Consider the following 49,096-nt stretch of genomic DNA (forward strand, 5'->3'; position numbering starts at 1 on the left):
CGCCCTGCCGCCCGAGGCAGCGGCACGCGTGCGTTGCGCCGCGCGCATCAGGAGCAGCGACACATCGACGGCCGCCGCGCCCATGATCATACCCAGCGCGATCAGGAACGTGATCTTGCGATAGGGGTCACCCGGCGCCAGCCAGCCGATGGAGACGAAGTACGGCGTCAACGCCCAGCTTGCAAGCCCGCCGACCAGCGCCGCGATGCCAATGCGGGCGCCAACGATCATGCCCGCGCCAAACGTGGAAGCCGACAGGTCGATCGCGCCAAGCCATGCCACGCGTGTGGCACCGATGCTCGCCAGCACGCCAAGCCCGGTGCCGCCCGCCAGACGGGCAACCGAGCGCCGCAGCAGCACGGGATCGGTCAGCGCGCGCAGGATGTTGGCCACCGCGAGCCCGGACGGGAACGTGAGCTGCATCCGGTCCACCAGCAGCGGGGTATAAAGCATTCCCACGCCCACCCCATACATGCCGATGCAGAGCATGTAGCCGATCAACTGCCACATCGGCGGCGGCGCCATGCCCATCCAGCCCATCGCCTGGATCACGACGGCCATGCCGCTCATGCCGGCCACGGACGCAGCGGCGGTCTGGATGTAGTTCGCGCCGTGACGCCCGGATGCGCCGTAGCCCGCCGTCACGGCCGACCCGAGAATGCCGGCCAATACCTGTCCACCCACGAAGAACCCGAGCGAGAAGTTCATGTACGCCGCGGCGATACCACCGAGCGGCCCCAGGATCAGCATCCCGGCCGCGCCGAGCAGCAGGTGGTACTGCCAGCTATCGGGGGCGGGCAGCCAGGTTGGGGATTCTCGGGTGAGGGTAGTGGGCATTGGGTGATTGCGAGCGGCTGCGGGAGGATGCCGGACATTTCCAGCATCCTCGACCGCCAAAGCGTACCCATTTCTGCGCACGCCAAATGCCCGAAGCGTACCCGTTTCTGCGAGCGTGGGCGAGGGCCGGCAGCCATCGCTCATCAGGCATAGAATGGCGCTTCGGCCGCTGAAGCCGACATCCAGAAACAGTCTCTCCCTCGCCTTGCCGTTACGTCCTGAAGTCATGAAGCCCGCTCTGCTCATCCTCAACCATCTCGAACCTGCCCACCTCGCCCTCATCGCCGAACACTACGACGTTCGCTATGCGCCGACTGCTGCCGAACGCGCTACCGAGGTCGCTACCCATGGCAAGACCTTCCGCGCGGTGCTGACCATCGGCAGCATTGGCTTGACCGCGGAAGAAATCGACGCGATGCCCGCGCTGGAGCTGGTCTGCGCGATGGGTGCCGGCTACGAGAACATCGACACCGCCAAATGCCGCGAGCGCGGCATCGCCGTCGGCAACGGCGCCGGCACCAATGACAGTTGCGTGGCAGACCATGCGATGGCGTTGCTGCTGGCGTCGGTACGCCGCGTGCCCGCGTACGATCGCGCCACGCGCGAAGGCATCTGGCGCAATGCGCTGCCGCTGGCCCCGAATTTGTCAGGCAAGCGGATGGGCATCGTCGGGCTGGGCACGATCGGCCGACGGATCGCGCAACGCGGTCTCGGGTTCGATCTGGAGATCGGCTATCACAACCGCCGCGCGCGCACGGACGTGCCGCATCGCTACTTCGACAGCGTGATGTCCCTGGCCGAATGGGCCGACTACCTGATCATCGCCACGCCGGGCGGCACCGAGACGCGGCATATGGTCGGCACGCCCGTGCTGCGCGCGCTGGGCCCGGCGGGCTATCTGGTGAATATCGCGCGTGGCAGCGTGGTAGACACGGTGGCGCTGGCGGCCGCGCTGCGGGCAGGCGAACTAGGCGGCGCGGGGCTCGATGTCTACGAGAGCGAGCCGGCACCGCCCGTCGAGCTGTTCGATTGCCCCAACGTCGTGCTGACGCCGCATGTGGCCGGCTGGTCGCCCGAAGCAATCTTCGCTTCGGTCAGCCAGTTCGTCGAGAATGCGCGGCGGCATTTCGCCGGCGAGCCGCTGGTGGCGCCGGTACTCTGATCAGCCGATCAGATCAGGCGATCACAGGAAACACCACCCGCACACGCAGCCCAGGCGCCGCATCTTCCAGAAAGACGCGCGCGCCGTGCGACTGCGCGATCTCGGCCACGATGGCCAGACCCAGCCCGCTTCCGCCGGTGGGCGCATCTGGGACGCGATAGAAGCGATCGAACACGCGCTCGCGCTCGGCGGCGGAAATACCCGGGCCGTTGTCGATCACGGCCAGTTCCACGCCCGCCGCGGCCTCGCTCACCCGCACATCGATGCGCCCGCCACGCGGAATGTATTGCAGCGCGTTGTCGACCAGATTGGTCAGCAGGATGCGTAAGGCATCGGCATCGCCACGCACGGTGGCCTGGCTCCCGGCCTTGTCATCCAGACCGAGGTCGATATCGCGATTGATGGCGGCCTGGGACATATCCGCCACCACGCCGACGGCCAGTTCACGCAGGTCGATCGGTTCATGTGGCGGCGGCACGGCGCCTGGCTCCTGCCGCGCCAGCGTGAGCAACTGCGCCACGAGGTGGGTCAACCGCTCAAGCCCCTGCCGTAGCTGGCCCACGGCCTCCTGCCTGGCCTCGGCACTTTCGGCCCGTTCGACGAGTTGAGCCTGCAACTGCAGCGCGGCCAACGGCGTGCGCAACGCATGAGCGGCATCGGCCACGAACGCGCGTTGCGTGTCGATGGCATGCGCCAGCCGCCCCAGCAACTGATTCAAGGCATCGGATAACGGCGCGATCTCCTCGGGCATATTGCGCACGGACAGAGGCGCGAGCGTGTTGGCATCGCGCGCGCTCACCTCGCTGGCAATCTCGCGCAGCGGCCGCAGGCCACGCCCCACCGCCAGCCACACCAGCCAGCCAAGCAGCGGCAACAGCAGCAGCAGCGGCGCCACCGTGCGCAGCGCCATATGCGCGGCCAGCGTGCGACGCGCGCTCATCGGCTGGGCGATCTGCACAACCGCCGGCCCGAGCTGCACGCTGTAGATGCGCCACTCGCCAGAGTTGGTCTGCGCATTCGAGAAACCCAGCTCCGCCTGCGGCGGCAATGCCGGATGCGAGTGCGACAGATAAAGGCTGCGCCCCGAGCCATCCCAAATATGGATCACGACGTCCTCGTCGGCGTGCAGCAGGTCGGCGCCCGTCGGGCTGCCGGAATCGAACGGCGGCGCCACCGGCGCGGAAAACTGGCTCGGCAACGCGGCCGCCAGTTGCTTCATCTGGTAGTCGAACAGCGCGTTGGCTTCCTGCCGCGCCTGCCCATAGATCAGCGCGGTGGCCACGGCGATCCCCACGGCAAGCCCCGCCGCAAGCCACCAAAGCAGCGTACGTTGAATCGAGCGCATCAATGCATGGCTCCCTCGGGACCGCCCTTGGTGTCTTGTTCCGCGCCGCTTTCGGCGGGGATCACATAGCCCACCCCGCGGATATTGCGAATCAGCGCCGCGCCGAACTTGCGGCGCAGCGCATGGATATAGACCTCCACCGTATTGCTGCCGACTTCGTCATCCCAGCCATACAACCGCTCCTGAAGCTGCGGCACCGACCACACCTTGCCGGGTCGAGCCATCAGCGCCGACAGCAGTGCGAATTCACGCGCCGACAGCCGGACGGACGCGCCGGCCTGGGTGGCTTCGCGGGTGGCGGGGTTGAGCATGATGTCGCCGTAGCGGAGCACCGGTTCCGCGCGCCCCTCGGCACGGCGCACCAGTGCGTGCATACGGGCCGCCAGTTCCTGCAGATCGAACGGCTTGATCAGGTAGTCGTCGGCGCCAGCGTTGAGTCCGGCCACGCGGTCGGCCACCGCGTCGCGCGCGGTCAGGATCAGCACCGGCGTGCGCACGTTGCGGGCCCGTAGCGTCTTCAGGACGTCGAGCCCAGGGCGGCGCGGCAAACCCAGGTCTAGTAGCACCACGTCGTAGCCACCGTCGGCCCGGGGCCCGTGCTGGTCCGATGCGGCATCGAGCCCGGCATCGCCATCGCGCACCCAGTCGACCGTAAAACCCTCCTGGCGCAGCGCCACCTTCACGCTTTCGCCGATCATGGCGTCATCTTCTACCAGCAATACACGCATCGTCTTTCAGGATTGAGAGGTCTCGGCGCGGCGCGCGTCGGCTTCGAGCCGGTCCGCCAGCGCGCGAGCCAGGCCCGGCAGCGCCGGATATTCTGCCGTGATCACGTACACCGGCACGTCGGCAAGGAAACTGCCCATGCGGCCCTTGGCGACAAAGCGCTCCGCGAACGTCGACGCCCGCAGGGCATCGACAAAGCGTGGAACGATACCACCGCCGATATAGACGCCACCACGTGCGCCGAGCACCAGCGCGACATCGGCGGCAACCGAGCCGAGCATCCCGCAGAACGCCTCGAAAGCGCGGCGGCATATCGGGTCGCCCGCGCGCATCGCGCCGTCCGTCACCTGCGCCGGGGCCAGCGGCACCTCCAGAGGCGTACCCATTTCTGCGGACAGCGCAGCATGAATATGCGAGAGACCCATACCCGACAGCAGCCGCTCCGCCGACACGCGTCCAAACTGATCGTGGGCGGCGCGCCAGGCGATCCACTCGTCGTCGGTGACCGGCATGATCTCGATGTGTCCGCCCTCGCCCGCCAGCGCCACCGCGCCACCCGGCGCGGGAATCAGGCCGGATACGCCAAGGCCGGTACCGGGCCCGATCAAGGCCCGGGGCGCCGTGGCCACCGCCGTGCCGTCGCGTACCTGTACAAGACTGGCGTCGGGCAGATACGGCAGCGCCAGCGCCAGCGAGGTGAAGTCGTTGATGGCCACCAGCGTGTCGAGATCGAGCGCGCGGCGCATGGCCTCGATCGAGAACGCCCAGTTGTGGTTGGTCAGCTTGACCTGGTCACCAGTGACCGGATTGGCCAAGCCGATGGCCGCGTGACGCGGCCGGGCCGCGCCGGTATGCGTGAGCATGTAGAGCCGCATCGCGGCTTCGAGCGAGGCGTGCTCGGCCACCTTGTATGCGGTGATCTCGCCGATCCGCATCGGCGCTGTCTCCATGGCAAAGCGCACGTTAGTGCCGCCCACGTCGGCAAGAATCCGGGGATAGGACATCGCGCGATCCGTCATGGGCTTAAACCCGGAAGACATCAACGCCGTGGCGGTGCCGTGCCAGCACGACGCTGACCGGCAACGAGGGCGTCGGCATCTTCAGCGCCTGCTCCAGCACGGCAGCCTTCTTCTCGCCGCTGATCGCCAGGAACATGCGGTCCGCCGCCAGCAACGCGGCCAGGTTCAGCGTGATGCGCGCATGGGGCGCGACCGACGGATGGGTAACGATGTAGCCCGGAGTCGGTTCGGACAGGGCGGTCTGAAGCTCAGGTGCATCCGGAAACAGCGAGGCCGTGTGACCATCTTCGCCCATGCCCAGCACTACCACATCCGGTTGCAGGAAGGCCTGATTCAGGCGCGCCACCGCGCTTTGCGGATGCGCGGCCTCGGCCTCGTCGCGGATCAACGGCACCCAGGCCGCCACGCCCGCGCCTTCGCGCAGCAAGTGGCTGCGCACCATGGCTCCGTTGCTGTCGGCGTCATCGGGCGGTACCGCGCGCTCGTCGACCAGCGTGACCGTCACGGCTTCCCAGCGAACGGGGCGGTAGCGCAGCCGCTCGAACATGGCTTGTGGCGACTTGCCGCCCGACACGGCCAGCACGGCCCAGCCTTTGGCCTTGATCGCGAGATCAAGCGCGTGACCGATCGAGATGGCCAGCGATTCAGCCTGGTCCATCAGCGTCGCATGTTCGAATTGGCGCATGGGCTGCTCCTTCTACTCCTTATGGTTCGCGTGTCGTGGTGAATCCGATGTTTCCGATGTTTCCGATGTTTCCGATCCTTCGGTGGCGCGTCAGGCCTCCTCGTGCCACAACGCGCCGTCGCGCGACATCAGGGCCGACGATGCCGCCGGTCCCCAGGTGCCCGCCGTGTACGGTTTGGGCGGCACGGTGCTCTGGTCCCACGTATCCAGAATCGGCTCGACCCAGCGCCACGCCTGCACCTGCTCGTCGCGTCGCACGAACAGGCCAAGCTTGCCGCGGATCACGTCGAGCAACAGCCGCTCGTATGCGCCCGCACGGCGCATCTTGAACGAGTTGGCGAAGTCGAGATCGAGCGAGGTCGGCGTCAGCTCCACGGTATCGCCCGGTTGCTTGACCAGGAAATACAAGCGGATGCTCTCTTCGGGCTGTAGCCGTATCACGAGCCGGTTCTGCGGCGACAGGGTCAGCGGCCTAGGAAAGATCGCATGGGGCACGTCGCGGAAATGGACCACGATCTCGGCCACGCGCGATTGCATCCGCTTGCCCGTGCGCAGGTAGAACGGCACCCCTTCCCAGCGCCAGTTGGCGATTTCGGCCTTGATGGCAACAAAGGTCTCGGTCGTGCTGTCGGCGGCGATACCCTGCTCGTCGACGTAGCTGACCACGGGCTTGCCGCCGACGGCGCCGGCGCGATACTGGCCGCGCACGGTCTTCTCGGCAACGTCCTGCGGCAGGATGGGCTTGAGCGCCTTGAGGATCTTGATCTTCTCGTCGCGGATCGCGTCTTCGGACAGGCTGGCCGGCGGTTCCATCGCCACCATGCACAGCAGTTGCACCAGGTGGTTCTGCACCATGTCTCGCAGCGCGCCGGTACGATCGTAGAAATCACCGCGTGTCTCCACGCCCAGTTCCTCGGCGATGGTGATCTGCACGTCCTGCACCCACTCGCGCCGCCACAGCGGCTCGAACAGCGCGTTGGCGAAGCGGATCGCCATCAGGTTCTGGACCGATTCCTTGCCCAGGTAATGGTCGATCCGGTAGATCTGTTCCTCGCCAAAATACCGCGACACGGCGTTGTTGATCGCCTCCGACGAGTCGAGATCATGGCCGAGCGGCTTCTCGAGCACCACGCGCACGTTGGGCGCATTGAGGCCGGTTCGCCCCAGTTGCTCGCAGATCGGCACGAAGATATGTGGCGCCGTGGCCAGATAGCACACGACCACTTCGGGCTTTCGGGCCAGCACCTGCTCGGCCAGCGCGTCGAAGTGCGCCGGCTGGCGCGCGTCGGCCTGCACGTAGCCGATACGATCCATGAACGAGGTCCACGCTTCGGGTGGCGCATGTTCGAGGCCAGGACGCACGCTTTCCTCGAGCATTGCCTTGTATTGCTCGGTGGTGTGCGGATGACTTCCGGTAGCGAGAATGCGCGAGGACGGGTGGAGACACCCCGTGCGGTGCGCGTCGAAAAGGGCTGGCAGCAGCTTGCGCCGCGCCAGGTCTCCGGTGCCGCCGAACAGCACCATGTCGAAATCGGGCAAGCTCACCCTGGGCTCCTTGCGGGGGATGGGGCGCCCCGGCAACTATTGAGTCCGCCGCGCGGCGCATTGGTTCCGGCCATGGTACGTCACTCGCCGCCGCTTGGGCAGGGGGAAGTGGCCACGAGCATGACCCGCGCCGCACATCGGACCCAAAGCGTACCCGTTTCTGCGTGGCCCGGATCACCGTGGCGGAACAACCGTGAGCCGCTTCAATCCCACATGCAGACGCCCTCGCAAACGGGCAGGTCGCCGATCCGGACGGCATTCCGATGATGCCCATGAATTTCGACTACGCTGATAGCGCCCTACAGGAGACTTCCATGCCCCGCCACCCCGTACTGGATGCGGTCACGGCCCGCATCGTGGCCCGCAGTGCCCCTACCCGCCAGGCCTACCTGGAGCGCACCCGCGCCATGGCGGGCCAGAAGGTCGAACGCGCCAACCTGTCGTGCACCAATCTCGCACACGGCGTGGCGGCGATGCCCGATGATGCGAAGATCCGGCTCAAGGCGCAGGAGCGGCCGAATCTCGCGATCGTGTCGGCCTACAACGAGATGCTGTCCGCACACCAGCCGCTGAACGCCTTTCCGCAGTGGATCAAGGAAGCCGCTCTGGACGCCGGCGGTACCGCGCAGTTCGCCGGTGGCACGCCGGCCATGTGCGATGGAGTCACGCAGGGCCAGGACGGCATGGACCTGTCGCTGTTCTCGCGTGACGTGATCGCGATGGCCACCGCGGTCGCGCTATCGCACCAGATGTTCGACGGCGTGCTCTGCCTCGGCGTGTGCGACAAGATCGTGCCAGGCCTGGTGATGGGCGCGCTGTCGTTCGGACACCTGCCCGCCGTGTTCGTGCCGGGTGGCCCGATGACGACCGGCATGGGCAATGAGGAAAAGGCGCATATCCGCCAGCTCTACGCGGAAGGCAAGATCGGGCGCGAGGAACTGCTGGAAGCCGAGACACGGTCGTACCACGGCCCGGGCACCTGCACGTTCTACGGCACCGCCAATTCGAACCAGATGCTCATGGAGATCATGGGCCTCCATCTGCCTGGCACGGCCTTCATCAATCCGAACACGCCGCTCCGCGAGGCCCTGACCCGCGAATCCGCGCGCCAGGCGCTGCGGCTCGTTCACGGCGGCACGCGCTACATGCCGATTGCCGAAGTCCTGGACGAACGCGCCTTTGTGAACGGTATCGTCGGGTTGCTGGCCACGGGTGGGTCCACCAACCACACGCTGCACCTGATCGCCATGGCCCGCGTGGCCGGCATTCTGCTGACCTGGGACGATTTCGACGAACTGTCCGCCGCTGTGCCCTTGCTGGCGCGTGTGTACCCGAACGGCAAGGCCGACGTGAACCAGTTCCAGGCGGCCGGCGGGTTGCCGGTGGTGATACGCGGGCTGCTGTCGCTGGGGCTGCTCCATGACGACGTCAATACGATCGCCGGCACCGGTCTGGCCGATTACACGCGCGAGCCGGTACTGCGAGATGGCAAGCTGAGCTGGATTGACGGCCCGGTGAAGTCCCTGGACGACACCATCGTGCGCACCGCCGACAGCCCGTTCGCGCCCGACGGCGGTATCAAGCTGCTCGATGGCAAGCTCGGCCGCTGCGTTATCAAGACATCGGCCGTCAAACCCGAGCATCAGGTCGTGGAAGCACCCGCCATCGTGTTCCATCGCCAGGACGATCTGCTGGCTGCCTTCAAGCGTGGCGAGCTGGAGCGTGACTTCGTGGCCGTGCTCCCGTGGCAAGGCCCATCGGCTTGCGGGATGCCCGAGCTGCACAAGCTCACGCCGACACTGACATTGCTGCAGGATCGCGGCTTCCACGTGGCGCTGGTGACGGATGGCCGCATGTCGGGCGCATCGGGCAAAGTACCGGCTGCCATCCACGTCTGCCCCGAAGCGCATGCGGGCGGAGAGATCGGCAAGGTCCGCACGGGCGATATCGTGCGCGTGGATGCCCCCGCAGGCGTGCTCACGGTCAGGGTCGACGAGGCAGAATGGGCGTCCCGCCCCATGGACACGCCCGATCTGACACGCAATCGGCATGGCGTGGGCCGCGACCTCTTCGGCGGCTTTCGCGCGCACGTGAGCACGGCCGAAGCCGGCGCGTGCTCGCTGTTCGCGGAAGAGCATTGAGGGAATTGGGGGGACGGCCGCCGGGGTGGCGGCCGCGAAAGCGTACCCGTTTCTGCGTACGGTTTTCGCGCGCTTCTTGCACGCGTTTTACGTGCGTGTGGGTTACGCCCGGGCGGCGTCGCCGCTCTCTGGCCTGCGTACTTCTTGCACGGGTACGGCCAGGCGGCAACCGGCATCCTCCAGCCGCTGTTGCAGCCGGCCGAAGAAGCCATACTGGACGTTCCAGAAGTCGCCGCTGTTCGTCCAGTAGCGCGCGTTCAGCGTGATGCCCCGGTCGGTGTAGCGGGTCACCATGACTTCGGGCTTCGGCTCGGGCAGCAGGCGCGACTCCTCGGTCATCATGGCCTTGAGCGCATCGAGGCCCGCCTGAATGTCGCTGTCGAACGTGACGATGGCCTCGATGTCCAGGCGGCGCGTCGGGTTCTCGCTGTAGTTGGTGATGGCGCTGCCCCAGATCTTGCCGTTCGGCACGCGCATGCACACGCCATCGGCCGTCGTCAGCTCGGTCATGAAGAGGCCGGTTTCGCGCACCGTGCCCGCCACGCCCTGCGCGTCGATGTACTGCCCGACGCGGAACGGTCGCAGCAGCACCAGCATGATGCCGGCCGCGATGTTCTGCAGCGTGCCCTGCAACGCCAGCCCGATCGCCAGGCCGGCGGCACCCAGCATCGCGATGATGCTGGCGGTCTGCACGCCAAACTGCGACAGCACCAGCACGATGGTCAGGATCCGGATGATCCATTGCGCCACCGCGGTCAGCATCGGCCTCAGGGTGTCGTCGATGTACGTGCGCTGCAGCGCCCGCGTCAACGCCCGGCTGACGCGGCTGGACAACCACCACCCGGTAACCAGAATCGCCAGCGCGGCCAGCAGGTTCAGCCCCTGGCTAACCGCGAATTGCGCGAGATAGGTCCAGGTGGCCTCGACTTTGGCGGGATCAATGAATTTCAGGTCCATCCGTCGGCTCCTTCCTTTCAGGGCAAAGCTCGTAGACACCCGTCGGACCGAGACGTTCCGGATCGGTCTTCAGCAAAAGCGTACCCATTTCTGCGTGACGCAGTGCAGCGAAACGGTCTAAATGTGCGCCTTACGATGCCCGAGAGGCCGAAATAGACGGTAGTGCGCCCATTCCAGACGCACGCGCTTGTCCCGGCGTCACCCCATAGGCGGCGCGGAACCTGTTATTGAAATGGCTGGCGGAGGCAAAGCCAGCCTGGTCGGCTACCTGTTGTAACGAGAGCCGCCGGTCGCCCAGCAGCCCGCACGCCCGTGACAGCCGCGCGCGCATGATCCAGACATGCGCGGGCATTCCGAATGAAATTCGGAACATGCGGGCGAAGTGGTACTCGGACAGATCCGCCAGCGCGGCCAAGTCTCCGAGCGTGGGATTGGCGGCCGGATGGGCGTGAACCCACTCCGTTACACGCCGACGCGCAGCCACGGAAAGACCGCCGCGCCAGTCGACCGAAGGCTGGCGGGTGCCGTGCGACAGCAGCATCCGCGTCACTGCTTCGTGCGCCATCGCATTGGCGGCCATGCGCATGTCGGGCGCTTCCCAGTCGAGCGCAACCATGTGGCGGGTCAGCGCCACCAGCGCATCGTCTTCGGCAAACAGGCGGTCCTGCAACTGCAGCGCGCGTGGCTCCATGTCCAGCACACGCACGCAGTGCCAGGCCAGATGCTCGGGCTGGAAGTAGAGATGCATGAAGCGCTGCGTGCCGCCGACGTGCCAGCGAGACTCATGGTCGGCAGGCAGCAGGCACAGGCGGTCGGGCGCGCCCTTGCGGTCGGGTGCGTCGCGCCGGTACGTCGAGAAGCCGCCCTCGAGATAGACCGACATCGTGTGATGGCCGGGCCGCGCATACGCGGTGTCGTCCATCCGGTTGCGCCAGAGCGCGAGGCCAAACCCGTCACCCAGCGCGCAGGCACGCTCCAGCGACGCACGCGATTGCGTGAGCGCGGAGAACACCGCGTTGTCATGGAGGGGTGTGGAGGGGACGGACATCGTGCGACTATAGCGCGATCACCGGCGCGCAGAAACGGGTACGCTTTTCTGCCGGCGAGCGGCCATGCCGCTCAGCTTGCCTTGGCCGGATGATGGTCGTGCAGGCGATCACGCTCAGTGAGGTTCGGGAACAGGCGCATCCACGCCACCACCACGATCAGCGTGCCGACACCACCCAGCAGGACCGCGCCAACCGGCCCGAGCAGCGCGGCGGTCACCCCGGATTCGAATTCGCCAAGCTGGTTGGAAGCGCCGATGAACACCGAATTCACCGCGCCCACGCGTCCGCGCATGTCATCGGGGGTGTCGAGCTGTACCAGCGTCTGGCGCACCACGACGCTGATCATGTCTGACGCACCGAGCACCACGAGGGCCGCCATCGACAGCGGCAGCCATTTGGAGACGCCGAACACCATCGTCGCCAGACCAAAGATCGCCACGGCCGTGAACATCACGCGTCCGACGCGACGGTTGAGCGGGTTGCGGGCCAGCCAGAGCGCGGTGGTCAACGCACCGATCGCGGGCGCCGAGCGCAGCAGGCCAAGACCCCACGGACCGGTATGCAGGATGTCGCGCGCGTAGATCGGTAGCAGCGCCGTGGCGCCGCCGAGCAGTACCGCGAACAGGTCCAGCGACACCGCGCCCAGCAGCACCTGATGGCTTCGGATATAGGCGAACCCGGCGAACAGCGTCTTGAGGCTGGCCTGCGCGGTCATCCGCTGCGCGGCCTGCCGGAGCTTCAGCGTGGTGACCAGGATCGCGGCAACCGCGAACAGCGCGGCGCTGATCGAATAGACCACGCCGGGCCCCGCTACGTAGGCAAAGCCGCCCAGCGCCGGCCCGATGATGATCGCGGTCTGCCCCGCCGAACTCGACAACGCCACCGCGCGTGGCAACTGGCGTGACGTCACCACGCTGGGCAGCAACGCCTGGAGCGTGGGGGTTTCAAAGGCGCGGCAGCCGCCGATCGCGGCAACGAACAGGAAGATGTGCTCGCTCGTGACCCAGCCCGAGAAACTCGCCGCGGCCATCGATGCCGCGATCAGTGCTTCCAGCACCTGACAGGTACGCACCACGATGCGGCGATCGAACCGGTCGGCCACATGACCCGACATCAGCAGCAGGACGATCGACGGCAGGAACTGCACCAGCCCGACCATGCCGAGCATGAACGGATCGCGCGTCAGGTCATACATCTGCCAGCCGACAGCGACAGTGAAGATTTGATAGGCGATGGTGGTGCAAAGCCGGGCGAACCAGAAATGCCGGAAAGCAGGATCACGAAAGACAGTTTGCGGCTCGTCGGCCGCTTGCGCGGAGGCGGTGGACATGGGGTGTATCGGCACTCGAAGGAGTGCTTCGGAGATGCTTCAGCAGCACATTGAGGGTGCTGCGAGGCGGGAAGCGCACGAATGCGTGCACTTGGACACAAAGGTGGTGATTCTAAACGAGGCGGTCGGGAAGTGCTGGCGCTTTCATGTATCAAAGTTGATGCATTGATGTAGTGCCTTCGGGCGGGAACTTGAGAAAGCACAAAGTAAATGCGAACCATTCGCATTTATACTCGGCCAGCCTTGTGCCTTATGGCTCGCTTTTTGCCGCGCCAATGTCGCACCGGGCACATGTCAATGCTTCCCGGATATCCATTGTGCTGCCAGCATTCCGCCTTGCCTTCTGCGCGACCGGCGTCGCGCTTCTCACCCTCCCCCTCTCCTCCCGATCCCAAACCCCACCAGCCGCGAGCGCGGGCAACGAAGCCACACTCAAGACCGTGACCGTGGTGGGCAACTGGCTCGAGGCCCCTAATGAGGAAAAGGTCCTCGAGCACCCCGGCGCCCGGACCATCATCGACCGGGAAGCCATCGCCGAGACAGGGGCCAACAATGTGCGCGACGTGCTGCGTCAGGTGCCGGGTGTCCAGGTACGGGACAACAACGGCACAGGCGGCAGCGATATCTCGTTGAACGTGGGCGTGCGCGGGCTGACGTCACGGCTCTCCCCCCGTTCGACGATCCTGATGGATGGCGTGCCGGTGGCCGTGGCGCCCTACGGGCAGCCGCAACTGTCCATGGCGCCGCTGTCCCTGGGCAATCTGGAAGCGGTGGACGTGGTCCGTGGCGCGGGTTCGGTGCGATACGGTCCGCAGAACGTCGGCGGCATCATCAGCTTCGTGACACGGGCGATCCCCAAGACCTTCGCGGCCGATGCGTCGATCTCCACCGACATCTACAGCCATGGCAGCAACATCAAGGCCAACCCCACAGCCTTTATCGGCGGCACCAATGACAATGGCCTCGGTGGCGCCCTGCTCTACTCGGGTGTGCACGGCAGCGGCTATCGCGAGAGCAATGACAACGTCGATATCGACGACCTGATGCTCAAGGGCGCCTACCGGATCTCCAAGACCGACGAACTCTCGGCTGCGTTCCACTACTACGACGCACACGCCGGTATACCGGGCGGCCTGACACCGCAACAGTTCGCGGACGACCCCTTCCTGTCCACACGTCCGTACGACAGTTTCTCGGGCCGGCGCTCCGATTACTCCTTCAAGTACGCGCACAACGACAACAGCCGCAAGTTCGAAGTGCTGATGTACTACACCAGCAGCTTCCGCGGGAGCACGCTGGAACAACCTCGCAGAAACACCACGCCACAGAGGCTCCGCCTCACCACCTCGCCACGGAACTACCATGTGTTCGCCATCGAGCCCCGCTACTCGCAGTTGTTCCGTACCGGGCGCGTCAGCAACGAGATCAGCGTCGGCTACCGTTACCTGCGCGAGGGCAGCGAGGAAAAAGCCACGCGTACCGCCTTCTACGCCCCGGGCAGCGTCTATGCGCCGGATCTGTCGGCGCCCGTGTATCAGTGGCGCACGGGCGGCACTACGGCCAATGCGTTCTACGTCGACGATACGATCAATGCCGGCAACTGGACCATCACGCCGGGCCTGCGCTACGAATTCATCCGCACGAACCTGACTGACCAGTTCACTGGCGTCAGGCAGGACGTATCGGCCGACGAACCGCTGCCATCGCTGTCCGTGCTCTACCACCTCAGCGACAAATGGACGGCGTTTGCCAACGCGGGCGTATCGTTCGGCCCGCTTCAGTACTTCCAGATCGCGTCGACCACAAACGGTCTGAAGCCCGAGAAAGCGAAGACCTATGAAATCGGGACGCACTTCGATGGCATCAACGGCTGGGGCGGGGAGCTAACGCTATTCAATATCAACTTCGATGACGAACTGCAGCTTCAGGGGGGCCGCGGCGGCGCGCTCGATGCGTGGACGAACCTCGGCGCCACCACCCATCGCGGCTTCGAATCGGGCCTGCGCTTCGACTTCGGATCGCTGACGAAGACGCTGGCCGGCCTGACCGCCTTTGCCACCTACACGTTCACGGACGCCACCTACCAGCAAGGCGCATTCGCTGGACGCGATCTCCCCTTCTATTCGCGCCATGTGGCCACGCTGGGAATGCGATACGTGCGCAACCGCTGGGCTTTCAATGTGGACGGCTTCGCGCAGTCGAAACAACGCTCACCAGGCAATCCGGCGCAATCGACCGTGTATCAAACCCAGGAATCGGCAGACGGCGCACTCGGCGACATCCCCGGCTATGCGCTGATGAACGTGCGCGTGGGCTACGACTTCGGCAAGACCGCGCAGAACCTGAAGCTGGCGCTTGGCATCAAGAACATCTTCGATCGCCGCTATTACACGCGCTCCAACGACAACAACCTGGGCATGTACGTGGGTATGCCCCGCACGGTCTACTTGCAGGCGTCACTGGCGTACTGACGGTTCCCGAGCACCAGATTGGCAACGCAGGCGGTTAGCGCGACAAACCATGTCGAGCGACATCGGGGGCAAGCCGGGCCGCCTGCGATTTTATGTGTATCAACATTGATCCAATCACGATACATCTTCGACAACATTCGCCGTTGGCAGTGTAATTGCAAATCATTCCCATTTGAAACTTAAAGGCCTTATGACGCAGTGCGCGCGTTTCGCGACGCGCTGCGCACCATCAGGCCCTTGCATTTACCTACCTCGGATGTTCACTGTGCTGCCAGCTTTTCGCCTGACCCTTTGCGCCACCGGCGTCGCCCTGCTCGCCCTTCCTCTCGCCTCCCGCTCCCAGACCGCCCCGGCCGCCACCCCGGCCAAAGAGACCACGCTCAACACCGTGACTGTGGTGGGCAACTGGCTCGAGGCCCCCAGCGAGGAAAAGGTGCTGGAGCATCCCGGTGCACGGACCATCGTCGACCGGAAGGCCATTGTCGAGACGGGCGCCAATAACGTGCGCGACGTGCTGAAACGCGTGCCCGGCGTGCAAGTGCAGGACAACAATGGCACGGGCGGCAGCGATATCTCGCTGAACGTGGGCGTGCGCGGGCTGACCTCGCGGCTCTCCCCACGTTCGACGATCCTGATGGATGGCGTGCCTGTGGCCGCGGCGCCTTATGGACAGCCGCAACTGTCAATGGCTCCTACGTCGCTGGGCAACCTCGCGGCAGTCGACGTGGTGCGTGGCGCGGGTTCAGTGCGATACGGGCCGCAGAACGTGGGCGGCATCATCAACTTCGTGACGCGCCCGATCCCGCAGATCTTCGCGGCAGACGCGTCGATCTCCACTGACATCTACAGCCACGGTGGCAATGCCAAGGCCAACCCCACCGCCTTCATCGGCGGCACCAACGACAACGGCCTCGGTGGCGCCCTGCTCTACTCGGGCGTGCATGGCAATGGCTACCGCGAGAGCAATGACAACGTCGATATCGACGACCTGATGCTCAAGGGCGCCTACCGGATCTCCAAGACCGATGAGCTCTCGGCCGCCTTCCACTACTACGAAGCGCACGCCGGAATGCCGGGAGGCCTCACGCCGGAGCAATTCGCGGCCAACCCGTTCCAGTCCACGCGCCCGTATGACGATTTCACGGGCCGCCGTACGGACTTCTCGCTCAAGTACGCGCACAACGACAACAACCGCAAGTTCGAAGTCCTGACGTACTACACCGACAGCTTCCGCGGCAGCACACTCGAGCGGCAAAACGGCGGCCGGACGCTGCTGACCAAATCGCCGCGCGGCTATCACGTGTTCGCGATCGAGCCGCGCTACTCGCAGCTGTTTCGCACCGGCAGCGTCAGCAACGAGGTTAGCGTCGGCTATCGCTTTCTGCGCGAGGCCAGTTCCGAACGGACAACACGCACGGCCTTCTACACGCCGGGCAGCGTGTACGCGCCCAACCTGCCTGGCAACCTGTACCAGTCCAGCGACGGCAGCACCACTGCCAACGCGATCTACATCGACGACACCATCAACTGGGGCAAGTGGACGATCACACCGGGCCTGCGCTACGAGTTCATCCGCTCGAACATCACGGACAACATGATCGGCAAGCGAACCGACAACTCGGCGAACGAGCCGCTGCCGTCGGTCTCGATGATGTACCACGTCACCGACAACTGGACCGCCTTCGCCAATGCGGGCGTTTCGTTCGGGCCCGTCCAGTACTCGCAGATCAACCGCACCACTAACGGTCTGACGCCCGAGAAGGCGAAGACCTATGAAATCGGCACGCACTTTCATGATGTGAACGGCTGGGGCGGTGAGCTGACGCTGTTCAACATCAACTTCGATGACGAACTGCAGCTGCGTGCCGGCCGGAACGGCCTGCAGGATGCATGGACGAACCTTGGTGCGACGAAGCACCGCGGTATCGAATCTGCGCTGCGCTTCGACTTCGGCTCGCTGACGAAGACGCTGGCCGGCCTGACCGCCTACGCCACGTACACGTTCACGGATGCCACCTACCAGCAAGGCGCGTTCGCTGGCCGCGACCTGCCCTTCTATTCGCGCCACCTGGCTACGCTGGGGATGCGCTACGCGCGTGACCGGTGGTCCATCAACGTCGATGGCTACGCGCAGTCGAAGCAACACTCGCCAGGCGACCCGGCCAAGAAAAACCCTGTGTACCAGACGCAGCAATCGGCGAATGGCTCGCTTGGCGACATTCCCGGTTATGCGCTGCTGAACATGCGCATGGGCTACGATTTCGGCAAGGCCGCGCAGAACCTGAAGCTGGCAGTCGGCATCAAGAACCTGTTCGATCGCCGCTACTTCACGCGTTCCGTCGACAACAACGGCGGCATGTACGTTGGCATGCCACGCACGTTCTATATCCAGGCATCGCTGGCGTACTGACGGGTCACGCCGCACGCACCAACGGAAACGGCCCGCATCTGCGGGCCGTTTCCGTTGTCGAACTACGCTGGGGATCAGGCGATCTCGCGCGTTTCCAGGAACCGGATGTTCGGGAAGCGCTCCTGCGTCAAGCGCAGGTTGACCATGCTCGGGGCAAGGTAGACATGGTCACCCGCACCGTCGAGCGCGACATTGTGCCCGGCCTTGTCGATCAGCTTCTCGATTTCGGCCGGATCGCCCTTCAGCCAGCGTGCCGTGGCGCATTCGTGCGATTCAAAGATCGCGTCCACACCGTACTCGTGCTCCAGGCGGTGCGCCACCACATCGAACTGCAGCATGCCGACCGCACCCAACACCAGATCGTTCGAAGCCAGCGGACGGAACATCTGCGTCGCGCCTTCTTCGGCAAGCTGCTGCAAACCCTTCTGCAGCTGCTTGACCTTGAGCGGGTTGTTCAGTCGCGCGCGGCGGAAGAACTCGGGCGCGAACGACGGGATGCCCGTGAAACGCAGCGGCTCGCCTTCCGTGAACACGTCGCCGAGACGGATCGTGCCGTGGTTCGGCACGCCGATGATGTCGCCCGCGAAGGCTTCCTCAGTCGTGTTACGGTCCTGCGCCATGAAGGTGATGGCGTTGTTGATCGCGACAGTCTTGCCCTGCGACACGTGCAGCAGCTTCATGCCGCGATCGAAACGGCCCGAGCAGACGCGCACGAACGCAATGCGGTCGCGGTGACGCGGGTCCATGTTCGCCTGGATCTTGAACACGAAGCCGGTGAACTTGGCCTCCTCGGGCTCCACGGTGCGGCTTTCGGTCTGGCGCGCCAGCGGCGGGGGCGACAGCTCGCACAGCGCGTCGAGCAGCGACTGCACGCCGAAGTTGTTAATGGCCGAGCCGAAGTAGACCGGCGACTGCTTGCCGGCCAGGAACGCTTCCTTGTCGAACGTGTGCGACGCGCCGCGCACCAGTTCCACCTCGATGCGAAGCTCCTCGGCCTGCGAGCCCAGGATGCGGTCGAGTTCCGGGTTGTCGATGCCGTCGATGATTGCCGCCGTGCCCTTCTCTCCCTTCGGGTCGAACAGCTGCACCTTGTCGTCGATCAGGTGATACACGCCACGGAACGCCTTGCCCATGCCGATCGGCCAGGTCATCGGCGCGCACTGAATCTGGAGCACGTCCTCGATTTCATCGAGCAGTTCGATCGGCGAGCGGCCTTCTCGGTCCAGCTTGTTGATGAACGTGAGGATCGGCGTGGCGCGCAAACGGCAGACGTTGAGCAACTTGATCGTCTGCGCTTCCACGCCGTTGACCGAGTCGATCACCATCACGGCCGAATCCACGGCGGTCAGCGTGCGGTACGTGTCTTCGGAGAAGTCCTCGTGGCCCGGGGTGTCGAGCAGGTTCACGATGTTCTCGGGCAACTCCGGACGCGCCTGATACGGGAACTGCATCACCGACGACGTCACCGAGATGCCTCGCTGCTTTTCCAGTTCCATCCAGTCCGAGGTGGCGTGGCGATCGGCCTTGCGCGCGCGCACCTCGCCGGCCACCTGAATTGCGCCGCCGAACCAGAGCAGCTTCTCGGTCAGTGTGGTCTTACCCGCGTCCGGGTGGGAGATGATGGCAAATGTGCGCCGACGCGCAATTTCGGAAACGAGCGAACTCACGGCTGGGGGAACCTGGCAGGTGATATCTGGTGATGGCAAAGGCCCGAACGGCGCAGCGGCGCCGGGGCGCGGCTGGCCCGAGGGCGGACAGGGGCGCTATTTTACCGTTTCGCGCTCCTGCGCGGGATCATGACCGCGCAGACTACCGAATTGCAGTGCGTATTGGCGCGTCAGCTCGGCACCGAAGAAGAAGATTTGTGCCGAATAATAGATCCAGAGCATCAGCGCCACGACCGATCCGGCTGCCCCGTACGACGATGCCACCGCACTGTTGCCCAGGTACAGGCCGATCAGGCGCTTGCCCACGGCAAACAACAGGGCCGTGATGACGGAGCCCATCATCACGTCGCGCCACGCGATGCGCGCATTCGGCAGCATCTTGAAGATCACCGCGAACAGCGCGGTAACGACGGCGAACGAAAACAGCGTCGAGATGCCTTCAGCCACCGGCGCGAACCATGTGGCCGTCCAGAGCTGCCCCCAGAAACGGTCGATCACGGCCAGCGCGGCATTCACGATCAGCGACACCAGCAACATGAAAGCCAGAACCAGAACGATGCTGAACGACAGCAGCCGGGCCCGCAGCAGCTTCTGCCAGCCAGCGCCGGCCGGCGGCGGCGCATGCCAGATGTCGTCCAGGCTGCTCTTGAGCTCGGCGAACGCACTGGTGGCGCCGACGAACAGGATGCCGGTGGCAATGATTGCCGCCACGCCGCTGCCGCCGGCGCGATGCGTGGCGGCCAGAATGCCCTCGATCGCGGCGGCGCCCTTGGCACCGACCAGATCCTGAATCTGCGCGAAAATCTCACCGCGCGCCGCCTCGGCACCGAAGAACAGTCCGGCGATGGAGATGACCAGCACCAGGATAGGCGCCAGCGAGAACAGCATGTAGAAGGACAGCGCCGCGCCCTTGCTGGCGGCGCGATGGTCCAGCCACGAATTGATCGAGGCCGACACCACGCGCACGGTGCGCCCGCCGGTGTGCCGGTCTGGAAGCCAGCGCCTGGGCGCCCGTTGCGAGGAAGCGTGCTCCGGGTTGTTTGGGGCGTGTTCAGGGGGCATGGCGTTCATCCTTGGGTAACTTCGCCAAGCATAAGTGCAGGGATCGGCACCGTCAAAGTCGTGCGGCCGCGCCACGATGAATACGACCGCCGTTATCGGCGCCCGGGCTTGAGTTCATCATAGTGCGCGCGGTCAAGCGCCGCGCGGACACGCCTGCTAGAGTAGATCAAGGCACAACAACCGGCCGGGCCATCCACTCGCCGGGATATCAGGAGGCAATCGTGATTCGCACCATGCTTGGCCGGTCCCCTGTTGTGCGCAGCATCGGGCTGACGCTCTGCCTGACGTTCTGCCTGGGCGCGCTTGCAGGATGCGATCGGAATCAGGCGCCGGGGCCGGGCCCCAAACCCATCTCCAGCAACGGATCGCAGGCCGCAGGCACCAGCGCATCGTCACCGTCTGGCACGCCCCGCTAGAACACCGCACCGAGCGTGGTACGGTCAGGTTCGGCCAGCACCGAGCGTACCCATTTCTGCGGCAGCGGATCGCCTGACCGCCTGTTTCAGCGTTGCAACAAGGTGCACAGGCATCGTTGTCTGATAAGACTGACATGCCATGTGGACGTCCAACCGCTCACCCCGTGGCGTGGACTCGCATGGCCGCCCTTCCAGTGGATGCGCAGGCCGTTAATCCACCGCACATCTTCCGTTTCCCCCCCGAATCCGACCCGGGCCGCCGACCAGGCCAGCCCGCTGACGCGCCCACGGTTTGCCAGCTTGTTGCGCGCGTGCACGCGCTAGCAGCGGACTTTCACGCCTTCGGTTACAGCCGCGAAACCGAATGGCATCGAAGCATGCCATCCCGCCGGGAACGCTTGGCACGTCAACGGCCTGCAGGCCTTGCGGCACAAGAGAAAGCATGACATTGGCACGCTTGTCGCTCTGGAGAGTCAGTGCCAGAAGAACACGAGCCAGTGACAACAATACGAAAGTAACCCCGGGAGAGGAAACAGCCATGCGTCATCCACCAGCGCGCATGACGGCGCGCAGACGCGCCTATCGACTAGCGGGCCCCGCGCCAAGCGTCCAGGATCTGCTGTCGCCGCCCCTGCTTCCGTCGCCGCGAGCGCCCAGACGGCCCGCCACGTCCTATTGCGCGGCCGCCGGCTGTGGCGTGGCTGCCTGCGCCAGCCGATCCCGCAGCGGGCCGCCCGGTTACTGACGGGCCTCTTTCTCGCGCGGGCGGGTGATTGGTCGTTGCTTTTTGTCGCGCGCGGATCTACACCGGTTTACGTGCTCCGTCCCCCGGCGGGCACCTTTTTTAGTGAGGGAGGGAGCCACCCATGCACGCAAGAGTCCTTGCCGCCCTCGCGCTGGCCTTGCTCTCGAGCATTGCGACGCCGGCCCTGGCAGGCAACTACGCATACTTCGACCGGCCCGACGACATGAACTTGAACAGCCATGCGGCCGTCAGCAACGACACCTATGTACGCACCTTCGGCTGGGCCTGGGGAGACGTGCGCTTCAAGCCGGACCAGCCGGCGAAATCCGATGAGCGGCAGGCTCGCGATAACGCGATCGATCCGCACGAGGTGCTGCCCGATCGCAACCACGATGGCACCACGCCGCCGCGCGGACGGCGCGGCAAGATCAGCATGAGCTGATCACTCCGGGAAGAGGAATCGTTCGGCATTGCGCGGGCCAAGCCGCGCTAGCCTGCCACCGCTGTCCGGGCGGCAGGACAAAGGAGACCTGGCGAGCGGACGTCGCCGGGTCTCCCTTGGCACTTTCTGCACGTGCTGTTTCTGCACTTCCTGTGTCGAGGTCGCTACTCCGCGGACGCGCTGGGCTGCGTGTCGATACGGATGTTGTGTTTGTGCATCAACCGGTATAGCGTCACGCGCGACACGTTGAGTTCGCGCGCTGCCGGCACCACGTGAAAGCCATGGCTGGCCATGACGGAGCGGATCGCCTCGCGTTCTGCCTCCTCGCGAATCGCGTCCAGCGTCTTGCGTGGCACCTCCACCCCACCGTGCAATTGCAGATCCTCGGCCGTGATTTTCCGGTTGTCGGTCATCACGATGGCGCGACGCACGCGGTTGATCAGTTCGCGCACATTGCCCGGCCACATGTACTGCATCATGGCCTGCGTCGCGCAGGTGGAAAAGCCACGGATACGCCGGTGCGCCTCGTGGCCGTGTTCTGCCAGCACCGTATTCGCGAGTAGCAGGATGTCCTCGCCACGCTCGCGCAGCGGCGGAATGGTCAGTGTCAGCACGCAGAGCCGGTGGAACAGATCGGAGCGGAACCGGCCGTCGCTTTGTGCCGCTACAAGGTCCACGTGCGTGGCGGAGATGATGCGCAGGTCGAGCGGAATCGACTGGTGCCCGCCCAGGCGCGTGATCATGCCTTGCTGCAGGAATCGCAGCAGGGCAACCTGGCTTTCCAGCGGCAGGTCACCGATTTCATCGAGGAACAGCGTGCCGCCCTGGGCCTGCTCGATCCAGCCGATCTTGCGCTGGTTCGCGCCGGTGAACGCGCCCTTCTCGTAGCCGAACAGTTCCGATTGCACGAGGTGCGATGGAATCGCGCCGCAGTTGATCGCCACGAACGGCCCCTTGCGGCGGCTCGATGCTTCGTGGATGGCCTGGGCCGCGAGTTCCTTGCCCGTGCCCGATTCGCCGGAGATGAACACCGGCGCGTCGTTGTGCGCGACCTTCGCCAGCGAGCGGAACATGTTGCGCATGGGCGCGCATTCTCCGATCATCGGCCCGCGCGCCACCAGTTCGGGCGAGCGAGCGCCGTGCAGACAGGCCATGCCATGCGCGTGCTTGAGCGTGTAAAGCAACTCGTCGAACGAGAATGGCGTGCGTACATAGTCGACACAATAGTCCCGGATCAGACGACGGATACGCTCGTCCTCCAGCATCGCCGTGGATGTAATCGCGACCCACATCACGTGCAGGTGCTGCAGCGCCTGTTCGAGCTGGCTCAGCTCGGCATCGGTGTAAGGCGTCTGCAGGTCGAGCACGCCAGCCATGGGCGAACTCGCACGCACCAGGCGCTCGAGGTCGCGAACCTGCTGCACCCGGCGGATTTCCCATCCGGAGCCAAACTGGTTCGCGTTAAATCCAAAATCTTCATAGCGCGACACGAGCACGATCTGTGCGGTCCGTGTCGGCGCCTTGCACAGTCGGTCCATGACGTTCTCCCGGACGTTGAACTTCTTGTTAGTGGCGGAACCCGAGCCCGCAGGTGTGGCGGCGAGCCGCATGGCCCGTTCGGGGTCCGCTGGCTGCGCGGTCGGTGCCGCGCGCAACGTGGGAATCACGGTCTGGACAAACTGTGTGGGGGTTCTTCCGCGACGCTGACATCGTCGCGTCCGGCGCTCAGCTGGTCGCGGATTCGTCGGCGCACCATGTCCTTTTCGAGCATCAGTTCGATGTTCGGTGCGTCGGGCGACTGGCCGGAGTACTGGAAGTACAGCGTCTTGTAGGTCTGCTGGCTGAGAATCCATTCCTGGAGCAGCTTTCGCTGTCGCGAAAGCTCTTCGGCCAGCAGGCGGTGCCGGTGCAGTAGCGCCTCTACCGCGGCGCGGGTGCGCGGCGATATTTCCTGGTCATCGGCAAGCACGGCGGCGACTTCGGCAATGGCGTAATCCTCGTGCCAGTCTGACAGCGCGATGCCTGCTGACGATTCACCCAGGACAGTCCACGCACGGTGGGCGGACGGCTTGGCGGATTCGCTGATGGGCCCGATGGCGGGACGCCGGATTTCTCCTGCGGTCATGATCTGTTCCCCGTTGCACAACATCCCCCGGCACTACACGTTCGCTTGTTACCACTATCTCTGTTCTGGATTGGATCTGTCTTTATATGACGCGTATCTGGTTCGCGCGCTCTTTATTTCGTGGTGGCGAAGCCGTTGGCGCAAAAGCGAACGGTCTCATTGTCGGCCGGTCCTTGTATTGGCTGAAACTTGCCGGACCTGGCGCTTTGTCGGAAACGCTTGCCGGTCATCGCCGGCGTCCTCCGAAACCCGGAGTCAAGAAAGGGCGCTCTTGCGCCCTCAAATTTTTGCCACGCCTATAGTTCAGTGCATTTGTCCTCTTTTGTCCAGCCCGGCGTAGTCCCCTTCCTCCTACTCTCATACTTTTGTATGAGGCGTGTACGCGGCTTTATGTGGAGGCCGCAAGGTAAATAAGCACTCACATTCATCGCAGAAACGGGTACGGTTGGCGTCGGAACCTCGCGTTTCATACGCAGAAATAGGTACGCACTGCAGCATTTGCTTCCGCCGAATGTCATCGTTTTCATTTTGACGATGACGTTACAACGCTCACGGAAAGAAAAAGGACGGCCGAGGCCGCCCTGTTTTCCCTGCAAATGGCTAAGCCGCCGTGCTCAGTGCCCCGGCAGGTAGTAGAACTTGAACAGGAAGACGGCCGCGATGACCCATGCCATCACCGGCACCTCGCGCGCACGGCCGGTCAGGAGCTTGAGGCCGGCGTAGGCGATGAAACCGAACGCCACGCCATTGGCCACCGAGTACGTGAACGGCATGCCAAGCGCCGTCAGCACCGCGGGCACGACCTCGGTCGCGTCGCTCCAGTCCACATCGACCAGTTCGCGCAGCATCAGGCAGGAGACATAGAGCAGCGCGGGCGCCGTTGCATAGGCGGGAACGGTGCCAGCCAGCGGCGCAATGAACAGGCACGCCAGGAACAATACCGCCACGGTTACCGCTGTCAGGCCCGTGCGGCCGCCGGCCTGCACGCCCGAAGCGCTTTCGATATAGGCCGTGGTAGACGACGTGCCGAGCAACGAGCCAGCCATGATCGCAGTGCTGTCCGCCATCAACGCCTTGTTCAGACGGTCCATCCGACCTGCCTTCAGCAGCCCGGCGCGATTGGCCACGCCCATCAGCGTGCCAGTGGCATCGAACAGCTCCACCAGGAAGAACACCAGCACGACATTGACGATGCCGATCGACAGCGCAGCGGAAATATCAAGCTTGAACAGCGTGGGGGCGATGGACGGCGGCGCGGAAAATACGCCGTGGAACGTGTTCCCACCGAAAACGAAACTCAGGATCGTGGTGCCGAGAATGCCGATCAGGATGGCACCTTTCACCTTGAGATGGTCCAGCGCGACGATGGCGAAGAAGCCAATCACCGCCAGGATCGCGGACGTCTGGTGCAGGTCGCCGATGGTGACAAGGGTGGCCGGGCTGGCGGTGATGATGCCCGCATTCTTCAGCGCGACGATTGCGAGGAACAGGCCGATGCCGGCGGTGATCGCTACGCGCAGCGCGTGCGGAATCCCGTTGACGATCATCTCGCGCACACGAAACAGCGTCACCAGCAAGAAGAGGCAGCCTGAAATAAAGACCGCGCCAAGCGCGGCTTCCCACGGCAAGCCCATGCCTTTGACGACGGTGTAGGCAAAGTAGGCGTTCAGCCCCATGCCAGGCGCCATCGCGATCGGATAGTTCGCGTAGAACCCCATGATCAACGTGCCGATGGCAGCAGCCAGGCACGTGGCCACGAACACTGCATCTTTCGGCACACCGGCATCGCCAAGGATGCTCGGGTTGACGAAGATGATGTACGCCATGGTAAGAAAAGTGGTCACGCCCGCGAGAATTTCGGTGCGGGCGTCGGTCTTGTGTTCACCGAGCTTGAAGAGGCGCTCGAACACACCGGTCGATGGCTGTGCGAGAGTGGATTCGCTGCCTGGCCGTGGTCTCTGGTCCGACGTGGACATCACTGGTCTCCTGACTGTTGACGAAGTGCTCATTGCGGCGCCAGCGCTGTCTGCCAGCGGGCACTTCATCGACAATATGCAAAAAGGCGAGATGATCCCATATGCTGGGTTTGTTGATCCAGCTTAGGTTCGGGTAATCCCCTGCCTTGACGGGAGCGACAATCCCCCGTATAAATCTCCGCCAGATTCAAGCGACGAGGCAACAGTTCATTCGTTAGCCACCGTCTTGGTACTTCGGTTGTCCATGGTGTCCTTTCCTTGAGTTCGCTGTACGGTGGTGTGTGCACCATCGGTTTCTTTTATATTTTTTTTGGAAAGCAATACCATGCAAACCGGTATCGTAAAGTGGTTCAACGACGCCAAGGGCTTCGGCTTCATCAAGCCGGACGCTGGCGGTGACGATCTGTTCGCTCACTTCTCGGAAGTCCGTGCTGACGGCTTCAAGTCGCTGCAGGAAAACCAACGCGTGTCGTTCGAAGTCAAGAACGGCCCGAAGGGTCTGCAAGCTGCGAACATCACCCCGCTGTAAGCGTTGTGATTCAAAGCGCACCTTGCGGTGCGCTTGATCGCGAAAACCCGCCTTTATGGCGGGTTTTTTTACGCCCGTTGCTTTCGTAGCTCCCCAAGCCAAGCATCGCGCCTGGTGTTCCCCTGGCAGAACCCTGACCCACTCCTGATCCACTCGCAGAATCGGGTACGCTTTTTCCCGTCGAAGCTGGTGTGCGCGGTCCACTCCTCCTAGCCCAATCGCTTGGGCACGCAGAAATGGGTACGCTTTTCGCGCGCAACCGACGGATGCCTCCAATTGCTCCGCAGAAATGGGTACGCATGTAGGTTAAGCCGGCCCGCCTTCATGTCGCGCCGATCCAACGAGCCTAAGCGCCCAGCGTCACAGACGCTGGTCGACTTTTCCTGCTTATCAAAGAGGCAATCGGGTTATCCACGCAGAAACGGGTACAGCGCGCTCGCCACCACGGCGTTGATGTCCCATGCCGAAGGGTGCTCGCAGAAACAGGTACGCAGTTTTGCGGCGTTCGTACGCAGAAACGGGTACGGCCTTGTTGTTTCCCCCCCTGCGTTGTCGGGCTCTAGCCCCGCATGTATACGCAAGTGCGCCGCAGAAACTGGTACGCAACGGAACGAGCCAACTTGGACGTATACGTACTAAGTGGGTACTAGCTTTTTTTGAGAGACGACGTATACGTACCGGGCGCCGGTGCCGCCGGTCGTCCAGGTCGTGTCGGCTCGCAGAAGTAGGTACGCTTGCGTCTTTACGTATGGCGTTGGAGTACGCAGAAATGGGTACGCGACGCGTTTCCGAGGGTGGTCTCGGCTCCATGCGCAGAATTGGGTACGCCGCAGAAATAGGTACGCTTTGGAGGTTTTGCGTGCCGATTGGGGTTCAGCGCAGAAACGGGTTCGTTAACAGTCGATACAGGCGCAGAATCGGGTACGCCCAGACCAGTTCCTCGATGCTGACAAGCCGTTTGCGTACCCGATTCTGCGTGGACAACACCCTTTCTGGCCCTCGGGTGCATGTCATATCGACGGCCCCCGAGGCTTTCGCGCAGAAACAGGTACGCTTTTATGCTTTCCTGCTGTGGAAAACCCTGTGGGATCAGTGACTTATCCACGCAGAATCCGGTTCGGCGATTGCGCTGAAACGGGTTCGGTTTGTCGCAGATTCGGGTTCGGCCGTTCGCAGAATCGGGTACGTTTACACGCAGAAACGGGTACAAGTGGGGTCAATTTCTCCTTTGTAATCAGGGCTCGAGTCACCCCGTATACGGTTTACGAGTAGTTAACCCGTATCGGTATCGTTTACTTGTAGTGGATGAGCAGGCAACCGTGGACAACCCTTCGGGATTGCCCACCGTCGACCTGCCATCTCACCACTAGCCGGATACCCGGCACCTGAAACCCGTTAGCCAGCACCAAGACATGGGAAATACGTATACGTACCCGTTTCTGCGTGACAACGTTTACGTGATCGCGTACAAAGGCGGGTAATTCGAAGCCCGTCAATATGCCGATCAAACGCTCAATGGCCGTCGACGAGGATCGCTCCGTCCTGGTAGGGGACAACGAGCCATCCCGTATCATCGTTCCCGGAAACGAGAACGGCCTTGTCCCATCCGAAAAATTCCAGCGCCTGTTCGACGAGGCTCAGGCCATGGAGCGCGAGGACGCATGGCAAAGCGGTGAAGTAGGTTTTCTGAGCCGTGCCAGCGTTCAGGTAACGCTGCCCTATCGCGCGCCCAAAGGTGCGCCGCCGGTGTGGACGCGCACAAGTGGCAACATCTCGCTGATGATCCAGCCTGGCTATTTCACGCAGCAGCGCTCCGAGCGGGCTACGAACGGCCGGCAGAAGCTCGTCTCGGAAACTGTATCCCTTGGCTACCCCTACGGGTCCTACCCCCGCCTGATGCTGGCATGGATCGGCAAGGAGATCATGGCCAAGAAGAAGCGGGGCGAGTTCACTGGAACCGTCGAGGATCGACGTATTTCCCTTGGCAACTCGCTGTCCGAGTTCATGTACAACCTCGGCATTCCGATGGCCACCGGGGGCAAGCGTGGGACGATGACGCTGGTACGCCAGCAGATGATTCGGTTGTTCTCCGCGACGATTGCGATCGTGCAGAACAAGTCGGTGCCTGTGCCGAATCAGGCGCCGAATCATGAACCGCTATCGATCGATCGCGTTGGCTACTTGCTGGCGGATCAGCTGTCGACATGGTGGGATCCGATGCAGCCAGGGCAAGGCTCGATGTTCGAGAGCTTCGTTGTGCTGTCCGAGCCGTTTTTCAACGAGCTGGTCAACCGCCCGGTACCCGTGGATATGCGCGCGCTCAAGGCACTCAAGCAGTCGCCCTTCGCGTTGGATGTGTATTCCTGGCTGACGTATCGTTTCTTCACGATTCAGCGGCGCACCGAGATTCCCTGGGAAGCCTTGCAGATGCAGTTCGGCACGGAAACGGAGAGCGAGCGCAAGTTCCGGGCGCTGTTCCGTAAGGCGCTCAAGGACGTGCTCGTGGTCTATCCCGGGGCGAAGGTGGATGCCGACTCTTCGAAGGCGCTGATCTTGCAACCGTCTCGAACGAGCGTCCGCAAGCTTTCCTGAGCCCCTTGGCGGGCAAAACAAAAAAGGCAAGCGTTACGCTTGCCTTTTTTGCTGCCGGACGAGTCACTGACGCGATACGCCGACGCTGGTGGTGGTCCAGCTTACGCAGGCTTGATTGCAGATGCCTGCAGACCCTTCGGGCCCTGCTTCACTTCGAACGTCACGCGTTGACCGTCCTTCAGCGTCTTGAAGCCGCTGCCCTGGATTTCCGAGAAGTGAGCAAACAGATCTGCACCACCGTCATCCGGAGTAATGAAGCCGAAACCCTTGGTCTCGTTGAACCACTTGACCGTACCGGTTGCCATAAGAATTTCCTTTCGAAGCAAGTTCGTTACACAGCGCAAACAACCGCTCAAGCATGTTGAATTCTCGTAGAAACCGAACGGAAGCCGACGAGGTTGACACGACTTGACTCGACTGTAGCAGGCATCATAACCACAATGTGTTGCGGTGTCATGTGCGCCGTAGAGCGCACTACCCCTACTTTAGGCGGATTCCGTACCGCTTTTCAAGAAGAAGCGATCTGCGCAGGCAATTCAAGCGGATTTCCGTTGCTTGGCAGGCTATCACTCGCTTTCCATTGCGTTGTAACGCCCTTACGCTCTCGATCAGATTTCAAAATTTCAATTTTTGAAAAACGGGTTGTAGTGGAATGTCGATTTGGCTAAAGTGACGCCTTAACTGAATACCATCATTCGCGCTTTCAGCGCTGAAAGTGAGGCCGTAGTGGCAGCAAAGATCATCACCGTTTTCAACCAAAAAGGCGGCTGCGGCAAGACCACAGTCAGTATGCATATCGCTGGCACGCTTGGACTCCGTGGTGCCCGGTCGCTCTTGGTGGATATGGATGAACAAGGCACCGCTACGCGCTGGGCTGCGCAAGCCAGTGACGAACGTCCATTTCCGGCCTCAGTGATTGGATTGGCGCCTTCGGGAGGCGCCATGCACCGGGAAGTGCGCAAGTTCGTCAACGATTACGACTACATCCTTGTCGATTGCCCGCCAGCCGTCCACTCGGCAGCACCGTCGAGCGCATTGCTGATCTCCGATCTGGCAATCATCCCGGTCGTGCCGTCGCCGCCAGATCTCTGGGCAGCCGTTGCCGCCAAAACATTGGCGCAGCACGCCCAGGTACAGAACGAAACGCTTCAGATCCGTGTGATGGCGAACATGGTCCAGCGCCGCGTGTCTATTGCGCGCCAGGCCATCGAGATCCTCGGTGATGACGGCGATGTTCCTCTGTTGAACGCAATGGTCGGTTCACGATCGGCCTTTCGAGAGTGCCAAGCCATTGGCTGCACAGTCCACGGCGTGCCGGGCGCACGCGAGGCCGTGCAGGAAGTCGACATGATGGTGGACGAAATCTTGTCCCTGATTGAGTAATACCTATGGCAACGAAATTGAAGAGTCTCAAGGCGGGGATGCTCGCCGGCATGGCCGCGGAAAAGACCCGCAGCGACGCGATCGACCGGTTCGCGCGTGCGGAGGCGGCTATCTCCCAGCATCCAAACGGGCTGTTGCAGTCGGCACGCGCAGTGCCGCCGCATTCGACTTTCAGCGCTGAAAGTGAAGAGAGCGTGATCGAAGGGCGGACGCTGATAAAAATCCCAATCGCCCAGCTGCACGACAACCCCTTCAATGCCCGCCGCATCTACGATCCGGCGGTCGTGCAGGAGCGCGCGGCGTCGATCGCCACGCATGGTCAAAAGACGCCGGGCCTGGCTGCGTCCGACCCGACCCGTCCCGGCCACTACATCCTGATCGACGGTCACTACCGCAAGCGCGCACTGGCGTCGGCGGGCAAGCTCGAGATGGAATGCTTCATCGAGACCGACCTGAGCGATCTCGATTTCTATCGCCTGTCCTTCCTGCTCAACGAGCAGCGATCGGACCAGTCCGCACTCGACAACGCGATCGCCTGGCGCCAGTTGCTCGATGAAGGCAAGGTTCAGAAGGAAGACGAAATCTGCGAACTGACCGGCATGTCGGCCGGCACCGTCAACAAGACGCTGGCCTTGCTCAAGCTGCCCGAGTCCGTTTTGGCGGTCATGCGCGAACGTCCGAGCGCGATCGGCATTGCTACCGGCTACGAACTGACGCTGTACTGCAAGGTTGCCGGCGAAGACCGCACGCGCGATCTGGCCACGCGAATCATGAACGACGGCATGTCCAGTCGCGAGGTTGAAGCGATTCGCAAGCAGGCCCAAGAAGGGAAGTCCCGCAAGGTCAAGGAGATCAGCCGACAGTACAAGATTCGGACTGAAACGGGCCAGCTACTCGGGACGATCAAAGAGTGGGACTCCGGCCGTGTCATGCTCGATGTTCAGCTCACCGACCGCAGTGCCCGGGAAGATTTGCTGGACGTCCTCAAGGCCCGATTCGGCCTGGACAAGACGCTGATCTGAGCATCTTCCAACCATCACTATCTATCGCGATCCAATCGGGTGAGGAAATTGCCCTATTGGATTGCAATCACCCCAACCGCAACTGCCTCGGCGTGAAGGCTTCCACGTCGACGTCGTGTACCTCGGCAAAACGTCTCCAGCTCGCCCGGAGCAACTGATCCAAGCCACTGGCCGAGTAACCCGCAGTCGCTATCGATTGCTTGGCTCGCCCCCGTGAAGTCGACGGGTACTCGATCGGCGCCAGCAACGCGGCATCCGGATCCCATCCCTCACTCAACGTATCCCAAGCCAGCTGCCGGTCCGTCCAATGGGCCGACAGGGCGGACCACGCCTCCCCATCGAGGACGATCTCGCCACGCCTGGCCGTACTCTTTGCTTCGAGCAGCAGCCGGCCCATAGGGGGCGCCGCAGACGGTGAGCAGGAAACATGAACCAGGCGAAACGAAGCCAGTTCGACGATCCGGATACCGTGACGGGCAAGCAGTAGCGCTGCCGCCAGCGCAGCACGCTGCCGTGGCGAAGACGGGCTGGCACCCAGCCAGGCCAGGAACGATTCGATCGTCTCGCGGGGTAACGCCGCCGGTTTGGAGGATGCCTGCACGGTGGCAATCCCATCATCGACTACGCCGCTCCGCGCCAAGCTGGCTGAATCTCCCTTGCGCAATGCCCGCAACAGCGCGCTGATCACCCGTATTGCAGCCTCGCAGGAACTGGTACGCAATGGCCCTTCGAACGGCCGCCAGTGCGCCTTGTCACGCGGGCCCGCCGGGCCACACCAGAATGATGAAGGCTCCGGATTGGCAAGAAACGCTCGATACGCATCCACGTCTTCGGCAGCCATGGCACGCAATGACTTGCCTTGCCCTGCAGCCCAGAGCAGAAACCGCTCGGCTTCGCGACGATAGCTCTTCCAGGTGTTTGGAGAGCGTGCCCGTGCGGCCACCCACCCTTGAACGTCCTTGAGTTCATCCCCGAGCGCCATCGCCCAGGCCGCAGATGTTTCCGGTGCGCGCATCAGTTCCAGCGGAACAGGGAATGCCATACCTCGCCCCAGCGGTTGCGCATAAAGTGCTTTACGATCCACCATTTGTGCCGATACGAGCACATGAGGACTGACCTTGAGCGCCGTCTGTGCGGATTGCGTGCCAAGCCAACGGACGATGATCTCGGCCGAATGGCGCCCGATACGCGGCACGTGGCGCCACCAGCCGCTGCCTTTTCGATTGGCCAGGTCGGTCATGTCGGCGATCGTCCGGATGCCCGCCGCCATCAGACGTCGAGACAGGCTGGGGCCGAACCAGAGGGAGACCTGATGCCCTGGCAGTGGGCGCCCCTGGCCCAATTGTTCGATCGAAGTCAGCGCATCCACCCGGCGAGTCATGCCGGCGTCGGAGCGCCCGCGCAGCGCCTCGAACATCTCCGCGATATCGGGGCGATCATGCTGCAAAGCGAACTGAACCAACCGGTCGCGCAGCGCCAGGATGCGCTGTATAGCCTGATGCTCGGTCAGATCGTCGTCGTCGTCGTCGTCGGGGTCTTGCAGGTACCGGTTGGCGATCTCCAGGGGCTTCATACCCTGGGCATACGCCCGCACGACGGCGAACTCCGTTCGCGTCAGTTTCGTGGCGGCCAGCGTATCTCGATCGTCAGGCATGGGGGTATATGGCCTCTGAATGCACTTTGTGCGCTTGGGATTTCGTCCGGCGTGCGCGAACGCCGACATTGGCCATCCGCGCATAAGTGACTGAATTACAACAGGATTATTCAGTCTCCTGTTTCATCCGGCCTGTTCTGCATCACAAAGTGCAATGTAAATTATTTTTTGCCAGAAGCATAGTGATGCGCCTGATCTTGCTGGGTGGCGGATGAACACCGATGTCTGGTGCACCTGTCGGCAGATCGAGCACAGGACAGTGACGTCACGCTGGTCCGGGGCCCTCTTGGTGATTGCCGGCGTTAGCCTGGACGACGCCCCGGCGGCCAGGGCAGGGCAACGCACCCCAAGACGTCTACGCCCGCGCAGGGCCAAACGCTGCGGTCACGGCATCGGCACCTCGATGCCCCGAGTCCGCCGACTGCATGTCGCCGAAGAAGCATCATTTTCAAAATTCATAGAAGGAATGATGGGTCTCTCCAGAAACATCACCAAATCAAACCGCCCGATGTTGTTCTCCACGCCCCGAAGCTGCTTCTTGTCGTGTCGCACGCACCCTGATGACGGCCAATGGGTGGATTCCGCGTCGCCACACCCACCGCGATCCGGGTTCTCAAGCCCCCGAACGGGCGGAATTTCCAAAAATCATGTAATTCAATTTGGCATTGATTATTAAAGAAAAACATACGCAGCGTTGGGTACGCTTCGTGCGCGGACGCCCCATTGGTACGGTTTACGCGGCACCCGGCCACCATATATGGTGTATACGTGCCATGCGTATACCGCAGAGGTCGTTGCCCGCGCATTTGAGGAAAACAGCAAAAATTGGCGATATTCACTGGAAGAAATTCCAGAGCGCAATACCAGAAGATCGCAATCATTGCGGCGCATAGTCGCCCGCGGCCTGCCAAACATTATCAGCGCCTCGAATGGTCTGGCTGTCAGCCGCATGTCATCGGTCCAGCTAGTTCGAAAGAACCACGACAGTCTCGTTCCGCGATGGGAAACTCTCGGTCGTGCCGTCGACATGGCAGAATCTGCGGCAGCTTTTCAATTGGCGACCACCGGATCACAGCCGTGGGACACAGGCGTGCCGCAAGAGCCGCCCGAAAAGATCAAACGGAGATAACCCATGGCGAACGCCCCACGCCACGCATGGTGAGGGAAGGAGCAATGAGCGCAGCGATCAGCCGCAAGCCCGGTGACAGTGACACGCAGCGGCGGGGACTGGTTGCCTCCAAGCTTGTGCCGCCCCGCGCCTTGCCGAACCATCTGGTCCGCTCGCGCCTTGTCGACGTGATGGTGGACGCCGCCTCGGCCCGCCTGATCCTGGTCCGCGCCGCAGCCGGCTTCGGCAAGACCACCCTGATGCAGCAGTATCTGGAACGATGCCAGGCCGGCCAGCGAGCCTGCGTGTGGTTGCGATGCGATGCCGCCGACAATGATCTGCAGCGTTTTCTACTGCACCTCCACACGGGCTTGCTCAGGCTGCCGGGCCTGACCCGCCATCAGCGCGACGAACGCTCCGACACCATTGCTGGCGAAACCATCGCGCACGAGATCATCGAGATCGCGGCTTCCTATGCGCAACCCTTCGCCATCCTGCTCGACGATCTCGAAGTCATCCAGAACGACGCAATCACCGAATACCTGCAGCAACTGGTCAGAGTGCTGTCGCCGCAGGGTGTGCTGGTCATCGGCACGCGCGCCACGCCAGACCTCGGCCTTGGTGGACTTCGCGCAAGGGGCCAGCTTCTGGATATCAACCCGGCCGCATTGCGCTTCAGCGCGGAAGAGGCCGCCAGCTTCATACGGGACAACTGCGAGCTGCCGCTGCAGGACGGCGAGATCGCCACGCTATGGCGCTGCACCGAGGGCTGGGCGGCGGCCGTCTACCTGGCCACGCTCTCGCTGCGCGGACATCCCAATCATGCGGCGTTCGTCCGCTCGTTCTCGGGTACCAATATCGAGCTGGCCGAGTATCTGGCGGAAGACATCCTGATGGGGCAAAGCGAATCCTGCCGCGACTTCCTGCTGCAGACCAGTCTGCTTGGCCAACTGTCAGCGCCACTGTGCGATGCCGTGACCGGACGGCACGACAGCCGCGAAATGCTCAGCTTCCTGGAGCGGAACAACCTGTTCATTACGCCGCTTGATGGCGAGCATCAGTGGTATCGCTATCACAGCCTCTTCGCCAGCTTCCTGCAGCATCGGCTGCAAGTGACCTATCCGGACAAGGCGCGCGCGCTGCATGTGGCGGCATCACGCTGGTACCTGTCGGAGGACCGTCCCGTCCCGGCGATCGAGCACCTGCTGCAAGCCGGGCTTGACGATGAGGCGCTGCCGCTGATCGCCATCCATACCCCAGCCCTGTTCCAGGCTGGCCGCGTGCGACTGCTTGCGCGATGGCTCGACCGCATCGACCGCAAGCGCTTGCTCGCGGACCCCCATCGCATGGGTCTGGCCTATGCCTGGGTCCAGTTGCTCAATCGCCGCTATGCGGAAGCGATGCAGACGATGGCGGCGTTGCTTGCGGCGGATGTTCCCGCCGACCAGCAGGCGTGGATTGCCTTGGAGGTCGAGACGCTGCGTTGTGTGCTGCTGGCGATGACCGACCAGATCGAAACGTGTCTGGCCGCAGGCCTTGCGCATCTGGAGCGGATTCCGCCGGACGCGCGCTTCCGGTACGCCAGCGTGGCCAACTCCCTGGCGTTCTCGCTGGTGGCCAGTCATCGGTACGAGGACGCGCGCCGTGTGCTGTCGCGCCTGATGCAGGGCGCGAACGATGTGCGGACAGGATTCCAGCGCAGCATCGCGGATTCTCTCGAAGGCATCATCGATCTGGTGCAGGGCCGACTCAGCAATGCACTTGCGCGGTTCCGCGCCGTCGCCGAGCGCGGCTGGAGCCCTAGCGAGGTGAGCAGCCTCAGACACGCCTTCCTTCCGGCATGGGCCACGGCCCTCTATGAGGCGAACGCTCTCGAGGATTGCGCACGCGTGCTGGCCGAAGCGATGCCCTACTGCAAGGGCTACGCGCCGCCGGACGCCATGATTGCCGGGTTCATTCTCTCGGCGCGCTTGGCGCTGCTGGGCGGCGACCGCGACCGATGGCTGCGTATGCTGGCGGAGCTTGAGGAGATCGGCCGCGGCATTCAGTTGCCGCGCGCCATCTGTTCGGCCTGGCTGGAGCGCGCGCGCGTTGCCACGATCGAAGGCCGGCTCGATGCCGCCGATCAGGCGTTGCGCAGCGCCGAACTGCACGCCGACTGGGCCGCGAGTGACAGCTATGGCCATGCGAACGACATCGACTTCCCTGACTCGATCCGCTGGAGGCTTGCGATCGCGCATGGCGAGCATGAACAGACCGCGTCAGAACTGGCCGATGCCATTGCGATTGCCACCCAGCGCCAGCGGCACTGGCGCGCACTGAAACTCCGGCTTCTGCTGGCCATGGCGCTCGATGGCGCGGGCAAGCAGTCCGAAGCGTTCGAGCAGTTGACCGAGGCCCTGCGGCTCGCCAGCCATGAAGGCCTCGCGCGGACGTTCCTGGACGAAGGGGACCGTCTGGCGGATCTGCTAAGGCGATGGGCCGACGCGCGTGAAGCGGAATGCGTCCGCGCCGGCATCGACCTTCAGTTCGTCCGCACAGTGCTTGCGCAGATTCCGGCGCCATTGGCTGCAGCCGGTGTGGAAGTGAACCAGGCGCGCGGCACCGCCATCGCGGAACCGTTGACGACCCGCGAGCAGGAAGTCCTGCAGATGCTTGCCGCAGGCCATCGCAATCGCGTGATCGCCGAGAAAATGTTCGTGTCGGAGCTGACGATCAAGTCTCACCTGCGCAAGATCAACGCCAAGCTCGGCGCGCAGAGCCGCACGGAAGCCGTCGCCATCGGGCGCAGTCTTGGACTGCTTCGATAGTCACCGGCGATGCTGCGCCACCACGATGCGCTCACGGACACGCCGTGCCCGTGAGCGCGGGGTCAGACCGGACGCTCGCCGATGATCGTCGCACGCATCATGCGACGCACAGCGGGGAAGTAGTCCTGCACCGCGTAGTGCTGGGTGGAGCGGTTGTCCCAGAACGCGATGGTGTTGGGTCGCCACTTCATCCGGACCTGATATTCGGGCACCGTGGCCTGCCGATAGAGGTACTGCAGCAGGTCGAGCTCGCCCAGGCGGAAATCGGCCCCCACGCGATACTGGATGTGCGCACCATAGTTGGCCAGGTGCGTCACAAAGCCCTCGTTGACGTAGAGGATCTTCTCGCCGCTTTCAGGATGAGTGCGCACCACCGGATGCGTGGCGGGCGGGAACTTCTCGCGGTTGACAAGGCGCTCCTCGGCCGACATGCGCGCGCCGAACCCCGGCATCAGGTCATGCACTGCCTCGAGGCCCTCGATTCGCGCCTTCACATCGTCCGGCAGTCCGGCATACGCCTGGGCCATGTTGACCCAGATCGTGTCGCCGCCCATCGGCGGACATTCCACGCAGCGCAACATTGATCCCATCGACGGCACGGCACGCCATGAGACGTCCGAGTGATAGATGTTCTCGCGCCCCTTCGCATCCTTGTTCCCGCCCAGCAGCACCAGCTCGGGATGGTCGGGGTGATGTGGAAAGACCGGGTGGACCTCGAGTTCGCCAAAGCGCCGGGCAAGCGCCACGTGCTGCGCGGGCGTAATGTCCTGATCGCGGAAGAACAGGACCTTGTGGCGCACCAGTGCCTGGCGCAGTGCCTGATAGGTGGGGTCATCCAGCGTTTCGCGCAGATCGATATCGCCGATCTCCGCGCCGATGACGGGCGTCATGGGGGTGATCGAGAACGGGGCTGCAATCTGTTCGGCAGCCGTTTGCTCGCGAGCGTTCATGTTGTCTCCGGTGGTTGAGTGAGTGGAGCGTGTGGCGACACCGACTTACTCGAGCCGGATGTTGGCCGCGCGAATCGCATCGGCCCAGTATTCCTGCTCGGCCTTGACGACGTCCGCGAATGCCGATGGCGTGCTGCCCTTGACGATGATGCCCATGTCCACCAGTCGCGCGCGCAGCGCATCGGACACGATCACGCGATTCACATCTCGACTGATCTTGTCGACCACATCGCGGGGCGTATTTGCCGGCGCGAAAAGGCCGATCCAGCCCTGTCGCTCCAGCCCGGCGTAGCCGGACTCCCGGAACGTCGGCACATCGGGCAGCAGTGGCGAACGGCTCCCGCCGGCCACGGCAAGCGGGCGCAACTTGCCAGCCTGCGCGTACTGACGCGCCGTGACCGCGCCAACCACGCCAGCGGGGATCTGCCGGCCGAGCAGATCGTTGACCAGCGGACCCTCGCCCTTGTACGGCACGTGCACCAGCGAGATGCCAGTGGCGCGAGCGAAGATCTCCATCTGCAGATGACCGCTCGAACCGAGGCCATAGGTGCCATAGGGTAGCGGCTGTCCCTGGCGCGCCACGTGCTCCGCGAACTCCTTTGCGGTGCGTGCCGGGAAATCCTGCTGCACGACCAGTGCCAGATGGGACGTAGCCAGTTCCGAGATCGGCGCAAAATCGCGCACCGGGTTGTAGGCGGCCTTGCCATACAGCGATGGCGCCTGCACGAGCCCTGTCAGCGCCATCAGCAGCGTGTAGCCATCCGGCTCGGACTTGGCGACCAGATCGGCGCCAATCATGCCGCCCGCGCCAGGCTTGTTGTCCACCACCACGGGGCGCTGCCAGGTCTTGGCCAGCCCCTCGGCAATCAGACGCGCCACCACATCGCCGGTACCCCCGGCTGCGTACGGCATGATCAGGCGCACGGCGCGGGAGGGATATGTCGGCGTTGCACGGCCGGGCAGCGCTATCTGCATGCCGGCCACGCCTGCCATGCCCCAGCCAAGCCGGCGCAGCGCGCGGCGTCTTTCGTTATCCATCTTGGTCTCCTTCCGTTCAGGGACGGCCGCCACCCACCACAAGCACCTGACCCGTGATGTAGTTGGATTCGGGAATGCAAAGCAGGTAGACCGAGCCGGCGGCTTCGACGGGCGTGCCGCCACGGCCTAGCGGAATCATGGCCTCGATGTTCTTCATGAGCTGCGGATTCACCCCCACCTTGATCTCGTTGCCGGCAATGTCGATGGTGGCATGGCCTTCGCCCGCCACGGCCTCGGTCAGGCGCGTCTTGATCAGGCCGAACGCGACGCTGTTGACGTTGACCTTGTAGCGTCCCCACTCCTTGGCCAGCGCCTTGGTCAGGCCGTTGATCGCAGCCTTGCCCGCCGAATAGTTGGCCTGGCCGGCATTGCCCATCACGCCCGAGACCGAGGAGATGTTCACCACCTTGCGGAACACTTCGCGGCCTTGCTCGGCTTCCTGCTTCGAGGTCTCGCGGAAGTAGTCCGCCGCAGCGCGCAGGATGCGGAACGGCGCGGTGACGTGCACGTCCATGATGGCCGACCACTGGTCGTCGGTCATCTTCTGGATCACGTTGTCCCACGTATAGCCGGCGTTGTTGACGATGATGTCGAGCCCGCCAAAAGTCTGCAATGCGGTACCCACGAAGCGCGTGCCGAAGTCGGCCTCGGTCACGCTGCCCACGCAGGCTACGGCCCGGCCGCCCATCGCGGTGATCTCGCGGACCACGGCCTCAGCCGGTTCGGCGTCAAGATCGTTGACGACAACCGCCGCCCCTTCGCTTGCCAGCTTCAGCGCGATCTCGCGGCCGATGCCCCGGCCGGAGCCCGATACGATCGCCACCTTGTTGGTCAGTTTGCTCATGCTTCGTGTCTCCTTCGTTTTAGTCGTCTTGTTCTCAGTGCTGTCCGTCGATGCTCGGCGGGCCTTCACTGGCGCTGGTACAGCGTGACCACGCACGCACCGCCCAGACCCAGGTTGTGTTGCAGCGCCAGGCGTGCGCCGGCTACCTGCCGGTCGCCCGCTTCGCCGCGCAGTTGCCAGACCAGTTCCGCGCACTGCGCGAGTCCCGTGGCGCCAAGTGGGTGACCCTTGGACAGCAGGCCGCCCGAGGGGTTGGTCACCACACGGCCACCGTACGTGTTGTCGCCGTCGAGGATGAACTTCTCGGCGGTGCCTTCGGGCGTCAGGCCCAGCCCTTCGTAGGTGATCAGTTCGTTCGCGGTGAAGCAGTCGTGCAGTTCCACCACGTCGACGTCGCCGGGCCCGACGCCTGCGCGTTCGTAGACCAGGGTGGCCGCCGTGTGCGTCATGTCGTAGCCGACCACCTTGCGCATGTCGCCTTCATCGAAGGTACTGTTGCGGTCGGTGGTCATGGCCTGCGCCGCGATGGCCACGCGCGTGTCGAGCCCATGCTTGCGCGCGAACGCCTCGGTGCACAGGATCGCGGCGGCCGCGCCGCAGGTGGGCGGGCAGCACTGCAGACGCGTCAGCGGATCGAACACCTTCGGGGAGGCCATCACTTCTTCCAGCGTGACGGTGTTGCGGAATACGGCGAACGGATTGCGCGCTGCGTGCTGGCGGGCTTTCACGGAGATACGCGCGAAGGTCTCGGGCCGAATGCCGAACTCCTTCATGTAGGCACGGCCGGCACCGCCGAAGAACTGCGCCGCGCGCGGCGCCTGTTCGTCGAAGCCCTGCACGTCGTTCATCACACGGGCGAAGCGCTCCATCGGGCCGGGGCGGTCCGTGTAGGCGCCCTTCAGCGCGCCGGGCACCATCTGCTCGAAGCCGAGCGCGATCGCGCACTCCACCGCGCCACTCTCCACGGCCTGCCGCGCCAGATACAACGCCGTCGATCCCGTGGCGCAGTTGTTGTTGACGTTGATGACCGGAATGCCGGTCAGGCCGACACCGTAGATCGCCGTCTGTCCCGATGTCGAATCGCCGAACACGTAGCCTACGTAGGCCTGCTGCACCAGCGCGTAGTCGATACCCGCGTCGGCGAGCGCGGCTTTCGCGGCGCGCGCGCCCATCACGCCGTAGTCGTCGCTCGCGCCCGGCTTGGTAAAGGGAATCATGCCGACACCGGCCACCACCACTTTGTTGGTCATTGCGCTTTCCTTCTTTTCTTGTGACGAGGAGATAGATGCGGGGTCGTTCGCTGTCGACCCGATTGATTCAGCTGACCTGCCGCGGCTGGTCCTGCCAGTAGTGCGTGCGCAGTTCGCGCTTGAGGATCTTGCCCGCTGCGGAGAGTGGCATCTCGGTGCGGAACTCCACGCTCTTGGGGCACTTGTAGCTGGCGATGAGCGCGCGGCAATGTGTGCGCAGCTCGTCCTCGCCGGCCTGCAGGCCGGGTCTGAGCACCACCACCGCGTGAACCGCTTCGCCCCAGCGTTCGTGCGGCACGCCGATGACCGCGCAGGAATGGACTGCCGGATGTTGGGCCAGCGCGTTCTCGACCTCGGCCGAATAGACGTTCTCACCGCCGGTGACGATCATGTCCTTGATGCGATCGACGATGAACAGGTAGCCGGCATCGTCCATGTATGCGCCGTCGCCCGTATGCAGCCAGCCGTTGCGCAGTGCCTGCCGCGTTTCCTCTGGCTTGTTCCAGTATCCCTGCATGATGTTGGGGCCGCGCACGACGATCTCGCCGATCGTGTTGCGTGGGACTTCATCGCCGTTCGGGTCGACGACTTTGACGAACACACCGAAGCCTGGGCGGCCCGCCGACCGGTACAGCCCGCTGGCGCGGCCCTCCGGGCCGTGGTTGGCAGGCGGATTGACCGATACCACCGGCGATGCTTCGGTCAGCCCATAGGCGTGCGAGAACTCGACATTCGGCATGGCGGCCAGCGCCGCATCGAGCACCGCGCCGTTAATCGGTGATGCGCCATAGTTGATGCGCTTCAGGCTGCTGACATCGCGTCTGGCGAAGTCCGGGCACGCCAGGATCGCCTGCAGCATCGTGGGTACCAGCATGATGTCGTTGACGCGCTCGCGTTCGAGCGTTTCCAGCACCTCGGCCGGATCGAACGTCGGCACCATCGTGTGCGTGCCGCCGATGACGAACACACCCACTGCCTTGGCCATCGCCGCCGTATGGAACAGTGGGGCCGCGTGGAGCGTGATCGTCGCTTCGTCCAGCGGGAACTGGGCGAGACGCGAGATCGACGACGACCACAGGTTCAGGTGCGACTGCATGACACCCTTCGGTTTGCCAGTGGTGCCGCCCGTGTACATGATCGAGGCCAGATCCTCGCCGCCACGCATGGCGTCCGGTACGGAGGGCGAGTCTGCGAGCAGGGCCTCGAATCCCAGCATTCCTGCCGGCGGCGCGCCGTCGCCCGCATGAATCAGAATCGGCGCCCGCTTCGCCGTGGCGTGGATTGGCTCGGCCATGGACAGAAAGTGATCGTCGACGATCAGGATGCCGGTATCACAGTCATCGAGCGAATAAACGATTTCCGGCACGCTCCAGCGCGTGTTGACCGGATTGAGCACGCCACCGCCCCACCACACGCCCATTGCGTATTCGAGATAGCGATCCGAGTTCAGGGCCAGCATGCTGACGCGGTCGCCCGGGTTCATGCCGAGTTGCTGCAAGGCGCCGGCGAGGCGCGAGACACGCTCGGAGAATTCGCGATAGGTACGCCGGCGGCCTCTGAATATCGTGGCAACGTGGTCGGGCGTCTGCTGCATACGACGGTGTAGGCCCTGGGTCAGGTACATGCTGTCTCCGGCTTGCAATCGGTCTCGATATCGGGCGGCGAAGGCCGCGCCTGTTGATGAGACCGACTGTAGAGAGCATGTCGCCCACGGGCGACCGTCGAAGGGAGGAATCTCGTCCCCCTGCGCGTGTAGTTCGTTCGAACTACACGCCCTCCGGCGCGATGCCGGGTCTACTCCTCCTGCATTGCGCCGAAGCGCTGGGCCAGATATTCGATCAGCGCGCGCACGGCGGGCAACATGCCGCGTCGCGACGGAAACACCGCGTGCAGGATCTCCGCGCGCGGGGCCCATTCCGGCATCAGGCGGACCAGTGTCCCGGCGGCCAGTTGGTCCTGCACCATCATCAGGGGCAGGTGGCAAATGCCGACGCCGGCCAGCGCCGTATCGCGCATCGCGATCATGTCGTCGGTGATGAAACGGGGCCGATGTCGCAGGACGACCTGCCCGCCATCGGGGCCAAACAGCGTCCAGCCATGGTCCGCCATCGGTGCGCCGAGCGCGAGGCTCGGCCAGTCGGCCAGATCTGCCGGCACGCGCGGCAGGGTACCGTGCCGCGCCACCAGCGCCGGACTGGCCACCATGCACTGCTTGCGTTCGGCCAGCACGCGCACGACGAGGTCGCTGTCCTGCAACGGGGCGGGCCGTACGCGGATCGCCACGTCGATCGCCTCGCCCACCGGATCGACGCGCCGGTTGGTGGCTTCAAGGTTCAGCGTCACATGCGGATGCGCCGCCATGAAATCGGCAAGCATTCTGCCCACGTGCGCATGAAGTAGCGCAACCGGACAGGTCACCCTGACAATGCCGCGCGGCTCGGCGCGCGTCAGTTCGATCGCTTCCTGCGCCGCGTCCGCCTCCGTCAGCATCGCCTTGCAATGCTCGTAGTAGGTGCGGCCAATCTCCGTGACGCTGAAGCGCCGCGTCGAGCGCTGGATAAGACGCACGCCCAGGCGCTCTTCGAGCAGCGCGATCCGCCGGCTCAGCTTCGATTTCGGCATCCCGAGCGCCCGCCCAGCCGGCGAAAAGCCGCCGTGCTCCACCGCCTGCGCGTAGTAGTAAAGGTCGTTCAGATCCTGCACGCCATCACCCCTTCTCTGTTCCTGCAGGCCTTTCCCGGCCATCAGTGTTCGTGAAATAGGACTCTGATGCGCAATCTAGCACTCTACCGCCGCCAGCGTTCCAAAACTAAGCTGTCTCCATCGACCCGCCATCATCCCGGCGGCGGGCCCTCTCCCCTTACGGTGGCGTGCCACCACCTTATGAAGAAGGAGCTTCACCATGACCCAACCCGCCAACTTCAACGGCGCCCGTCCCGTGATTGATCCGGCTGATACGGCCATGCTGCTGATCGACCACCAGAGCGGCTTGTTCCAGACCGTCGGCGACATGCCGATGCCCGAGCTGCGCCAACGTGCCGCCGCGCTGGCAAAAATGGCCACGCTGAGCAAGCTGCCCGTGATTACCACGGCTTCGGTGCCGCAAGGCCCCAATGGTCCGCTGATCCCCGAAATCCACGAGAATGCGCCGCACGCGAAGTACGTCGCGCGCAAGGGCGAGATCAATGCGTGGGACAACCCCGAGTTCGTCGCCGCCGTGAAGGCCACCGGCAAGAAGACGCTGATCATCGCCGGCACCATCACCAGCGTGTGCATGGCGTTCCCGTCCATCAGCGCGGTTGCCGACGGCTACAAGGTCTTTGCCGTGGTCGATGCCTCGGGCACGTACTCGAAGATGGCGCAGGAAATCACGCTGGCCCGCGTGGTGCAGGCAGGCGTGGTGCCGATGGATACCGCCGCGGTGGCGTCCGAGCTGCAGCGCACCTGGAACCGTGACGATGCCCAGCAGTGGGCCGAGATCTACACGAAGATCTTCCCCGCGTATCAACTGCTGATCGAGAGCTACCTGAAGGCGCAAGACGTGCAGAAGAACGGCGAGGCGCTGGATTCCTCGCGTTGATCGGTTGATCGGTTGATCGGTTGATCGGTTGATCGGTTGATTGGCACGGCATGGCATGGCATGGCCATCGCGGTCATGCCGGCATCGTGCCTCAGGCCAGGTTCAAAGCAAGCTCAAGGAAGGTTCCGGGCGTGGTGCACGTCGCTGTGGCAAAGGCGCTCGGCAGGGTCGGCGGTCACGATACCAACTTCTTGTATCTGTCCGCCGCGTACGTGTTCGGATCGACGCTACTTGAAGGTCTCCGCCCAGTACGCAATCACCTGCTTCACCAGTTCCGGCGGCAGTGCCACGTAGTGCTCGGCCGATGCATCGGATTGCCCTTCGGCAAGCGCCCACTGAAAGAACGCCAGCGCATCCTTCGTATTCGACGGGTGCGCGGCGGAACGCTGCATCAGCACGAAGACCGTGCCCGTGATCGGCCACGCATTCGGACCCGGCGCATTGGTCAACACCTGATAGAAGTCGAGTCGCGGGTTCCATTCCACGGCTGTCACCGCGGCGCTGAACGATTCGCGCGAAGGCTTCACGTAGAGACCATCGCGGTTCTGGACCAACGCATAGGGCAGGCTCTTCTGCAGCGCGTAGGTCAGTTCCACATAGCCGATCGCACCGCGAATATTGTGAATATAGAGCGACACGCCCTCATTGCCGCTCGCGTTCATCCCGACGGGCCAACGCACCGTGGTGCCTGCCCCGACCGCCGCTTTCCATTCGGGGCTGACCTTTGAAAGGTAGTCGGTCCAGTTGAACGTGGTGCCCGAGCCGTCGCTGCGATGGACCACCGTGATCTTCAGGTCGGGAAGCCGCACGCCGGGATTGGCCGACGCAATGGCCGCATCGTTCCAGTTGGCGATCTTGCCGCGGTAGATATCGGCCAGCAGCGCGCCCGTCATGTGGATCTGCCCCGCGCCAATGCCCTGCAGGTTGATCACCGGCACGACGCCGCCTACCGCGATGGGAAACTGGACCAGTCCTGCGCGTTCGAGTTCTTCGGGTTTGAGCGGCATGTCCGTAGTGCCGAACGTGATGCTGGCCGCCTTGATCTGCCGGATGCCGTTGCCGGAGCCGATGGGTTGGTAGTCGATCTGCTGGCCGGTCCTGGCGTAATACGTGGCCGCCCATTTCGCCATCAGCGGATAGACGAATGTGGAACCAGCTCCAGTGACATCTCCGGCAAATGCACTGACCGCGGCGAATAGCAGCGCCAGCGCCGCGATGTGTCTGCCCATGATTATTGGTCCTTCTTCAGGCTGCACGAAACCGGCTTCTGGAGATTGAGGTTAGCAGATGGCCGGACGTTTGCATGACATCTATCATCTGGGGCGAGTTTGGTGCGATTTAGATGACAGTCATATTTCAGACACATCTCCGGGGCAGGTCCAGAGATGGTCTTCGCAGCCCTGAATCAGTTGGCTTCCGCTTGCCCGACGCTTGCCAGAACCCTTGCGATATTGCGACGAGCCGGACCTTCGAAATCGGCGAATGCAGTCGTCAAAAACAGCTTCGGCCGTTGCGCCAGTGTGCCGAGAAATGCCGCGCGACGAACCATGAATGCGTGATACAACGCCTCGCCGGAAAGTTGGACCCTGCTAGCCAGCAAGCCGCGGTTTTCATCGAATACGGCCAGCCCATGCGCGTCGAAGACATCGTCGTCGGCGGCCAGTCGGAGGAGATCGAGATCCAGGACCGTTGCGGCATCCGGCACGCTTGCTTCATGCGTGTGGGTGTCGAGAATGATCTGCCTCGCCACGTGAATCACGTCGGCATTCACGTCCTCGACCATGGTGTCGAGCAAGGCTGCCGAGGCGGCTTCGTTGTGCTCGAAGCCCGGGACGTACACGGCGTCATGAAACAGGACGGCGAGCGCTTGTGCAGGATTGAGTGCGATGCCGAGTGCGTGGGCCTGCTCGAACATCTCCAGCACGTGTCGCCGGTCATGGTATTTGCGGTACGGCGCATCGTACAAGGCCAGCACCTGAAGGACCGTCTTGCGTGGCAGGAAGTCCAGACACGACAAGGCCGGTGCCCAGTGCGGTGCGAATCTGGCGACGTCGCCCGTCGCGGTCGAGACGGGTTCGGTGAACACGTCGGCATGTCGCACCCAGAGCAGCGAGCGGTCACGCATGGATTCGTACACCACAACCGGTGTCATGTCGGCTTCGAAACGGCCAACCCCGGTCACGAGATAGGCGCCACCCTTGTAGTGGCGATATGGCATACCCGGGACCAGGTCCGGGTTGTCGGGCAGAGCCGTGAGGCCAGCATGCGATTGAGGTTGCGAGCCAGTATTTTCGGTAGTGGCCAAGGAGCCCCCTGTAGTTGGTGAGTCGGGACAATGGATGGCGTGCGAACCGTGTCCGATATTCGAGGCCGCCATTATGGCCTCCGGCCTGAGCCCGGGCGTTGCCGCAGCGCTACTTGCCGCCGTCGCAGCCGGGCTGTTGTGCGCCGCACAGCCGGGATTCACGCGCCCATCGCTTTGTGCGCAGATCGTCGCTACAGATCCTGCAATGGCTCCCTGCGTCCTCCTACGGAGAAACCCGCTGCGCCGCACCATCACCTTGCATTCACTCAGTGCCCTTCCTATGCTGAACATCAGAATTAGATTTAATTTGAATCAGTATTGAGAAGGATCTAATGCGCTACATGCGCAAACGGGGCGGTCAGGCATCCTCCAAGGGAGGGCCGGTATGACGGCGGCGGGCCAGGACGGGAAGCTGCTATTGGCTCAGGAGGCTATACCTGATCGTATGGAAGTGCAGCCACGTTACAAGTGGAGCGCCTCCAATCAGCGCGTTGCAGAAGCGAACTCTGTCTGCGGCGCGCCAAGAAGAAGTGAGCGGTCATGGCCACCATCCTCTTGTTCGAGCCACACCCCTTGTTGCGTCTCGGACTGCACCACCTTTTGTCTCAGGCGCACGTCCCCGGCGATCTGGTCGACCTCGATCCCACCACGCTGCACGCCCCCGAACCCTGGGTTCACCATGCCGATCTGCTGATTATCGGGATGCCCGCCGACAGTGGCGCGGGCTGGCCGATACTGGCTGAATTGTGTCTGCGTCTGCAGCCGCTGCGCGTGCTGGTGCTGGCCGATCATCTGCTGGCGCCGATGCCGGAAGGCGGCCTGCCCGAAAAGGTGCGTGGTCTGCTGGCCAAGACTTGTTCTTCCGAGGCGCTGGAAGCCGCGATCCGGCTCGTGCTGGCCGGTGGCGAGTGTTTCCCGTCGCATGCACCTGCCCATCGTGTCCACGAACCGCTCGCGGACGCCTTGCCTGTGGACTTGTCGAGACTCGTCGCCACGCCGGTCGTGGTGCCGCTGCACGGCGCCGACGCCGCAGCGCCGGCGCACGCGGACACCCACGCGGTGCCGACGGAAACGCCGACAGCGGGCGCGCACCTGCTCAACATCACCGAGCGCCAGTACGAAGTGCTGGCCCTGCTGGCGCGTGGCTATCCGATCAAGACGGTCAGCCGTCTGCTCAATATCTCGGTGGCCACGGCGAAGACGCATGCCTGCACGCTCTATCAGCGCCTGCACGTGCGCAACAAGGGCGAGGCCGTGTACGTCGCGCTCCAGCGCGGCGCATCGCTGAACTGGCCCGGCCCGACGCCGGCCCGGCCGACCCATATCCCGATGTCATCCCTGAGCGCGCAGCACGCCTGCGAGGCAGCCTGAGCATCGGTTGCCCGCACCGGGCGCGCGCGCCCTCGGATCGTCCAGTTTCCGCCTTTCGCCGGCCTGCCCTCATCCAAAAGCATGAGGCGGCCGCAGGTGGTCGTTGCTACCTTGAAATGAGCCGACCACCGCATACCGGGCATCTCGCCAGCGCAACATGCTGCGCGACGATGTCGACGAGATGCTCATTAGTACTTCGATGACGACCTACCTGATCGCCAGAAACGAAATGATGTGCCGCATCCTCGCGCGGCGCATGGAATCGCAGGACGTACCGCAGCCGGTGCGATGGCATTGCCCGGAATGGTTGCCCAACGGCGCCACAGCGCGCGTGTCGCTGCACACGATCGACAATCCCGATGAAGCCGAGCCCCTGCCACCTGGCGGCGTGGATCTGGTCGTGGTCGATTGCAGCGCCGAGGATGACCCCCACGAACTGCTCGATCGCGTGCACGCGCAGCTGGCACCGCGCCGCTGGCTCGTCCTGTCCGATGCGCTCGATGCCGCGCTGATCGGCCACGCCGCGAAGCTCGGCGCTGGCGGTTGCCAG

37 protein-coding genes are annotated in these 49,096 nt (G+C 63.7%); 13 read left to right on the forward strand and 24 right to left on the reverse strand.

The features are described 5' to 3' along the window. Positions 1-837: OPT/YSL family transporter (locus D769_RS14870; protein WP_040011066.1), on the reverse strand; the 837-nt coding region annotated here is incomplete at its 3' end. 226 nt (positions 838-1,063) lie between these two features. Between D769_RS14870 and D769_RS14875 the strand changes: the two genes are divergently transcribed. Then, entirely contained in the window at positions 1,064-1,999 is a 936-nt protein-coding gene (locus D769_RS14875) for a 2-hydroxyacid dehydrogenase (RefSeq protein ID WP_008646334.1), read from the forward strand. Between the two features lie 13 nt (positions 2,000-2,012). Here the strand turns inward: D769_RS14875 and D769_RS14880 are convergent, their stop codons facing one another. From D769_RS14880 to zwf, 5 genes are all read right to left on the reverse strand, one after another. Further along, entirely contained in the window at positions 2,013-3,344 is a 1,332-nt protein-coding gene (locus D769_RS14880) for an ATP-binding protein (protein WP_008646336.1), read from the reverse strand. Beyond that, the gene (locus D769_RS14885; protein WP_008646337.1) at positions 3,344-4,072 is read right to left on the reverse strand and encodes a response regulator transcription factor; all 729 of its coding nucleotides are present in this window, start codon (positions 4,070-4,072) and stop codon (positions 3,344-3,346) included. The genes D769_RS14880 and D769_RS14885 overlap by 1 nt, the downstream gene beginning before the upstream one ends. A gap of 6 nt (positions 4,073-4,078) precedes the next feature. Beyond that, positions 4,079-5,089 (reverse strand): glucokinase, encoded by a 1,011-nt coding sequence (locus D769_RS14890; protein ID WP_008646338.1) that lies wholly within the window; start codon positions 5,087-5,089, stop codon positions 4,079-4,081. Between the two features lie 4 nt (positions 5,090-5,093). After that, complete coding sequence (pgl, locus tag D769_RS14895; RefSeq protein WP_008646341.1) at positions 5,094-5,774, reverse strand: 6-phosphogluconolactonase; 681 nt, start codon at positions 5,772-5,774, stop codon at positions 5,094-5,096. Between the two features lie 90 nt (positions 5,775-5,864). Then, positions 5,865-7,313: a glucose-6-phosphate dehydrogenase gene (gene zwf / locus D769_RS14900; protein WP_024570298.1), complete on the reverse strand. Its 1,449-nt coding sequence runs from the start codon at positions 7,311-7,313 to the stop codon at positions 5,865-5,867. Between the two features lie 320 nt (positions 7,314-7,633). Here zwf and edd point away from each other — a divergent pair, with 320 nt between their 5' ends. Further along, entirely contained in the window at positions 7,634-9,460 is a 1,827-nt protein-coding gene (gene edd / locus D769_RS14905) for a phosphogluconate dehydratase (protein ID WP_008646344.1), read from the forward strand. 102 nt (positions 9,461-9,562) lie between these two features. Here edd and D769_RS14910 read toward each other — a convergent pair whose 3' ends face one another. From D769_RS14910 to D769_RS14920, 3 genes are all read right to left on the reverse strand, one after another. Beyond that, the gene (locus tag D769_RS14910) at positions 9,563-10,417 is read right to left on the reverse strand and encodes a mechanosensitive ion channel domain-containing protein (RefSeq protein WP_008646345.1); all 855 of its coding nucleotides are present in this window, start codon (positions 10,415-10,417) and stop codon (positions 9,563-9,565) included. 130 nt (positions 10,418-10,547) lie between these two features. Next, a complete protein-coding gene (locus tag D769_RS14915) occupies positions 10,548-11,465 on the reverse strand; it encodes an AraC family transcriptional regulator (protein ID WP_008646347.1) in 918 nt (305 codons plus the stop codon). Positions 11,466-11,536: 71 nt separating this feature from the next. Further along, a complete protein-coding gene (locus tag D769_RS14920) occupies positions 11,537-12,796 on the reverse strand; it encodes an MFS transporter (RefSeq protein WP_008646349.1) in 1,260 nt (419 codons plus the stop codon). Between the two features lie 275 nt (positions 12,797-13,071). On the opposite strand from D769_RS14920, the gene D769_RS14925 reads away from it, so the two are divergent. Together D769_RS14925 and D769_RS14930 are read left to right on the forward strand one after the other, a co-directional pair. Beyond that, the gene (locus D769_RS14925; RefSeq protein ID WP_052018097.1) at positions 13,072-15,267 is read left to right on the forward strand and encodes a TonB-dependent siderophore receptor; all 2,196 of its coding nucleotides are present in this window, start codon (positions 13,072-13,074) and stop codon (positions 15,265-15,267) included. Between the two features lie 256 nt (positions 15,268-15,523). Then, positions 15,524-17,677: a TonB-dependent siderophore receptor gene (locus D769_RS14930; protein WP_008646352.1), complete on the forward strand. Its 2,154-nt coding sequence runs from the start codon at positions 15,524-15,526 to the stop codon at positions 17,675-17,677. A 74-nt stretch (positions 17,678-17,751) separates the two neighbouring features. On the opposite strand, the gene D769_RS14935 is transcribed toward D769_RS14930, so the two are convergent. Together D769_RS14935 and D769_RS14940 are read right to left on the reverse strand one after the other, a co-directional pair. Then, complete coding sequence (locus D769_RS14935) at positions 17,752-19,344, reverse strand: peptide chain release factor 3 (protein ID WP_008646353.1); 1,593 nt, start codon at positions 19,342-19,344, stop codon at positions 17,752-17,754. Positions 19,345-19,440: 96 nt separating this feature from the next. Further along, positions 19,441-20,406 (reverse strand): YihY/virulence factor BrkB family protein, encoded by a 966-nt coding sequence (locus D769_RS14940; protein WP_035883080.1) that lies wholly within the window; start codon positions 20,404-20,406, stop codon positions 19,441-19,443. Between the two features lie 1,282 nt (positions 20,407-21,688). On the opposite strand from D769_RS14940, the gene D769_RS14945 reads away from it, so the two are divergent. Next, complete coding sequence (locus D769_RS14945; RefSeq protein ID WP_008646357.1) at positions 21,689-22,009, forward strand: hypothetical protein; 321 nt, start codon at positions 21,689-21,691, stop codon at positions 22,007-22,009. 164 nt (positions 22,010-22,173) lie between these two features. Here the strand turns inward: D769_RS14945 and D769_RS14950 are convergent, their stop codons facing one another. The 3 genes from D769_RS14950 to D769_RS14960 all read right to left on the reverse strand — a co-directional run bounded on the left by D769_RS14950 (position 22,174) and on the right by D769_RS14960 (position 26,110). Then, positions 22,174-23,547 carry a sigma-54 dependent transcriptional regulator gene (locus D769_RS14950; RefSeq protein ID WP_008646359.1) on the reverse strand — a complete coding sequence of 458 codons (1,374 nt, stop codon included), beginning with the start codon at positions 23,545-23,547 and terminating at the stop codon, positions 22,174-22,176. A gap of 125 nt (positions 23,548-23,672) precedes the next feature. Further along, positions 23,673-24,134, reverse strand: coding sequence for a hypothetical protein (locus D769_RS14955; RefSeq protein WP_008646363.1), 462 nt, complete (start codon positions 24,132-24,134; stop codon positions 23,673-23,675). A gap of 614 nt (positions 24,135-24,748) precedes the next feature. Beyond that, on the reverse strand, positions 24,749-26,110 hold the full coding sequence (locus D769_RS14960; protein ID WP_035882941.1) for an NCS2 family permease: 1,362 nt from the start codon (positions 26,108-26,110) through the stop codon (positions 24,749-24,751). 325 nt (positions 26,111-26,435) lie between these two features. Here D769_RS14960 and D769_RS14965 point away from each other — a divergent pair, with 325 nt between their 5' ends. Both D769_RS14965 and D769_RS14975 read left to right on the forward strand, forming a co-directional pair. Further along, positions 26,436-26,639 (forward strand): cold-shock protein, encoded by a 204-nt coding sequence (locus D769_RS14965; protein ID WP_008646365.1) that lies wholly within the window; start codon positions 26,436-26,438, stop codon positions 26,637-26,639. A 1,497-nt stretch (positions 26,640-28,136) separates the two neighbouring features. After that, complete coding sequence (locus tag D769_RS14975; protein ID WP_008646367.1) at positions 28,137-29,231, forward strand: replication protein RepA; 1,095 nt, start codon at positions 28,137-28,139, stop codon at positions 29,229-29,231. A gap of 101 nt (positions 29,232-29,332) precedes the next feature. On the opposite strand, the gene D769_RS14980 is transcribed toward D769_RS14975, so the two are convergent. Further along, positions 29,333-29,536 (reverse strand): cold-shock protein, encoded by a 204-nt coding sequence (locus D769_RS14980; protein ID WP_006159056.1) that lies wholly within the window; start codon positions 29,534-29,536, stop codon positions 29,333-29,335. Between the two features lie 421 nt (positions 29,537-29,957). Between D769_RS14980 and D769_RS14985 the strand changes: the two genes are divergently transcribed. Next, positions 29,958-30,614, forward strand: coding sequence for an AAA family ATPase (locus tag D769_RS14985; RefSeq protein ID WP_008646379.1), 657 nt, complete (start codon positions 29,958-29,960; stop codon positions 30,612-30,614). Positions 30,615-30,619: 5 nt separating this feature from the next. Further along, entirely contained in the window at positions 30,620-31,636 is a 1,017-nt protein-coding gene (locus D769_RS14990) for a ParB/RepB/Spo0J family partition protein (protein ID WP_008646381.1), read from the forward strand. Between the two features lie 67 nt (positions 31,637-31,703). Here the strand turns inward: D769_RS14990 and D769_RS14995 are convergent, their stop codons facing one another. Beyond that, positions 31,704-33,359 carry a site-specific integrase gene (locus D769_RS14995; protein ID WP_234707010.1) on the reverse strand — a complete coding sequence of 552 codons (1,656 nt, stop codon included), beginning with the start codon at positions 33,357-33,359 and terminating at the stop codon, positions 31,704-31,706. A gap of 1,104 nt (positions 33,360-34,463) precedes the next feature. Between D769_RS14995 and D769_RS15000 the strand changes: the two genes are divergently transcribed. After that, positions 34,464-37,208: a LuxR C-terminal-related transcriptional regulator gene (locus D769_RS15000; protein WP_008646386.1), complete on the forward strand. Its 2,745-nt coding sequence runs from the start codon at positions 34,464-34,466 to the stop codon at positions 37,206-37,208. Positions 37,209-37,270: 62 nt separating this feature from the next. Here D769_RS15000 and D769_RS15005 read toward each other — a convergent pair whose 3' ends face one another. The 6 genes from D769_RS15005 to D769_RS15030 all read right to left on the reverse strand — a co-directional run bounded on the left by D769_RS15005 (position 37,271) and on the right by D769_RS15030 (position 43,993). After that, entirely contained in the window at positions 37,271-38,158 is an 888-nt protein-coding gene (locus tag D769_RS15005) for a TauD/TfdA family dioxygenase (protein WP_008646387.1), read from the reverse strand. A 45-nt stretch (positions 38,159-38,203) separates the two neighbouring features. Next, entirely contained in the window at positions 38,204-39,196 is a 993-nt protein-coding gene (locus D769_RS15010) for a tripartite tricarboxylate transporter substrate binding protein (protein WP_008646388.1), read from the reverse strand. A gap of 16 nt (positions 39,197-39,212) precedes the next feature. Then, positions 39,213-40,040, reverse strand: coding sequence for an SDR family NAD(P)-dependent oxidoreductase (locus tag D769_RS15015; protein ID WP_008646390.1), 828 nt, complete (start codon positions 40,038-40,040; stop codon positions 39,213-39,215). A 65-nt stretch (positions 40,041-40,105) separates the two neighbouring features. Beyond that, positions 40,106-41,290, reverse strand: a complete 1,185-nt coding sequence (locus D769_RS15020; RefSeq protein ID WP_008646392.1) for a lipid-transfer protein — start codon at positions 41,288-41,290, stop codon at positions 40,106-40,108. Positions 41,291-41,357: 67 nt separating this feature from the next. Further along, positions 41,358-42,914 carry a long-chain fatty acid--CoA ligase gene (locus D769_RS15025; RefSeq protein WP_008646394.1) on the reverse strand — a complete coding sequence of 519 codons (1,557 nt, stop codon included), beginning with the start codon at positions 42,912-42,914 and terminating at the stop codon, positions 41,358-41,360. A gap of 170 nt (positions 42,915-43,084) precedes the next feature. Continuing rightward, positions 43,085-43,993: a LysR family transcriptional regulator gene (locus D769_RS15030; RefSeq protein ID WP_008646396.1), complete on the reverse strand. Its 909-nt coding sequence runs from the start codon at positions 43,991-43,993 to the stop codon at positions 43,085-43,087. A gap of 199 nt (positions 43,994-44,192) precedes the next feature. On the opposite strand from D769_RS15030, the gene D769_RS15035 reads away from it, so the two are divergent. Then, the gene (locus tag D769_RS15035) at positions 44,193-44,870 is read left to right on the forward strand and encodes a hydrolase (RefSeq protein WP_008646397.1); all 678 of its coding nucleotides are present in this window, start codon (positions 44,193-44,195) and stop codon (positions 44,868-44,870) included. Positions 44,871-45,097: 227 nt separating this feature from the next. On the opposite strand, the gene pstS is transcribed toward D769_RS15035, so the two are convergent. Next, positions 45,098-46,099, reverse strand: a complete 1,002-nt coding sequence (gene pstS / locus D769_RS15040) for a phosphate ABC transporter substrate-binding protein PstS (protein WP_008646398.1) — start codon at positions 46,097-46,099, stop codon at positions 45,098-45,100. Positions 46,100-46,275: 176 nt separating this feature from the next. After that, on the reverse strand, positions 46,276-47,088 hold the full coding sequence (locus tag D769_RS15045) for a DUF1653 domain-containing protein (RefSeq protein ID WP_008646399.1): 813 nt from the start codon (positions 47,086-47,088) through the stop codon (positions 46,276-46,278). Between the two features lie 627 nt (positions 47,089-47,715). Between D769_RS15045 and D769_RS15050 the strand changes: the two genes are divergently transcribed. Continuing rightward, positions 47,716-48,546, forward strand: coding sequence for a response regulator transcription factor (locus tag D769_RS15050; protein WP_008646401.1), 831 nt, complete (start codon positions 47,716-47,718; stop codon positions 48,544-48,546). A gap of 157 nt (positions 48,547-48,703) precedes the next feature. Next, positions 48,704-49,096 (forward strand): hypothetical protein (locus D769_RS15055; RefSeq protein WP_008646403.1); only part of this gene is annotated, 393 nt, incomplete at its 3' end.

This window comes from Cupriavidus sp. HMR-1, from assembly GCF_000319775.1.
GTDB classification, from domain to species: domain Bacteria; phylum Pseudomonadota; class Gammaproteobacteria; order Burkholderiales; family Burkholderiaceae; genus Cupriavidus; species Cupriavidus metallidurans.

Bases quoted from the DNA above. Each gene is read 5' to 3' on its own strand.
- D769_RS14875 (WP_008646334.1), top strand. From the start codon at position 1,064: ATGAAGCCCGCTCTGCTCATCCTCAACCATCTCGAACCTGCCCACCTC.
- D769_RS14880 (WP_008646336.1), bottom strand. From the start codon at position 3,344: ATGCGCTCGATTCAACGTACGCTGCTTTGGTGGCTTGCGGCGGGGCTT.
- D769_RS14885 (WP_008646337.1), bottom strand. From the start codon at position 4,072: ATGCGTGTATTGCTGGTAGAAGATGACGCCATGATCGGCGAAAGCGTG.
- D769_RS14890 (WP_008646338.1), bottom strand. From the start codon at position 5,089: ATGACGGATCGCGCGATGTCCTATCCCCGGATTCTTGCCGACGTGGGC.
- pgl (WP_008646341.1), bottom strand. From the start codon at position 5,774: ATGCGCCAATTCGAACATGCGACGCTGATGGACCAGGCTGAATCGCTG.
- edd (WP_008646344.1), top strand. From the start codon at position 7,634: ATGCCCCGCCACCCCGTACTGGATGCGGTCACGGCCCGCATCGTGGCC.
- D769_RS14910 (WP_008646345.1), bottom strand. From the start codon at position 10,417: ATGGACCTGAAATTCATTGATCCCGCCAAAGTCGAGGCCACCTGGACC.
- D769_RS14915 (WP_008646347.1), bottom strand. From the start codon at position 11,465: ATGTCCGTCCCCTCCACACCCCTCCATGACAACGCGGTGTTCTCCGCG.
- D769_RS14920 (WP_008646349.1), bottom strand. From the start codon at position 12,796: ATGTCCACCGCCTCCGCGCAAGCGGCCGACGAGCCGCAAACTGTCTTT.
- D769_RS14925 (WP_052018097.1), top strand. From the start codon at position 13,072: ATGTCGCACCGGGCACATGTCAATGCTTCCCGGATATCCATTGTGCTG.
- D769_RS14930 (WP_008646352.1), top strand. From the start codon at position 15,524: ATGTTCACTGTGCTGCCAGCTTTTCGCCTGACCCTTTGCGCCACCGGC.
- D769_RS14940 (WP_035883080.1), bottom strand. From the start codon at position 20,406: ATGCCCCCTGAACACGCCCCAAACAACCCGGAGCACGCTTCCTCGCAA.
- D769_RS14945 (WP_008646357.1), top strand. From the start codon at position 21,689: ATGCACGCAAGAGTCCTTGCCGCCCTCGCGCTGGCCTTGCTCTCGAGC.
- D769_RS14950 (WP_008646359.1), bottom strand. From the start codon at position 23,547: ATGGACCGACTGTGCAAGGCGCCGACACGGACCGCACAGATCGTGCTC.
- D769_RS14955 (WP_008646363.1), bottom strand. From the start codon at position 24,134: ATGACCGCAGGAGAAATCCGGCGTCCCGCCATCGGGCCCATCAGCGAA.
- D769_RS14960 (WP_035882941.1), bottom strand. From the start codon at position 26,110: ATGTCCACGTCGGACCAGAGACCACGGCCAGGCAGCGAATCCACTCTC.
- D769_RS14965 (WP_008646365.1), top strand. From the start codon at position 26,436: ATGCAAACCGGTATCGTAAAGTGGTTCAACGACGCCAAGGGCTTCGGC.
- D769_RS14975 (WP_008646367.1), top strand. From the start codon at position 28,137: ATGCCGATCAAACGCTCAATGGCCGTCGACGAGGATCGCTCCGTCCTG.
- D769_RS14980 (WP_006159056.1), bottom strand. From the start codon at position 29,536: ATGGCAACCGGTACGGTCAAGTGGTTCAACGAGACCAAGGGTTTCGGC.
- D769_RS14990 (WP_008646381.1), top strand. From the start codon at position 30,620: ATGGCAACGAAATTGAAGAGTCTCAAGGCGGGGATGCTCGCCGGCATG.
- D769_RS14995 (WP_234707010.1), bottom strand. From the start codon at position 33,359: ATGTCGGCGTTCGCGCACGCCGGACGAAATCCCAAGCGCACAAAGTGC.
- D769_RS15000 (WP_008646386.1), top strand. From the start codon at position 34,464: ATGAGCGCAGCGATCAGCCGCAAGCCCGGTGACAGTGACACGCAGCGG.
- D769_RS15005 (WP_008646387.1), bottom strand. From the start codon at position 38,158: ATGAACGCTCGCGAGCAAACGGCTGCCGAACAGATTGCAGCCCCGTTC.
- D769_RS15010 (WP_008646388.1), bottom strand. From the start codon at position 39,196: ATGGATAACGAAAGACGCCGCGCGCTGCGCCGGCTTGGCTGGGGCATG.
- D769_RS15015 (WP_008646390.1), bottom strand. From the start codon at position 40,040: ATGAGCAAACTGACCAACAAGGTGGCGATCGTATCGGGCTCCGGCCGG.
- D769_RS15020 (WP_008646392.1), bottom strand. From the start codon at position 41,290: ATGACCAACAAAGTGGTGGTGGCCGGTGTCGGCATGATTCCCTTTACC.
- D769_RS15025 (WP_008646394.1), bottom strand. From the start codon at position 42,914: ATGTACCTGACCCAGGGCCTACACCGTCGTATGCAGCAGACGCCCGAC.
- D769_RS15035 (WP_008646397.1), top strand. From the start codon at position 44,193: ATGACCCAACCCGCCAACTTCAACGGCGCCCGTCCCGTGATTGATCCG.
- pstS (WP_008646398.1), bottom strand. From the start codon at position 46,099: ATGGGCAGACACATCGCGGCGCTGGCGCTGCTATTCGCCGCGGTCAGT.
- D769_RS15045 (WP_008646399.1), bottom strand. From the start codon at position 47,088: ATGCCATATCGCCACTACAAGGGTGGCGCCTATCTCGTGACCGGGGTT.
- D769_RS15050 (WP_008646401.1), top strand. From the start codon at position 47,716: ATGGCCACCATCCTCTTGTTCGAGCCACACCCCTTGTTGCGTCTCGGA.